Source organism: Paenibacillus ginsengarvi (genome assembly GCF_003626695.1).
Lineage (GTDB): Bacteria > Bacillota > Bacilli > Paenibacillales > NBRC-103111 > Paenibacillus_AB > Paenibacillus_AB ginsengarvi.
In genome coordinates this window covers 115343-173013 of record NZ_RBAH01000006.1, presented here as the reverse complement: position 1 = coordinate 173013, position 57671 = coordinate 115343, and the positions used below count along the sequence as shown (strand labels likewise).

Annotated in this window: 42 protein-coding genes (2 of these 42 running past the window's edge); 17 read left to right on the top strand and 25 right to left on the bottom strand. The window is 55.0% G+C overall.

All coding sequences use genetic code 11. The annotated features are described in order from the left end of the window. Nucleotides 1-1255: the 5' portion of a hemolysin family protein gene (locus D7M11_RS10555; protein ID WP_240041044.1), read on the bottom strand. The gene continues 77 nt to the left of window position 1, outside the view; 1255 of the gene's 1332 nt are visible here — the first part of the coding sequence; its start codon is at nucleotides 1253-1255; the stop codon falls past the left edge of the window. A gap of 419 nt (nucleotides 1256-1674) precedes the next feature. Here D7M11_RS10555 and D7M11_RS10550 point away from each other — a divergent pair, with 419 nt between their 5' ends. The 5 genes from D7M11_RS10550 (at nucleotide 1675) to D7M11_RS10530 (ending at nucleotide 8013) form a co-directional block, all read left to right on the top strand. Next, the gene (locus D7M11_RS10550; protein WP_120747165.1) at nucleotides 1675-1857 is read left to right on the top strand and encodes a hypothetical protein; all 183 of its coding nucleotides are present in this window, start codon (nucleotides 1675-1677) and stop codon (nucleotides 1855-1857) included. A 213-nt stretch (nucleotides 1858-2070) separates the two neighbouring features. After that, a complete protein-coding gene (gene pepF / locus D7M11_RS10545) occupies nucleotides 2071-3861 on the top strand; it encodes an oligoendopeptidase F (RefSeq protein WP_120747295.1) in 1791 nt (596 codons plus the stop codon). A 169-nt stretch (nucleotides 3862-4030) separates the two neighbouring features. Further along, nucleotides 4031-5827 (top strand): oligoendopeptidase F, encoded by a 1797-nt coding sequence (gene pepF / locus D7M11_RS10540; RefSeq protein WP_120747164.1) that lies wholly within the window; start codon nucleotides 4031-4033, stop codon nucleotides 5825-5827. Between the two features lie 109 nt (nucleotides 5828-5936). After that, on the top strand, nucleotides 5937-7307 hold the full coding sequence (locus D7M11_RS10535; protein WP_120747163.1) for an aldehyde dehydrogenase: 1371 nt from the start codon (nucleotides 5937-5939) through the stop codon (nucleotides 7305-7307). 49 nt (nucleotides 7308-7356) lie between these two features. Next, nucleotides 7357-8013: a lysoplasmalogenase gene (locus D7M11_RS10530; RefSeq protein WP_240041043.1), complete on the top strand. Its 657-nt coding sequence runs from the start codon at nucleotides 7357-7359 to the stop codon at nucleotides 8011-8013. Here the strand turns inward: D7M11_RS10530 and nagA are convergent. The 15 genes from nagA to D7M11_RS10455 all read right to left on the bottom strand — a co-directional run bounded on the left by nagA (nucleotide 8001) and on the right by D7M11_RS10455 (nucleotide 30012). Beyond that, nucleotides 8001-9164: an N-acetylglucosamine-6-phosphate deacetylase gene (gene nagA / locus D7M11_RS10525; RefSeq protein ID WP_120747161.1), complete on the bottom strand. Its 1164-nt coding sequence runs from the start codon at nucleotides 9162-9164 to the stop codon at nucleotides 8001-8003. The genes D7M11_RS10530 and nagA overlap by 13 nt on opposite strands. A 199-nt stretch (nucleotides 9165-9363) precedes the next feature. Further along, a complete protein-coding gene (gene fhuB / locus D7M11_RS10520; RefSeq protein ID WP_120747160.1) occupies nucleotides 9364-11427 on the bottom strand; it encodes a Fe(3+)-hydroxamate ABC transporter permease FhuB in 2064 nt (687 codons plus the stop codon). Then, a complete protein-coding gene (locus D7M11_RS10515) occupies nucleotides 11424-12452 on the bottom strand; it encodes an ABC transporter substrate-binding protein (protein WP_193556164.1) in 1029 nt (342 codons plus the stop codon). Before D7M11_RS10515 ends, fhuB begins: the two co-directional genes overlap by 4 nt. 40 nt (nucleotides 12453-12492) lie before the next feature. Next, complete coding sequence (locus D7M11_RS10510; protein WP_120747159.1) at nucleotides 12493-13380, bottom strand: ABC transporter ATP-binding protein; 888 nt, start codon at nucleotides 13378-13380, stop codon at nucleotides 12493-12495. A gap of 187 nt (nucleotides 13381-13567) precedes the next feature. Continuing rightward, the gene (locus D7M11_RS10505) at nucleotides 13568-14914 is read right to left on the bottom strand and encodes an ABC transporter substrate-binding protein (protein WP_120747158.1); all 1347 of its coding nucleotides are present in this window, start codon (nucleotides 14912-14914) and stop codon (nucleotides 13568-13570) included. 252 nt (nucleotides 14915-15166) lie between these two features. After that, nucleotides 15167-16213 (bottom strand): LacI family DNA-binding transcriptional regulator, encoded by a 1047-nt coding sequence (locus D7M11_RS10500; RefSeq protein ID WP_120747157.1) that lies wholly within the window; start codon nucleotides 16211-16213, stop codon nucleotides 15167-15169. Between the two features lie 80 nt (nucleotides 16214-16293). After that, entirely contained in the window at nucleotides 16294-17850 is a 1557-nt protein-coding gene (locus D7M11_RS10495; protein ID WP_120747156.1) for a response regulator transcription factor, read from the bottom strand. After that, a complete protein-coding gene (locus D7M11_RS10490; protein ID WP_120747155.1) occupies nucleotides 17847-19514 on the bottom strand; it encodes a sensor histidine kinase in 1668 nt (555 codons plus the stop codon). Before D7M11_RS10490 ends, D7M11_RS10495 begins: the two co-directional genes overlap by 4 nt. A gap of 91 nt (nucleotides 19515-19605) precedes the next feature. Further along, nucleotides 19606-20493 (bottom strand): carbohydrate ABC transporter permease, encoded by an 888-nt coding sequence (locus D7M11_RS10485; RefSeq protein ID WP_120747154.1) that lies wholly within the window; start codon nucleotides 20491-20493, stop codon nucleotides 19606-19608. Nucleotides 20494-20510: 17 nt separating this feature from the next. After that, a complete protein-coding gene (locus D7M11_RS10480) occupies nucleotides 20511-21452 on the bottom strand; it encodes an ABC transporter permease (RefSeq protein ID WP_120747153.1) in 942 nt (313 codons plus the stop codon). Nucleotides 21453-21490: 38 nt separating this feature from the next. After that, entirely contained in the window at nucleotides 21491-23029 is a 1539-nt protein-coding gene (locus tag D7M11_RS10475) for an ABC transporter substrate-binding protein (protein WP_120747152.1), read from the bottom strand. 245 nt (nucleotides 23030-23274) lie between these two features. After that, nucleotides 23275-25722 (bottom strand): carbohydrate binding domain-containing protein, encoded by a 2448-nt coding sequence (locus D7M11_RS10470; RefSeq protein WP_120747151.1) that lies wholly within the window; start codon nucleotides 25720-25722, stop codon nucleotides 23275-23277. Between the two features lie 49 nt (nucleotides 25723-25771). Next, nucleotides 25772-27163 (bottom strand): extracellular solute-binding protein, encoded by a 1392-nt coding sequence (locus tag D7M11_RS10465; protein ID WP_120747150.1) that lies wholly within the window; start codon nucleotides 27161-27163, stop codon nucleotides 25772-25774. A gap of 154 nt (nucleotides 27164-27317) precedes the next feature. Then, a complete protein-coding gene (locus tag D7M11_RS10460) occupies nucleotides 27318-28625 on the bottom strand; it encodes an ABC transporter substrate-binding protein (RefSeq protein ID WP_120747149.1) in 1308 nt (435 codons plus the stop codon). Between the two features lie 331 nt (nucleotides 28626-28956). Continuing rightward, nucleotides 28957-30012: an alpha/beta hydrolase family protein gene (locus D7M11_RS10455; protein ID WP_120747148.1), complete on the bottom strand. Its 1056-nt coding sequence runs from the start codon at nucleotides 30010-30012 to the stop codon at nucleotides 28957-28959. 343 nt (nucleotides 30013-30355) lie between these two features. Here D7M11_RS10455 and D7M11_RS10450 point away from each other — a divergent pair, with 343 nt between their 5' ends. The 11 genes from D7M11_RS10450 to D7M11_RS10400 all read left to right on the top strand — a co-directional run bounded on the left by D7M11_RS10450 (nucleotide 30356) and on the right by D7M11_RS10400 (nucleotide 45975). After that, nucleotides 30356-31474 carry an ABC transporter ATP-binding protein gene (locus tag D7M11_RS10450; RefSeq protein ID WP_120747147.1) on the top strand — a complete coding sequence of 373 codons (1119 nt, stop codon included), beginning with the start codon at nucleotides 30356-30358 and terminating at the stop codon, nucleotides 31472-31474. 23 nt (nucleotides 31475-31497) lie between these two features. Then, nucleotides 31498-34482 (top strand): extracellular solute-binding protein, encoded by a 2985-nt coding sequence (locus tag D7M11_RS10445; RefSeq protein WP_120747146.1) that lies wholly within the window; start codon nucleotides 31498-31500, stop codon nucleotides 34480-34482. Continuing rightward, nucleotides 34469-35446: a carbohydrate ABC transporter permease gene (locus tag D7M11_RS10440; protein WP_120747145.1), complete on the top strand. Its 978-nt coding sequence runs from the start codon at nucleotides 34469-34471 to the stop codon at nucleotides 35444-35446. The genes D7M11_RS10445 and D7M11_RS10440 overlap by 14 nt, the downstream gene beginning before the upstream one ends. Continuing rightward, a complete protein-coding gene (locus D7M11_RS10435; protein ID WP_120747144.1) occupies nucleotides 35446-36363 on the top strand; it encodes a carbohydrate ABC transporter permease in 918 nt (305 codons plus the stop codon). The genes D7M11_RS10440 and D7M11_RS10435 overlap by 1 nt, the downstream gene beginning before the upstream one ends. Nucleotides 36364-36391: 28 nt before the next feature. Further along, nucleotides 36392-38536 carry a tetratricopeptide repeat protein gene (locus D7M11_RS10430; RefSeq protein ID WP_120747143.1) on the top strand — a complete coding sequence of 715 codons (2145 nt, stop codon included), beginning with the start codon at nucleotides 36392-36394 and terminating at the stop codon, nucleotides 38534-38536. Beyond that, on the top strand, nucleotides 38533-40806 hold the full coding sequence (locus tag D7M11_RS10425; RefSeq protein WP_120747142.1) for a DUF5696 domain-containing protein: 2274 nt from the start codon (nucleotides 38533-38535) through the stop codon (nucleotides 40804-40806). Before D7M11_RS10430 ends, D7M11_RS10425 begins: the two co-directional genes overlap by 4 nt. Further along, nucleotides 40803-41675, top strand: a complete 873-nt coding sequence (locus D7M11_RS10420) for a carbohydrate ABC transporter permease (protein WP_240041042.1) — start codon at nucleotides 40803-40805, stop codon at nucleotides 41673-41675. Before D7M11_RS10425 ends, D7M11_RS10420 begins: the two co-directional genes overlap by 4 nt. A 131-nt stretch (nucleotides 41676-41806) precedes the next feature. After that, complete coding sequence (locus D7M11_RS10415; RefSeq protein ID WP_120747292.1) at nucleotides 41807-42766, top strand: carbohydrate ABC transporter permease; 960 nt, start codon at nucleotides 41807-41809, stop codon at nucleotides 42764-42766. A 110-nt stretch (nucleotides 42767-42876) separates the two neighbouring features. Next, the gene (locus D7M11_RS10410) at nucleotides 42877-43581 is read left to right on the top strand and encodes a response regulator transcription factor (protein ID WP_193556160.1); all 705 of its coding nucleotides are present in this window, start codon (nucleotides 42877-42879) and stop codon (nucleotides 43579-43581) included. 2 nt (nucleotides 43582-43583) lie between these two features. Continuing rightward, nucleotides 43584-44996: a sensor histidine kinase gene (locus tag D7M11_RS10405; RefSeq protein WP_120747140.1), complete on the top strand. Its 1413-nt coding sequence runs from the start codon at nucleotides 43584-43586 to the stop codon at nucleotides 44994-44996. A 220-nt stretch (nucleotides 44997-45216) separates the two neighbouring features. Further along, nucleotides 45217-45975 (top strand): Cof-type HAD-IIB family hydrolase, encoded by a 759-nt coding sequence (locus D7M11_RS10400; RefSeq protein ID WP_120747139.1) that lies wholly within the window; start codon nucleotides 45217-45219, stop codon nucleotides 45973-45975. Nucleotides 45976-46079: 104 nt separating this feature from the next. Here the strand turns inward: D7M11_RS10400 and D7M11_RS10395 are convergent, their stop codons facing one another. Both D7M11_RS10395 and D7M11_RS10390 read right to left on the bottom strand, forming a co-directional pair. Next, nucleotides 46080-46937: a DUF92 domain-containing protein gene (locus D7M11_RS10395; RefSeq protein WP_120747138.1), complete on the bottom strand. Its 858-nt coding sequence runs from the start codon at nucleotides 46935-46937 to the stop codon at nucleotides 46080-46082. Nucleotides 46938-47056: 119 nt separating this feature from the next. Then, nucleotides 47057-47428 carry a GNAT family N-acetyltransferase gene (locus D7M11_RS10390; RefSeq protein WP_205127044.1) on the bottom strand — a complete coding sequence of 124 codons (372 nt, stop codon included), beginning with the start codon at nucleotides 47426-47428 and terminating at the stop codon, nucleotides 47057-47059. A gap of 87 nt (nucleotides 47429-47515) precedes the next feature. Between D7M11_RS10390 and D7M11_RS10385 the strand changes: the two genes are divergently transcribed. Next, entirely contained in the window at nucleotides 47516-48655 is a 1140-nt protein-coding gene (locus D7M11_RS10385) for an HD domain-containing phosphohydrolase (RefSeq protein WP_120747291.1), read from the top strand. Nucleotides 48656-48741: 86 nt separating this feature from the next. Here the strand turns inward: D7M11_RS10385 and D7M11_RS10380 are convergent, their stop codons facing one another. The 7 genes from D7M11_RS10380 to D7M11_RS10350 all read right to left on the bottom strand — a co-directional run. Continuing rightward, nucleotides 48742-49611, bottom strand: coding sequence for a carbohydrate ABC transporter permease (locus D7M11_RS10380; RefSeq protein WP_120747136.1), 870 nt, complete (start codon nucleotides 49609-49611; stop codon nucleotides 48742-48744). A gap of 13 nt (nucleotides 49612-49624) precedes the next feature. Next, entirely contained in the window at nucleotides 49625-50524 is a 900-nt protein-coding gene (locus D7M11_RS10375; RefSeq protein WP_120747135.1) for an ABC transporter permease, read from the bottom strand. A 78-nt stretch (nucleotides 50525-50602) separates the two neighbouring features. Beyond that, nucleotides 50603-52171: a type 2 periplasmic-binding domain-containing protein gene (locus D7M11_RS10370; protein WP_120747134.1), complete on the bottom strand. Its 1569-nt coding sequence runs from the start codon at nucleotides 52169-52171 to the stop codon at nucleotides 50603-50605. Nucleotides 52172-52504: 333 nt separating this feature from the next. Then, entirely contained in the window at nucleotides 52505-54799 is a 2295-nt protein-coding gene (locus D7M11_RS10365; RefSeq protein WP_120747133.1) for a helix-turn-helix domain-containing protein, read from the bottom strand. 256 nt (nucleotides 54800-55055) lie between these two features. Further along, a complete protein-coding gene (locus D7M11_RS10360; protein WP_120747132.1) occupies nucleotides 55056-55691 on the bottom strand; it encodes a fumarylacetoacetate hydrolase family protein in 636 nt (211 codons plus the stop codon). Between the two features lie 49 nt (nucleotides 55692-55740). Beyond that, nucleotides 55741-57153, bottom strand: coding sequence for a CapA family protein (locus tag D7M11_RS10355; RefSeq protein WP_120747131.1), 1413 nt, complete (start codon nucleotides 57151-57153; stop codon nucleotides 55741-55743). A 485-nt stretch (nucleotides 57154-57638) separates the two neighbouring features. Continuing rightward, on the bottom strand, nucleotides 57639-57671 hold the 3' end of the coding sequence (locus tag D7M11_RS10350; RefSeq protein WP_120747130.1) for a DEAD/DEAH box helicase. Its footprint extends 1479 nt past the window's final position; 33 of the gene's 1512 nt are visible here — the last part of the coding sequence; its start codon lies beyond the right edge, outside the window — the gene reads right to left on this strand; the stop codon is at nucleotides 57639-57641.

Here is a 57671-nt window from a genome sequence, read left to right as displayed (position 1 = left end):
GCACTTCCTCCACCGTATACTCAAACCCGCCGCAGGAAACGCGCTGGTCCCGGCGCGGCGGCATTTCGATCTGGGCGTACAGCCAGCCTCCTATCGTATCGTAGTTGTCGGCCGTTATTTCGGTGCCGAAAAAGTTGTTCACCTCGTCGATCCACAGCAGACCGTCGACGGAGTAAGCGTTTGCGCTCTTCTGTTCGAAACGCGGCCGTTCCTCGTCGAATTCGTCGCGGATTTCGCCGACCAGCTCCTCCATAATATCCTCGCTCGTAACGAGCCCGGACGTGCCTCCATACTCGTCGATCAGCAGCGCCATCTCGGTCCGTTTTTTCTGCATCAGCCGAAGCAGCGTGCTGATCGGCATCGAATCCGGCACGTTCATGATCGGCCGGGTAATCGGCATAATGCCCTCCATGCCTTCATCATGCTTGAACATATCCTTAATATGCACATAACCCACGATATTGTCCTTGTCGGGATCGCATACCGGATAGCGGGTATGCATATGGCTAATGGCGATTTGCTTGTTCTCTTCGTAAGATTTGCCTGCGTGGAGACAGATCATCTCGGTGCGGGGTATCATAACCTCCCTTGAGCTCGTTTCCGCAAACTCGAACAAATTGTCGACCAGTACGAGCTCGGTTTTGTCGATCAGCCCTTTTCTGTGACTTTCCTTCACCAGCGTGCGGATTTCCTCCCCGGAACGAACCGGCTCGCTCTCGCGCTCCGGATCCACCCCGGACTTCGTCAGCATCCAGAAGGACACGGCGCTCAAAAACCGGATGTACGGCTGCATCAGCCTGTAAATCAGCCCGAGCGGCGAAGCCGTCCACAGCAGGACCGGCACCGGACGGCGTACAGCGTACGTCCGCGGAACCTGCTCGCCGACCGCAAGCAGCAGCGAGGCGATAAGGGCAAAGGCGGCGAAACAAGCGATTGCATCGAGAATCGGACCCGGCACGCCGAGAGGAGCCGTAATCATCGACAGCCCCAGCGCTACGGACGGCACTCCGATCCAGCCCAGCCCGAGCGCCGTCAGAGCCGTCCCGAGCCGGCAGGCGGACCAGTAGCCGTGCACATGGGCCGCAATCGCCCGAACCGCCTTCCCTTTCCCCTTGCCGTGAAGCGCGCCGCTGTCGATCCGGCCCTCGCGGATGTGAACGATCGCGAATTCGGCGGCCACAAAAAAACCGTTCAGCACAACAAGCAAGACGATCATCGCAAAGCTAAGCCATACGGGAAACGTGTCACCTTCCACTGCGCTTTCCTGCCCCCTCGAATGAGGCTGACAGTTCCACCTCCCCGTTCCTGTTATGCCCTTATTGTATTCGGCCCTGCTTGGGAGTTATGCCGGATTCGTTTAAACGTATAACATACCGGATCGATCTGTCCCATATATTTAAAGGTGCCTCAGATGTAAAAAAGGAATTTTGCCCCCGCTTGGAGAATAAGGGACGTGTTACAAAAAACGTTCCGCTCTAAAAAGGCCGGTGAATAACTGAACGGAGGGTTTTGAATGATGCCGGCGAAACGTCAGTGGTCGCCTTTGTTCCCGAACTTTCACCTCACTAGGGCCTATTCAATCAGAAAATTTGGGAACAAGAGCGATCGGAGGCATATTCATAAACCCGTAGGGTAGTTATTCACCGGACCTCTACGGCTTGGGGTGACAACTCGTTGAACGATACCGGATCCATCGTGCTGTTTACGATCCTCGCATTTTCGCTCGCCCTCGTATTAATTATGAAAAAAGATACGATTCCGCCACAGCTGAAGCGGATGCTGGCGCTGGTCGCAATCGTTCTTGTAAGCTGCTCTTTTTTTCTGATCGCATTCAGTCTGCTGCGTGCGGGCGGCTAAACGGCTGGCGGGCCCTATCATAATCGCATAGCGGATCGGTCATACTAGGCGAGATACTTTACCGGGTGAGATTGCACGAACCATCACCCAGCAAGGAGGACTTGCCAGATGAGGCTCATTCCGCTGATCGCCTCCATATGCCTCGCCGCGATGACCGTAACGCCCGTTCAAGCCGCCCTGGAAGTCAAACCGAAAACCGTCAGGAGGGTACCCATGAATCAAGTAATGAAGCGTTCCGAAGTTCCCGCCGATTTCCGCTGGAAGCTGGAAGATATGTTCGCAAGCCAAGCGGCCTGGGACAAAGAGTATGCCGAATTGAAAAAGCTGCTTCAAGAGATCGGCACGTTCGAGGGCAAGCTGGACAACGCCAAAACAATCGCGCAAGCTTTCGCGCTCGAGGATACGATCTCGCTGCATATCGAGCGCCTGTACGTATATGCGAATATGCGCCATCACGAAGACATGGCGGAGCCTACTCAGCAGGCTTTGTCCGAAAAGGCGAAAAAGCTGAACGTGGAAGTGGGCGAAGCGCTTTCGTACATCACGCCGGAAATACTCGGCCTGCCGGACGAAAAGCTGCAATCGTTCGTAGCCGATCCGACGCTGGCCAAATACAAAAAAACGCTGGAGGATATGCTTCGCCAAAAGCCGCATATTTTGTCCAAAGCGGAAGAAGCGCTGCTCGCCCAAGTCGGCAACATGTCCCAGGCGCCGGACACGATCTTCGGCATGCTGAACAACGCCGACCTCAAATTCCCGAAGGTGAAAAACGACAAAGGCGAGGAAGCCGACCTGACGCACGGCAGCTACATCCAATTTCTCGAAAGCCGCAACCGCGATGTGCGCAAAGGCGCGTTCGAGGCGATGTACGGAACGTACGGTAAGCTGCGCAATACGTTTGCCGCGACGCTCGGCGCTAATTTGACCAAAAACATCTTCTATACCAAGGCGAGAAAGTATCCGTCCGTTCTGGAATCTTCCCTCTATGGCGATAAAATTCCGGTCGACGTCTACACGAACCTGATCTCGGCGATTCACGAAAGCTTGCCGCTGCTGCACCGTTACATGGAGCTGCGCAAAAAGCTGTTGAAAGTGGACGAACTGCATATGTACGACCTGTTCGCCCCGCTCGTCGACGAATACGACATGGACATTACATACGAGGAAGCGAAGAAAACGGTACTGGAAAGCTTGAAGCCGCTCGGCGAGGAATATTGCCGCACGCTTGAGGGCGGACTTCAAGGCGGCTGGATCGACGTTTACGAGAACGAAGGCAAACGCAGCGGCGCTTACCAATGGGGCGCTTACGGAACGCATCCGTTCGTGCTGCTTAACCATAAAGACAATCTGAACAGCATGTTCACGCTTGCGCACGAGATGGGACACGCGCTCCACTCGTATTTGTCCGACAAACATCAGGACTACCGGACGGCGCAGTATACGATCTTCCTCGCGGAAGTGGCGTCTACGCTGAACGAAGCGCTGCTGATGGACTACCTGCTGAAGCATTCGACCGATCCGAAGCAGAAAATGTTCCTGCTGACGTATTATGCCGACCAGTTCCGCACGACCGTCTTCCGGCAAACGATGTTCGCCGAATTCGAGAAGATCATCTACGACCGCACGGAGAAGGGCGAGTCGCTGACGCATCAGGATTTGTGCAGCATCTATTACGACCTGAACCTGAAATATCACGGAACGTCGATGAAGGTGGACAAGGAGATCGAGATGGAATGGGCGCGCATTCCCCATTTCTACACCAGCTTTTACGTGTTCAAATACGCGACCGGCTTCTCCGCGGCGACCAGCTTCTCCAAACAAATTTTGGACGAAGGCGCACCGGCGGTCGACCGTTACCTCGGCTTCCTGAAAAGCGGCAGCAGCGACTATTCGATCGAGATCTTGAAGCGCGCCGGTGTCGACATGTCTTCGCCGGAGCCGGTTCGCCAGGCGATGAGCGTCTTCGAAAGCCTGATCGAGCAAATGGAAGAGCTGACGAAATAAGCAGAGCACTTCGGAAGCCTCGCCTGCGACGGCGCCAGGAGGTTTCGCTTGTTCCGGCCATCCGCACAGCCAAGAGCGCTTTTCGCGCCTGCAACCAATCGTCCCCGGCCGTTCGTCAGTCGGGGGCTTTTGTTTCAACAAACGAACATAAACAAGGAGAGGATTCCAGATGAAGCAGGTTATGAAACGGTCCGATGTGCCGGCCGCCTCCAGATGGAGGCTCGAAGATTTATTCCCCGACCAGAAGGCGTGGGATAAAGATTATGAGACGGTAAAAAGCCGGCTCGGCGAGATGGGCGCGTTCGAAGGCAAGCTAAGCGATGCAGATTCGATCCGGCAATGCTTCGAGCTCGAGGATGAGCTGTCGCTGATGACGGAGCGTCTGTACGTATACGCAAGTAACCGTCATCATGAAAACACGGCGGAGCCGGTGTATCAAGCTCTGCTCGACAAAGTGAAAAAGCTGGCTGTCGAAGTGAATGGGTCGATGTCGTACATCACCCCCGAAATATTGGCGCTGCCCGCCGACCGGCTGGAAGCATTCGTAGCCGATCCGGCGCTCGCTTCGTACAAGAAGACGCTCGAGGATATCATCCGGCAAAAGCAGCACGTGTTATCCAAGCCGGAAGAGGCGCTGCTCGCCCAAGTCGGCAATGTCGCCCAAGCGCCGGGCACCATATTCGGCGTGCTGAACAACGCGGATCTGAAATTCCCGCTCGTCCGCGGCGACGACGGCGAAGAAGTGGAGCTTACGCACGGACGCTACATCCAATTTCTCGAAAGCCGCAACCGCGACGTTCGCAAGGGTGCTTTCGAGGCGATGTACGGTACGTACGGCAAGCTGCGCAATACGCTGGCCGCGACGCTCGGCGCCAATTTGACGAAAAACATGTTTTACGCAAAAGCCCGCAAATATCCGTCCGCGCTGGAAGCCTCGCTGTACGGCGACAAAATTCCGGTTGACGTATACGACAACCTCGTGGCTGCGATTCACGAAAGCTTGCCGCTGCTGCACCGCTATATGGAGCTGCGCAAAAAACTGCTGAACGTAGACGAACTGCATATGTACGATCTGTTCGCACCTCTCGTCGACGAATACAAGATGGACATTACATACGAGGAAGCCAAACAGACGGTGCTGGAGAGCGTCAAGCCGCTCGGCGACGGTTACGCCGCCATTATGGAGCAGGGGCTCGAAGGCGGCTGGATCGACGTTTACGAGAATGAAGGCAAGCGCAGCGGCGCCTACTGCTCCGGCGCTTTCGGCACGCATCCGTTCGTGCTGCTGAATCATAAAGACAACCTCAGCAGCATGTTTACGCTCACGCATGAGATGGGTCATGCGATTCATTCGTACTTGTCCGATTCGAACCAGGAGTACCGCAGCGCGCAGTATACGATCTTCCTCGCCGAGGTCGCCTCGACGCTGAACGAAGCGCTGCTGATGAACTATTTGCTGGAGCGCTCCACCGATCCGAAGCAGAAAATGTATCTGCTCTGCTACTATGCCGACAAGTTCCGTACGACCGTCTTCCGGCAAACGATGTTCGCCGAATTCGAGCAGCTCATCTACGCCAGAGCGGAGAAAGGCGAGTCGCTCACCCACCAGGAGCTGTGCAGCATCTACTACGATCTGAACGTTCGTTATCACGGCGCGGCTATGACTGTCGATAAAGAGATCGAGATGGAATGGGCGCGCATCCCGCATTTTTACCGGAGCTTTTACGTATTCAAGTATGCGACCGGCTTCTCGGCGGCGGAAAGCTTCGCGAAGCAAATTTTGACCGAAGGCGAGCCGGCCGTCGAGCGATATCTCGGCTTCCTGAAAAGCGGCGGAAGCGATTATTCGATCGAAATTCTGAAGCGCGCCGGTGTCGACATGTCTACGCCGGAGCCGATTCGCCAGGCGATGAGCGTGTTCGAGCAGTTGATCGGACAGATGGAGCAGCTTAGCGGCGCGAACTGAATAGGAGCGGCAGGGGCGGCAGCACCGACCGGAGGCAATCTTCCGGCGTCTGCCGCTCCTCGCCGTTCCGATTCCGGCTCGCCGCCAAACGACAAGGGAGATCACCAGCATGAACTCTATAACATCGCTTGTAAACGCGCAAAGAGCCTTTTTCCATACGGGACAAACGAAGCCGATTTCGTTCCGGATCGACGCCTTGAAGCGGCTGGGCAGCGCCATTCGCAAACACGAGGGCCATCTTACGCGCGCGCTGCGGGAAGACCTCGGCAAATCCGAGTTCGAGGCGTATACGTCGGAGATCGGTATCGTGCTCCACGAAATCCGGTTCGTTCTGAAACATATCCGCTCCTGGGCCCGCCCGCAAAAAGTGAAAACGCCGCTTACGCATTTCGGCTCCGCAAGCCGTATTTATGCCGAGCCCTACGGCGTAGCGCTCCTTATCGCGCCATGGAACTTTCCGTTCCAGCTTGCGGTCGCCCCGCTGATCGGAGCCGTCGCAGCGGGCAACTGCGCCATCGTCAAGCCGTCCGAGCTGACGCCGAGAACGTCGGAAGCGCTGGAGCTCGTGCTGCGGGAAGCTTTTGACGAGCGCCATGTCGCTGTTCTGCAAGGCGGAGTCGATACGGCTCAGGCGCTGCTTCGCGAGCGGATGGACTATGTTTTTTTCACCGGCAGCGTTTCCGTCGGCAAGCTTGTGATGGAGGCTGCCTCCCGCCATCTGACGCCGGTTACGCTGGAGCTGGGCGGCAAAAGCCCCTGCATTGTACACGACGATGCGAGCTTGCGGCTTGCGGCGAAGCGCATCGCATGGGGCAAATTTATGAACGCCGGGCAGACGTGCATCGCGCCGGACTATGTGTATGTACAGCGAACGGTAAAGGAGCGCTTTTTGGAGCTGCTGAAAGATGCGATTCGGGAGCTGTACGGACAGTCCGTTTGCGAGAGCGGGGCGTTTACGCGGATTGTCAGCGAGCGGCATTTTGCCAGGTTGCAGTCGTTCCTGACGGATGGGGATACGTTTGTCGGCGGAGCGGCGAACCGGGATCGGCTGCTGATCGAGCCAACCGTGCTTACGGGAGTGACATGGGAGGATGGCGTCATGCGGGACGAAATATTCGGGCCGATTCTGCCGGTGCTCGAATATGACGACATCACCGACGTTATCGGCGAAGTAAGCCGCCGCGAGAAGCCGCTCGCCCTCTATCTGTTCTCTGACAGCAAGGAGGTCCGTCAGCAGGTGCTGGACGGCATCTCGTTCGGCGGAGGCTGCGTGAACGACACCGTGTATCACTTCACGACGCCCTACTTGCCGTTCGGCGGGGTCGGCACGAGCGGAATCGGCGCCTATCACGGCAAAGGCAGCTTCGATACGTTCTCGCATCGCAAAAGTGTGCTGGTGCAGACGAACGCCTTCGACATTCCGCTCCGGTATCCGAACCTCAAAGACGGCTTGAGGCGTATCAAACGTTTTTTAAAATGACGCGGTGCGAGCGCATCGCGAGTAGGGGGCTTTTGGCCTGAACAAATATGTGCTTCCAATTCTTATCGTCGCGACGAGCATCCTGTACATCTGGCTCATCCCAAATCAGCCGGCTTCCGTCAAGCTGCTCTTCAAGCTGATTCCGATGTGGCTTATGATCGCCTATGCCTGGCTGCGTCGTCCGGCCGAGCCTCGGCGGTACGGCATCTGCGTCCTGATCGGGCTATTTTTCTGTATGCTTGGCGACGGCCTGCTTGGCGTATCGTTCGTGGTTGGCCTATCCGCTTTTCTCGTCGGCCATCTGTTCTATATCGCCGGCTTCCTGAGCGCTTGGCGGTTCTCCTTCGCCAAGGCCGTCATGCTTCTTCCTATCGCCGCATACGGCTTCCTCGTCGGCCGGGAGCTGCTGGCCGCGCTTGTCCAAAACGGACAAACGCCGCTGCTCGTTCCCGTCGTGCTTTACGTGCTCGTCATCTCGTTCATGGCTTGGGCCTCTATTATGACCGGGCGCGGCTGGGCTGCGTTCGGCGCTCTTTTGTTCGTCGCGTCGGATTCGATCCTCGCCTGGAACAAGTTTGTATCGGATGTCGCCTACTCGGGGCCGCTCATTATGACGACTTATTACGCCGCACAGTTTCTGATCGCTTCGAGCTTCCCGGCGAAAACACCGCAGCCGCGTACAGCGGAAACGAATCATTCCGCCTGATCGGCGCTGTATACTTCCTTGCCTCGGACGAACGTCGACAGCAGGCGAAGCTCCGGCGTCAGCAGCACGAAATCGGCGTGTTTGCCCGGCTGCAGAGAGCCTTTGACCCGGTCCAGCTTCGCCTGCCGGGCCGGCACGATCGTCAGCGACGGAAGCAGCTTCTCGAGCGGATAGCCAGTATAACGCATAGCGTTCTTGAGCGCCTGCAGCATCGTCAGCGAACTGCCGGCGAGCGAAGAGCCAATCTTCAGCGTAATTTCCCCGGCGCGCACGACCACATCGCCGTATTCTCCGTCGGGCAGTCCGGCCGGCGATACCGCATCGGTAATCAAACACACCTTCTCGGGTGCTTTCGTGTCGAACAGCAGCTTGACGACAGCGGGGTGAACGTGAATGCCGTCGCAGATCAGCTCTGTCGTCAGCTCGCCGAGCGCGAGTCCCGCTCCTGCCAGTCCCGGCTCGCGATGATGAAGCGGGCTCATCCCGTTGAAATGGTGGGTCGTATGCGTCAAGCCGGCTTGAATAGCGGCCTCGATTTGCCGGTAGGTCGCATCGGAATGACCCGCCGATACGGTGATGCCTCTGGCAGCGAGCAGGGATACGGCCGCCAGCGCTCCTTCAAGCTCCGGCGCCAGCGTAACCAGCCGCATATGTCCGCCGGCCGCCTCGAGAAACTGTTCGATCTCCGTCTGCGAGGGCAGCCGCAAATGCTCCTTGCTCTGCGCTCCGCGCCGCTTCTCGTCCAGGTACGGCCCCTCCAGATGGATGCCGGCAAGCTCCGCCCCAGGAGTTTTGCCGATTCGCTCAGCCGCGCTGCGCAATACCCGAACGAGATGCTCGTTCGACGATGTCGAAGTCGTCGCCAAAAAGGCGGTCGTACCGTGACGGGCATGGAATACACTCATGCCGTCCAGCGATTCCGCCGCTGCGTCCATCACGCCATAACCGTTTCCACCATGAACGTGTACGTCGATAAAGCCGGGCAGCAGCAGCGCGCCGCCGCCGTCCCGCACCCGCGCGTGAGCGGGGATCGGCAGCAGCTCATCCCCCACCGCGCGAATCGTCCCCTGCTCGGTTACAATCATTCGTCCGCCCTCGATCAGCCTGTGTCCCGAATACAACACTACGTTCGTCCATATCGTTTCACTCACGGTACTCGTTCTCCCATCTCCGCATCCAGCGCGGCTTGTACTCTCTTTCGTATCATATCACGGCAGCACTTTTTCCGTATACCGGCAACTCTGCAAGTCCTGGGAAATTTCCATGGCGCGATACTGAACACGAACAAAAAAAGGCCGCAAACGGTATCGTTTGCGGCATCTGTTCCAGATTATTCGATTCCAATTTCGCTTATGTTTTGCTGAAGCTGCGGTACATAAGCGCCAGCAAATACGGCGTGCCGATCACGGCAACGACCAGACCTGCCGGAATTTCCTTCGGCACGATCGCCACTCTTCCGACAACGTCCGCCAGCAGCAGCAGCAGCGCGCCGATCAGCGCCGCGAGCACTACCGCCCGCCGCTGGTTTTGCCCGACCAGCATCCGGGCCGCGTGGGGCGCCAGCAAGCCGATGAAGCCCACCGTGCCGATACAGGAAACGGCGACTGCGGCCAGCGCAACGCCGACGCCCGCGGCAATCAGCCTCGTGCGCTGCAGCTTCAGCCCGAGTCCCAGCGATACCGGGTCGCCGAAGGCGAGCAGGTCGATACGACGGCCCAGCAGCCAAGCCATCGGCACGAAGATGACAATTGCCGCCGCCAGCAGACTAAGCTCCTTCCAGCCGCGGCCGTAGGTGCTTCCCGCGAGCCAGGCCAGCGCCGGAGCGGCCGCCATTTTCGACTGGATGACGAGAAAATGGATCGCCGCCGAGCCGATGGCGGACACCGCGATGCCGACAAGCGTCAACACCGTCGGGTGAAGCGCTTTGCGCCACGACAACGCGTATACGGCGGCTGCAGCGATCAGCGCGCCGGCAAAAGCGGTCGCCGGAAGCAGCGCCCCCGGCGCCGAGGGCCAGATGACGAGCAGCAGCAGCGCACCGGCGCCTGCGCCGGACGTTACGCCGATGACGGACGGGTCGGCCAGCGGATTGCGTACCGCTCCTTGCAGCATAACGCCGGACACGGCCAGTCCGGCTCCCGCCAGCATGGCGACGGCGAGACGCGGAAGCCGCATCTCCAGAATGATGTTCCGATACATATCCTGCCCGCCGCCGAACAGTACGGCAAGCACGTCCTTCGCCGGAATATTTAGCGCGCCAGCAGCCAGACCGGCTACGGTCGCCACGGCTACCAGCGCGGCAAGCACGGCCAGCATAAGCGGATACGGCAGCTTCCTTGCACGGAAGCCGACGCTCATCGAGCTGGACGCCTCCACGCTGCGCTGCTCCTTCGTCCCCCGGACGGCCAGCCAGATGAGCCACGGCGCTCCGATCAGCGCGGTTACGGCTCCTGCGGGCAGCTCGCCAAGCGTGCTGCGGAACAACCGCGCTACCGTATCGGCGCCGATCAGCACGACGGCTCCCCAGAGCGCGCTTGCCGGAAGCAGCAGCCGATGACGGCGCAGCCCGATCAACCGGACGAGATGCGGCGCGATCAGGCCGATAAAGCCGATCGGGCCGACGACGCTAACGGTGACGCTGGCCAGCAGAACCGCGATCGCCAGAGCGCACATACGGGCCGTTCCTACGCGCTGTCCGAGCGATTTGGCCGTCTCGTCTCCCAACTCCAGCATATCCAGCGTGCGGATAAAAAGCGATAGGACAACGGCTCCTGCAGCCAGCCACGGCCACACATGGAAAACACCCTTCCAATCGTTCTGAACGAGCGAGCCGGAGCCCCACATGAACAAGCCGTTCGTCTCATTCTCGTACAGAAGCTGAAGCGCGCTCGTAAACGAAGAGAGCACCATCGTTATGATCATCCCGGCAAGCGCCATCCGCACCGGCGTTCCCCTCGGCCCTCCCGCCATCAAATAAGCCATAACCGCACCGCCGCAGCCGCCGATCAGGGCGAGCAGAAGCGGCGAGGAGGAGGCTAACGCCGGAGCGAATACAGTGGCGGCTACAACGACGAAGTAAGCGCCGGAGTTGACCCCGAACGTGCCCGCCGATGCGAGCGGATTGCGCGTGACGGTTTGCAGCAGCACGCCGGATACGGCGAGGGCCGCACCCGCGAGCAAACCGATGACGGCGCGCGGCATACGGATACTGAGCACCGTTTGGTGCTCCAGACTGCCGGTAGGCGACAGCAGAGCGTCCACAACCGTTCTTGCCGTAATGTTCGCTTCGCCCTGAGTCAAGCTTGCAAACAAAAGGGCGATCAGCGCCAGCAGACCGCCCCCGAACACGAGGATTATTTTCCAGCCGGCGCTCCCGCTTCCGGCATTCGCTGCAGGTACCGTCCTCGCGCTCATTTCGCGGTTAACAAACTTACGGTTTTATCGACGATCTTCTGAATCGACAGCGGTCCGCCGAACAGCCACATATCGCCGCCGATTCCGTACGTCCGCTTTTCCTTCACGAATGCGAGTCCCTTCCAGACCGCGTTATCCTTCAATTGATTCTCAAAAATATTGTCGTCGCTTTGCACTGCGTAAATGAAGTTCGCGCTTTGCACCGCAGCCAGCGCCTCGACGGATGTCGTCGCAAAGCCTTGCGATTCGAACTTCTCCGGCTTGTACGCATTTTTCAAGCCGATTTTGCTATAAATTTGCGAGACGGAGGAGTTTTCGGTCATCATACGAAACACGGCCGCATTCTGATTGCTGAACGCTTGCGTAAGCACATATTCCGCGCCTTCCTTGCCAGCCGCCTTCAGTTTCGCCCGAGCATCCTCGTAAAGTTTATCCAGATTCTGGATCACTTTCTCGGCTTCCGCCTGTTTTCCTACAACGTCCGCCACAACCTTGAACGAGTCTAGCATGCCTGCATACAAGTCTTTCGACGCCTTTTCCGAATACGGGTCGAACACGATCGTCGGGGCGATCGCTTTCAGCTTGTCATAAGACGTTTTGGCGCGAGTCGTCGTCGTTACGATCAGATCCGGCTTCAAGCTCATGATCAGTTCCATGTTAGGCTCTTGACGGTTCCCCACGTCCACCACGCTAGCAGCCGGCGCCGGCTTTGCGTCAACCCATTTTTTGTAGCCGGCAATGTCGGCCATTCCTACGGGCTGAATGCCCAGCGCCAGCAAATCTTCCGCATACGTCCATTCGAGAATGACGATCCGCGAAGGTATGCCCTTGATTTCGGTTGTCCCCATCGCGTGCTCGATTTTTTTCACGGCCGGCTCGGTCGTACTTGCGCCGCCGCCCGCGTTCGAAGTTTCCTGCTTGCCACCCGCTTGCGTGGAGCCGGAACCGTTCGAGCCGGAGGCGCAGCCCGCAAGTAAGATGACAAATGCAATCAGCAGCATGAATGGTTTTGTAAGCTTCAACATGAAGGTACCCCTTTTTTTCAATATAAAATGAGAGTTTCTTTTAAACCGCTCCGACCTTTTCCTTCTTGGACTCGTGGCGTTCCGCCAAGGAACCGCCGGTTTCGGCCGGTCTGTGTGTGTAATGCACAACGCCGTCATCGTCTTCCCCGGCCAGATCGTAAGGCAGACAAAGCGGCTTGCCCGTACGCGGATCGGGGATGACGTCGGCGCGTATGGCGAACACCTCATGCAGCATCTCGGGATGGACGACTTCGGAAGGCGAACCTTCGTAGATGACTTGGCCGCGCTTGATGGCAACGATATGATGGGCGTAGCCGGTTGCATGGTTCAGATCGTGCACGACCATGACGATCGTCCGGCCTTCCTCGCGGTTGAGCCGCTCCAGCAGCTTCAGCACCTCGAGCTGGTGGGCCATGTCGAGGAACGTCGTCGGTTCGTCGAGAAATAAAATATCCGTTCCTTGCGCAAGCGCCATCGCAATCCAGGCGCGCTGACGCTGGCCACCCGACATTTGCTCGATCGGGCGGTCGGCAAAATCGGTCATACCCGTAACGTCGAGCGCCCAGGCGACCATTTCTTTATCTTCCTTGCCGAGCGAGCCGAACCCGCGCTGATGCGGGAAGCGGCCGAACGCGACCAGCTCGCTTACCGTCAGCCCTTCCGGAGCGACCGGATTTTGCGGCAGAATGGCCAGCTGCTTCGCAACTTCCTTCGTCTGCATCTGGTGGATCGACTTGCCGTCCAGAAAAACGCCGCCTTTTTGCGGCTTCATAATCCGCGCCATCGTCTTCAGGATGGTCGACTTGCCCGAGCCGTTCGCTCCCACAAGCGCCGTTATACGCCCCTCCGGGATCGAAAGATCCAGTTGATCTACAATGACTTTATCCCCGTATGCGATATGGAGCTTTTCCGCGAACAATCTCGACATTCGCGCCACGTCCTTCCGATTTTGTATGTAATCGTCCGGCCATCTTCCAACCGTCAAATTGATAACAATTCTCAATTAAACAATATAAATGATAATAGTTATCAATTTCATTGTCAATCCGTTTTCGCAAAAAAAATGCCGCTGCCGGCAACTTGCAACCGGACAGCGGCCATTTAGGCTGCTTCGCTTATTTGGTTTTCGCTTCTAGCTCCTTGATCGCTTTGTCGGCTGCTTCCGCCGCTGTTCGAAGAGCGGAGTTGATGTCCGTTTTGTTCTGGACGATGTCTTCAAGCGCTTTGTACATCGCCGTCTCCGTCGCCGCCGATTGTCTCGACAACATAACCGGGGAAGCAAACTTGTCCGGCAGCAGCGATTTTACGTTTTTGCCCTTGAGCACGTCCGTATCCTGCCCGATCTGCTTGGCAATTTCCGGATTTTTGACGATCGGGGCGTATCCTTTCTTCGCCTGCAGCGTCTGGAACTCATCCGTCGTTAAATAGGATATGATTTCGAACGCCTGCTCCTTGTACTTGGACGTTCCGGTAATGTAGTAATAGGTCGGGTACGTTTGCGTGCCGATGCCCATTTTGTCCTTGAATGACGGGACCTGTACGATATCCCAGTTCATATCTTTCAAGATTGGGTTTGTATAGGCCCCGCCCAAATCGGCGATCATCGCCGCGGTTCTGTCTTTATAGAAGTAATTCCGCTGCGTCGCCAAGCCTTGCACTGTGCTGGCATTGCCTTCGTTACCCGGGATTGCGAAAAATCTCGCGAAGTTTTCCGTCAGTTTTTTGAACCCGTCGCTGTCGAACGTCGGCTTATTCGTCTGCGGATCGACAAACGGAACGGACAGCTGGTTCAAGCGGAACATGTGCGGGAACGACATGACGAAGCCCCTATACTGGATCCCGCCCTCTTGCCGGCTCATCTTCTTCGCCAAATCGTACATCTCATCCCACGTCATTCCCTCTTTCGGATACGGGACGCCGAACTTGTCGAAGATGTCTTTGTTATAAAACAACGCGAGCGTATTCGTGTTGATCGGAAGCCCGTAAATGCCGCCGTTTGCAAGTTTCTTCTGGAATTCGATCGAGGTCGGCTCGATCCGGTTCAAATCATATTGATACGTCTTGATCAAATTGGAAATGTCAAATTCCAATCCATGGGCAATTAAGCTGTCGACCGTCAAACCGCTGGAGGCGAAAATAATGTCGATCGGCTCTCCTGCCGTGATCCGTTCCGTCATCGTTTTGCTCGAATTGCCGATGTAGTACTTGATCTTCACGTGCGGGAACTTTTCCATGATCTTTTTGCCGTATTCGTCCATGAACTGCTCTTCGGTCATCGTGCTCATTCCGTTTATGATCGAGAGCTCGACCGGATCTTTGCGCGGAGCGGGAACGGCCGACGCCTCTCCGGACTTGCCCGAGTCTCCTCCCGATGCCGCCCCCCCGCCGCCGCTGCTGCCGCAGGCGGCAAGCATGGCCGATAAACATACAACCGATACGCTAGCTGCAATTTTCCGTTTCACTTAAAAGACCCCCTGATTAAAAAATTGGATGTAAGCGTATTCCAAAGATGCAATACTTTCGTCAGGCAACTGTATACTCGTCTATTCCGGGCAAAGTTCGGCTTCCAGCAGTTTTCGTCAGCGTAAGTCTCGCATTGCCGCTCCCGTTACCAGAGGCGACCTCACCCCCTTTCCGTCAAGCTTCCTGCCATCCCGGCAGCAGGTATATGCAATGGTAATTGAAACGTTTCAATTTTACTAAAAAAAAGAGACTTAGCGCTCGGTCGATTTCCGCTCTATGATGGTTAGCGGTATTTGTACGATTCGGCTCGCGGCGGACTCCTCTTCCGCACTCTCGTCGCCGGCAGCCCCCAGTCTCGCCATCATCATGCGGACAGCAGCCTCCGCCTGAAGCTTGTACGGAGTCGCAATGCTCGTCATGCTCGGATAGCTAAGCCGGCTCATGGAGGTATTGTTGATACCGACGATTTTCACCTGCTCCGGTATGCGGCATCCGGCCTCAAGCAGCTTGGACATGTAGGAAAAAGCGTTGAAATCGTCGAATACGAGCAGCCCAAGCGGCCCATGCTCGGCGATCAGGCGTTGCAGCTCCTGCAAACACCCCTTCTGTCCGACATCGATAACGCCAGTCTCCGCGCATTCGCCCTCCCCCAACTGCTCCAGCCTGCGCACACCTTCGGCGAAGCCGATCATTCTCTGCTCGTCGGTTGCGGCTGCCATTCGGTTCCCCAGGTAATAAATCGACCGGCAGCCGCGCGCGTGAAGCAGGAGTACCGCATCGGCGCAAGCCGTCGCCACATCCAGATTCACCCGCCCGGCATCGATATCGTCCGGCCAGCCCCAGGCATTGAACAGCACGAGCGGCGTCCCTTCCCGGATGATCGCCTCGGCCGTATCGGGCGGCATCGCCAGTCCGTGGCAGAACAAGCCGTCCACGCGCCGCTGAAGCAGTAGCTCCAAATGCCTGCGTCCCAGCTCCGGCTTTTCCGGCGCAGAGAAAACAGACAGATGATAGCCCTTTTCGAGCACGATCTGTTCGACCTCACCGGCAAATTTGACGAAATATTCATCGTACCTCGGCAGCAGCATGCCGAGCTCATACGTTTTTTGCCGGCTCAAATTGGCGGCAATCGCGTTGCGCCTGTATCCGAGCAGCCGGATCGCTTCGTTCACCTTCAAGACGGTATCCTCGGCCATAGGCACATCGCTGCGCCGGTTCAGCACGTTCGATACCGTTCCGATCGAAACGCCGGCTTTTCTCGCTACATCGACAATCGTCGGGCTTTTTTTCTTTACCATAGGGCACTCACCTGAAAACGGATTCATTGAAACGTTTCAATCATAATGCTTTCTTTTCTTTTTGTCAATCTATGGATGAGTCATCCCTTCTGCCGATACTCCAGCGGGGCAAGGCCGCAATATTTTTTGAATACTTGCGAGAAGTAGGAAAAGTTGGAATAGCCGACTTTGGACGCGATCAGATGGACGGGAATACTCGTGCTCGAAAGCAGCGATTTGGCAATCTCCATTTTCTGCGTCGCGATGTAATCGTTCAGCGAGATCCCCTTGACCTTCTTGAACAGGCGCGACAAATATTCCGGATTAATATAGATCGCTTCGGCGATTTCCGCGCGGCTGCAGTTTTTCTCGATGTTCTGATTGATATAGGCGATGGCACGTTCGACAGGGTCTTGGGCGTGGTGCGCGCCCATCGTCTCTTCCTCCACGTAGTCCAGCACAAAATTGATCAGATCGAGCATCTTGTCTAGCGAAGTATACGACTGAATATAATCGGCGTAAGCATACCGTCCGAAAAAAATATCGCTTGCGTCCAGCTTCATCTGCTTGGCTGCCGTCAGGAACATCTGGATGAAGTCCTGGTGAAAGCGAGCGAGATATTCGGCGGTAATGACGCCAAGCTGCTTCTGGCGCAGCAGGTAGCTGTGGATGTCGTCGCGGACCGTTTTACTGCTGCCGTGCGCGATCAGCATTGCCCAGCTCTGCATATCCGGAATCGAGTACGCATTATCTTTCGGCTGATTCATGTGCTGTATCGTGAACACTTTGCTGTACAGCGCCACATTGTGCTGACGCATTTGGCAGAGCGCCTGATAATGCTGTTTCAGCATAGAAATGGACCCTACATTCGAAACGTAGCAAGCTATAAAACAAGCCAGCTTCTTCTCCGCCGCCGCGATCAATTGGTTCATCATCCGCTCGACGGGAGCGCTGAACGCGCTCTCTGTGTACAGCAGTGCCAAATAATTGACCCCGTCAAGCTGCACAAGCAGCGAGTGCAGCCGGTACGGCTCCGTGAGCTGGGTCAGTTCCTGCGTAAGTTCAGCTCCGCCCGCCTGGTCACTCGGTTTGGTCAGTTGGATGAGTACAGCGCAAAACCGGGTATGCGGCGTTACGCGGACGTCCAGATTGTTCAGATCCCGCAGCAACTGCTCATGATGCTGTCCGGAATCGGCGAGGAAGCTGCGGACGCAGTTTTCCAGCAAATGCGCTTTGTTTTCCCGCCAGTAGGCGCCGTATTCGGAAAGCTGCCGCAGCTGTACGTTCGCATGAATTTTATGAATGGCGCGCTCGATCGACGCCTGGATCGTTTCATAGCTGGCCGGCTGCAAAATGTAGTCGAAGCAGCCGAGCTGCAGCGCCTCCTGGGCGTATTCGAATTCGGAATGAGCGGACAGGAATATGCATTGCAGCGCCGGGTAAGCCTCCCGTACCCATTTATATAACTCCAGCCCGGTTTCCATCGGCATTTCGATGTCGCACAGCAAAATATGTATGTCTTTCTCCTTCAACAAGGTTCTCGCTTCTTCCGCGCTGTAGGCGTGATACACGCGCTCGATTCGCAGCGACTGCCAGTCTACTCCGGCTTTGACCCCTTGCACCACATCGTATTGATCGTCCACAACCAGAACGTTCATTCGGCATCCCCCTCCTTCTGCCGGGGAAATATCGGCAAAATCATTTCCGCCGCCGCCCCTTCTTCCTGATTCATAAAAGCCAGCCAAGCCTTGTCTCCATACAGCATCGACAACCGGTGGCGCAAATTGCTGAGGCCGACATGAATATCCGTGTACATGGTGGAATCGCCGCAGTTCAGCTCCTCCAGAATCGAAGGGTCGAACCCGCTGCCATTATCCTGAATCGTAATATCGGCATAGTTTCCGTCATCGCTTTCCAGCAAAACGGCCTTGATCCGGATCTGAAGCTGCACTTGCGGCTTTGTCGCATATTTAACGCTATTCTCGACGAAGGTTTGGATCGACAGCGGCGGCAAGGGAAAGTCGAGCAGCGCCGGGTCGACCTGCCATTCGCACAGTGGCGGAATATGATGGGCGATATGCTGGATGTGCATATAATTCTGGACATGCTCCATCTCTTGGCGAAACGAAACGAGCTGCAAATTATCCTTAAAATTGTAGCGAAGATGATTGGAGATCGCCAGAATCATCATCTGCATGCGCTCGAAGCTTTGCTGCTGCGCCATGCCGTACAAGCTTTTCAGACAATTGAGATAAAAATGCGGGCGAATTTGCAGCTGCAAATGCTGAAGCTCCGCTTTCTGCCGCCGGATTTGCTGCTCGTAGGCTTCGATTTTCAACTGTTGGATTTCATTCGTCATCTGGGTGAAGGCCGCGTCTACCTGCCTGAATTCCTCAATCCGGTAGTCCTCCAGTTGCTGCGGTCCAAAGCCTTTGCCGATACGGAGCACGAGCCGCTGCCACGGCATTAGCACGGAGCGGTTCAGCAAGACGAGCCGGATCAGAACGAGCAAGACGGTTGCCAGCGACAAGGTGAACAGGATCGCGAATCCGCCTTTGAACACGCCCGGCTTGGGCACGGCAAATATCAACTGAATTTCACTATTGGCGATCGGAGCGCCGACCACCGTATAGTGATCGTTGGTCCATAACCGCTGTTCCACAACAAATTGCCGATTCGTTAGCGCCACCCGATCTTGTGTAGCATAAACAACCTCCACGCCTTCATGCACCAGGTCCAGCGTGTACATATGAGCAAAGTCGACCATGACGGCCGCATACGTTCCATCTTTGCCAAGCAGCCGGAATAAATAAGACTTGCCTTGCACCTCGTACGTGACCCAGCCGCCGTAGTAAAAGTTTTTGCGCGATTCGGCGAGCTCCCGCATTAAACTGCGGATCGCTTCTTTCCCTTCATACGAATACCCTTCGGCAAAAATATCGCGATACGTCCCGTTCATCGTACTGTATATAAAAAAGGCGTCCGCCGCCTTATAGGAATTCAGCGCCGCCGTGAGCTGGATCATGATCTCGTGCGAAGCAAGATGCGCCTGCAAGGGAGAGACCGGGGCGTTCAGCAAGCGGAAGTTATCGTTATTGATGACGAGATGCGTCAGAAACGTATCCAGCGTATTCAAGTCGATCTGCATGTTCCGCGCGTAGAGCGCAAGGGATTGTTGATTGGATTCCACGAACTTGGCGTTGAACGTGTAGTAGGAGTAGATGTTATAGGCAGACAGCAAGCCGATCAGCGGCAGCGTAATGAGCAGCAGGTTGCGAAATACGTTCATTTTGAAGGAAACGCTGATCTTCCTTCTTTTCATGGCGATCACCAAGCCTCAGGGGGAGAGCGGGCTCCGAATGATAGGAAAAAGCCACCACAGAGAACGAGTTTCCCTGTGCTGGCGCTTATGGTTAACCTTTGACTGCTCCAACGGTAATCCCTTTTACAAAGTATTTCTGGAAAAACGGGTAAATAATCATGATCGGCAAGGCGCCGACGACGGCAATCGCCATCTTGATGCCGACGCTTGGCATATTGGCCGCGATTTCGCTGGCATTGCTGCCGGCTGCGCCGCTGGCCAGGAAGCGAACGTCCTGAAGCATCGTATTGAGCATATTTTGCACGCTGAACAGGCTCGGGTCCGTCAAGTAATACAGACCGTTTCGCCAGTCGTTCCAGTAGTTCAAGCCGATCAGCAGGGACAAGGTGGCTACCATCGGCAGCGACATCGGGAGAACGACGCTGAACAGGATGCGGAACTCGCCTGCGCCATCGATTCGCCCGGCCTCGATCACTTCGTCCGGGATGCTCGTCATGAAATACGTACGCATCATTATGACATAGAATGCGTTGAGCAGCAATGCCGGTACGATCAGGGCCCAGATCGTATTGTCGATATTCAAGTACCGGGTCCACATAATGTAGGTGGGAACAAGGCCGCCGTTAAACAGCATCGTGAAGAAGACGAAAAAGGCGAATTTCCCCCGGTGCGGCAAATCTCTTCTGGATAACGGATAGGCAAGCAGCGTCGTCAGAATCATGCTGCTCACCGTGCCGACCACCGATACGAAAATCGTAATGGAGTAGGCTCTCGCGATCGTCTCCATTTTCTTGAACATGTAAGCGTAGCTGTCCGTGCCGAATTTCTCCGGGAACAGCGAGTATCCGTTGCGAATGAGCGTGCCCTCGTCCGTAAAGGAGGAAACGACCAGCAGCGCAAACGGGAACAAGCAGAAAATCATCAAAGCGAACATCACGACATTCGCCAGTATCGGAAACGCTTTTCCACTCTCGACCATTGCCGGCTCTCCTTTACTTAGAATAGGGCGTTCTCTTTGCTGTACTTGACGACAATCCGGTTGGCGATAAACACCAGGATAAAACCGACCAAAGATTGGTACAAGCCTGCCGCAGAGGACATGCCTATGTCGTTCAGCTTGATCAGGCCGCGGTACACATAGGTATCGATCGTGTTGGTGACATCGTACAGCGGACCGGAATCCATCGGAACCTGGTAGAACAAGCCGAAGTCGGAATAAAAAATTGTGCCGATCGCCAGCAGGACTAACGTGATCATTGTCGCCTTGAGTCCCGGCAGCGTAATGTGAACGATCTGCTGCCAGCGGTTCGCTCCGTCGATGACGGCCGCTTCGTAATACCCGCGGTCGATCCCGACCAGTGTCGCATAGTAGATGATGCAGCTATAGCCGAACGTTTTCCAAATATGCACGATAGTCAAAATGTACGGCCAATAATTGGGCTCGGTGTACCAGCTCCTATCGCCGAATCCGAGCGGCTCCATAATGCTGTGGTTGACAAACCCGTACTCGGAGCTGAGCATGGCGAATACCAGATAGCTTACAATGACCATGGAGATCAAATACGGCAGCAGCACGATCGTCTGATAGAGCTTCTTCCAGAACTTCGAGCGAATTTCATTCAGGAGGATGGCCACTGCAACGGCAAGGACCGTCCCCAGAATGATAAAAACTATGTTATACGCAATCGTGTTACGGGTAATGATCCAGGCTTCCTTCGTTTTGAACAGGTATTCGAAATTGCTGAAGCCTGCGAACGGACTCGCCAGGATGCCTTTGTTCCAGTTGACGTGCTTGAAGGCGATAATAATGCCGCCCATCGGGATGTAGTTGTTGATCAGCAAATAGAGCAGGCCCGGAAGCATCATCAGGTACATGGGGATAAAACGCTTGTGGTTCATCTTGCGCTTCGGTCTGTCCGCCTTTAACGCAACGCTCATTGACGTTCACCTTCCTTATCGCTCAAGAGGCGTTCCGTTTACTTCTTTTTTGCCGCAGCCCATTTGTCAAGCTGGGTTTGCTTGGCGGCGATAATGTCGTCGATGCCCGCAGCCTTCAGTTCCTTCTGGAATACCGGCAGTGTCGTGGCCGGATCAAGCATGCCGTTCATCAACGCTTTATGGTATTTCGCCACGACGTTCGACGTCGCCGTCATTTGATTGCGAACACGGCGCGAATCGAACGTGAAGCCGTATGCGGCCGAAGGACGCGCGGTTTTGTTAAACTCGGTTTGCACTTCCCAATAGTTGGCCGGGTTGCCGTTCCATACGTGACCGATCGTCTGGTTCGGCCACAGCCAGCCGCTGCTCGGCCTGTAGCCGGTATTGGAGCCGTCGAGTCCTTTCGAATAGTCGATGATTTTCTGACCGTTCGCCGCGCTGCCTACTTCCACATAGTGCTTGTCCTTGATACCGTAGATCATCAGATTGACCAATTCCGGATCGGTGTACATCAAGTTCAGCAGCTTCATCGCCGCGTCCGGATTTTTGGTGCCGTTGCTGATCGCCCATGTTGCCATTTGCACGTCGGAGGTCGTTTTATAGGCCGGAACGATTTCCGATACGACGATTTCCGTTCCGTAATTTCTAGTTTCCTGAACGTCGAAGCCCGGCTTCAGGTTGACGAATCCGCCGAAGGCGTTGCCCGCTTTCATCATCGTGCCCGCGTTTTCGGTGTTATTGATCGCGTCCTTCATGATGAGCCCGTTCTTATACCATCTGTTCATGCGTGTAATAAATTCTTTGTAAAATTCCGTTTCGTACAGGTTGACGACTTTCAGCTCTTTGCCGAAATCCATCAACACGCCCAGGTTGGTCATGTCGTCGCCCAGCGTATCCCAGCCCCAGTTGCGCACCAGTTCGCCGTTGGAAGGGACGACCGGGATGACGTTCGGCTCGTTCTTGCGGATCGTCGTCAGCGCTTCTTCCAGCTGATCCAGCGTTTTGATGTTCTTGTAGTCGATCTTGTATTTGTCCGCAAGGTCTTTTCTCATTTCAAAGCCGTATGCTTTGGCGAGATCGCGGCCTGTCGTAATGCCGTAAATATCGTCGCCGATGCGACCGCTTTCAATATACTCGGGCCCGATCGCTTTCACGAGGTCTTTGCCGTATTTATCGAGCAGCTTCGTCAGCGGAAGAATTTGCCCGTTGTTCGCCATCGTAGCAAGCGGCGTCATATAAATCGGCAGCAGGTCGACGCCTTTGCCGGACGACAGCATCATCGTCGTTTGCTGAACGTAGTTGCCGAAAGCGATGAACGTGAGGTTTACTTCAACGTTCAGCTTTTTTCTTGTGATTTCGTTAATCGCTTTCGTAACTTCTTCTTTGTCGTCTTTGTTCGTGCTCATCATGACGACATCGAGCTTGACAAGATCCTTCTCGCGCAAATCGCCCGCTGCTGCTTCTGTTCCGGTTGACGCCTGACTGCCGCCGGCCCCTTTGTTATCCGCGCTGCCGCAGCCTGCAACAAGCGCGCCGCCCATTACCGCAACCAGTACGGCGGACATTACTCTTTTCATGTTGTGACCCTCCTTAAATGAACCTGTGACCTATCTTAACAAATAAGGCGAGCGCTTTTCTGTAAAAATAATGTCTTCTCCCATCAGAAAAATGACATGTTGCCGAACATGGACGCTGAAGCGGTGCCGCGATAAACAAAATAGACTGCCGAGGCTCTCCCGACAGTCTGAAGGGGCGCCGTTAGCGCCCCTTTCTCACTTCTTCCAGACCTGCTGCCTTTGCGGCCTCCGCTGCTTCACTTTCGCTAGAACGCGTAGCGCTTCAACTGGCTGGTATAATAGTAATATATATTCCCGTAATCGTCTTCCGCTATTCCGTTAGCCCCATTGGTGACGAGTCTGGTTATGGCTTTGGTTGCAGGATCGATTCTGAACAAGTATTTGTTGCGAATCGTGCCGTAAACATTCCCGTCTTTGGCCAGCAGCAAGGAAGCGTCCTCCCATGCACCGGCTGGATAAGAAACGTCTGTGAATTTTTGCTCGAAGTAGGTAAACGAGTCGGTAGTGACGCTATAGATGAACAAATACCCTTCCGCCATTCCCCACACGTTGCCGTCCGGGCCGACGATCAGCTTGGTGATCGCGGTGAGATTGCTGACCGGCAGGCTGACTGTGGCGGTTGTCGCGCTGGCCGTATCGTACACGAACAGCTTAGCTTCCGTTTGCGTGGCCACAGCGCCATTTCCGGGACGGACCGAGCTGCCGCCGTACACTTTGCCATTCTTGTAAGTAAGAGCTGTGACGCTTTGATCCGGCACGATGTTGCGCAGTACGACCGGCGCACCGCCGCCCGCTGTATCGTAAATCGTTAGCGCGCCCCCCAGATGTCCGTAGCCGGGAACGGTGCCGACGAACAAATATTGGCCTCCCGCCGCCATCGCTACCGGCCGATCCTGATGGTCGTTATCAAGCGAGAACAGCTGTACCGGGTTGACGCCGCTGCTGTAAGGCTGGCTCGGATCGTAGCGATAAACCTTTGAGCTTGGATATACGCCAATATACATGTTACCGTTCAGGTTCTGGATACTCTCAGCCTGACCGATTCCCCGGTAGATCGTATCCGGAGCTTCATCATTCGCATCGCCGAGGAATGGCTTGTACATCCCGAGGCCACCGCCGAGAAAACCTGCCGAATACACATTGCCATCAGGTCCTGTCCCGATGACGGTCAGATTTTGCGGCAGCTCAGGCACGCTGAGAATCGTTTTCTTGTTACTTCCAGTCTGCGGGTTATATTTGATGAGCCGCGTGTTGCCCTGGTATTGCCCTACTCCAACTACGGACATTCCGGGATAGTTCGTTTGATCCGCGAGCTGCACGAGCCCGATCCTCGTGAGTGTTCCCGCCGAGAAGCCGGTGGAAACATTGGTTTTGGCAGCAAGGTCGTACGCGTAAAGCTCGCCTGCTTTTGTGAAGTATACTTTGCCGCCCAGTACCGGCGAGACCGAGAGCGAACCGACGCCTTCAATAACCGCATCCTCCGTGACCGTCACCGCCCCGCTAGCATTTTGCTGGACATCCAGCACGAGCAGCTTGCTGCTGGGCGACAGCCGGGCGAACAACTTGCCGCCCACATAGTCCATACTGTAAACAAATTCTTCAGAGGAATAGGCCGTAGGCAAAATGTTCTCTCGGGCGCCAGTGCTGTTGTCGTAACGAATCAGCTTGGCATGGGCGCCGATGCCGAGGTAGGTAACATTGCGGGCGGCGTCATAGGCGATGCTGCGCACATAGTCCTCGGCCGTCTCTATAGGCGGGGTTATTTCAGAAGAACCTGTTGTCGGATCGTACACGAAAGCTTTGGCGTCGGCGAAGCCGCCTCCGTATACCTGGCCTCCTTGGCCCGAAGTCAACGCGAAAATATTGCTAAGCCCGGCGACGGGAGTCCCCAGATTGGTAACACTCGTTCCGCCAGGCGTATACCGGAACAGTGCGCCGTTGTTGTAGGAGCCAAAGAAGACGTCCCCGCTCGTCGCCGTGGCAGCCGACCAGGCTCCGGCCGCTCCACCCATGCCAATCAGCTCGAACGTTTCCGTATCGGTGTCGATGGCGGCCATCCGCGCGTCATAGCCCGTTCCTCCGCTTATCGCAGAATACAGCATATGCTGGTTCGGGCCGATGCCAAATGTCCCTCCGCTTGGCACTGCAGCCATGACCTGCGCGCCAAGATTCGTAAACTGCTTCGTAATGGCGGCATCGTCCCAATATACGGTGCCGGTGTTCGTTTTGTTGGAATAAAGGAGCGCGGTAACATAAGCGGTATTCGCAGGCGCCTTCATGACTGTCTTCATGGTGAGCCATTGGTTCGGCGTAGAACTGCTGGTGAACTTAGAATCGATAACCTGGTCTGCGCTATCCCAGAAGCGAATGTACAAGTTGGCGCTGCCACTCAAAATGTAAGCCTTTGCATAAACAAGGTAAGTTGTTCCCGCCGTAGCGGGTTGCTTGTTGCTTTCCAGACCATATTGGCTCGTCGTGCTTGTGTCGGCAATCTTGACGCTGCGCGTGCCGGAATAACGGTACTCCGCGCTGGACATGATGCCTCCGCTGCCGAATCGGTCCGTCCATCCGGTCAAGCCGTTCTCAAAGTCGGCATTCTCGAACACCATATCGCTTGCAAAAACGGCGGCAGGAAAAGAACAAAGCATCAAGGCAAGGGCCAACCATAAGGAGATCCACTTCTTTCTCTTCATAAGTCCTACCTCCATATCGAGTTTGGCGACAAGCAAGTAAAGCGCCGCTCTACTCGCCTATCGCAGGAATGTCCGATCGGGACAGCAGGCGCCCCAGTGCCGCGCGCAGCTCCTCTTCGGTTTGCAGCTCGAACCAGAACAGCTTGGCCTCGTGGGCAATCGCTTTCAGTTCCATCTCCGTTACGTCCAGATCGGTAAACAGCCGGTAGGAAGGAATGATTTCGCGAAACAGCGTAAACCGCGACGGACGGGCGCGCATATCCTCCCCATTCCATTCCGCAGCCGACCGCGAGCTTGGTAGCGACAACGTTTTTTGCCGAATCGCAAGCTGTGTCTGCGGGCTGCTCAAAAATTGGACGAGCCTCAGCGCAGCCTCCTTAACCGGGGAGTACCGGTTCACGGCAAGTCCGACACAAAGCAGCAGCGTCCGCGGATCGCCGAAATGCGGCACCGATGCAATATCGTAGTCAAGCTGCCCTTGCGGGAATAAGTTCAGGTGGAAATAACTGTTAATCACCATCGATACTTTACCTTGCACAAACAATTTCTCCGTTTCCCCGTAGCTGCTCGTCATCGACAAAAACGGAAACTGCTTCCGCAGTTCCTTACCGAACCGGAACGCTTCAAGAACGCTGTCGTCCAGCCTGGCACGCCCGTCCCCATCGCGCCGAAACTTGCTGTCGTGCTGCAAAAACAGCAATGGCCAACGATTCGGAGACAGAAACGGATAGTAGAAACCGATCCGTTCGTCCGGGATCGTCAGTTTGGCAGCGGCCGCGAACAAATCTTGCCATGTCCAGCTGCTGTCCGGCTCCGGGATGTTTTGTTCCCGAAAATGATCCCGGTTATAGGTCAGAATAACCGGCGAGAACAGAAACGGCTGAACGAGCAGCTTCTTGCGAACGATAAACGGCTTTGCCAAAAACGGATATGTGTCGTCGTTAGACGGCAGCGGCTCCAACGTTTCCAGATGGTCGCGGTCCGCAAACTCGCGAAAATTGTTATGGCTCAAGGTAATAACGTCCACCAACCCGTTATCCATATACGGCTGCAAAACGTGAAAATCCGTTACTGGCATCGGAACGAGCTGGACCCGGATATGAGGGTGCTGCTGCTCGAATTGCGCGAGCAGCTGTTCCAACTTCGCTTCGGCCATAATCGAGAGATGATACCCGAGCTTAACGGTTACCCGGTTGTGCTCCGGAAGGCCGAGTACCCGATTGCCGACACGCGGAATTCTTTCGATCAATTTTTCAGCGGCTAAAATATCCAGCCCTTTGCGGACCGATTGATTGCTCAAATTGTACTGCTCGGCAAACCTTTTCTCCGACGGAAGAAACTCTCCTGCCGGTCGTTTGCCGGATAGGATGTCATCGCGCAGTGTAGACACGAGTTCGTCCAGACGGGAACGAAACGTTGCACGGCTATGTTTGGGGTCCATCGTATATCCTCGCCATTCTGCATCATGGGACGGCTTGCCCCAACTCTCGCAAACCAGATGCGAATCAGATTTTCAACTAACGATATAGTATCGGAGCCTCGTTTCCTTGTCAACGTTGATACCGTCCGGCCAAACAAACCATCCTTGCAACCGGTTATTTGCTCTTCTCCTCCGCGAGCGCCTTCTGCAGCGTTTCCTCCGCTTTGCGGAGCGCGGTGTTGACATCCGAATTGCCCTGCGCGTACTCAATAAAGGAGGCGAACATGGCAGCTTCCTGCGTACGCCCGGGAACATCGGCAAGACCTGGCTTTCGCTTGGGCGCAGGAGGCGCAACATCATAGAAGTAGATGGCGTCCATATGTTTTTTGCTGAATACCGCGTGATCTTTCCCCAAGTTTTTGCGGATTTCTTCATTCACCAGCGTCGTCGTAAATCCGTTTCGCGAATCTTTCATCTGGTTTTCGTCCGACAGCATTTCCATAATAACCTTAAAAGCATCTTCCTTATGTTTGCTTGTTGCGGAAATCGACCAGTACGCAGGGGCGCGCTGCCCCATCTTCTGCGGCGCTCCGGCCATCATCGGAACGGACACGACATCCCAATCTATCTCTGGCGGCAAATTGCTGTAGATGCTTAGACTAGCGACCTGCATCGCCACATTCCCTTTGGCAAACGCGCCCAATTCGAGACCGGAGTTGTCGGCGATCGTATTGTTCGGAATTTGATAGAAGCGGACCAGATTATTAAAAATCGATTTCCACTTCTCCATTTCCCCTACCCCGTCCTTTGCCGGGTCAAGCATGGGCAGGGAAAGCTGGTTGTCGCGAATCGTATTGCGAAGATCGCTGCTAAACCCGCGGTATGTGACTCCACCGTCGGTCGTGCTCAGCTTTTTAGCCAATTCGTAGACCTCGTCATACGACATGCCGTCTTTCGGATAGGCGACGCCGAATTTATTGAACAAGTCTTTGTTGTAGTAGAGAACTACCGGGAAAAACGGCGGCACAGGAAGTCCGTACAGCTGTCCGTCCGGCGCCATATCCTGGATTTCCTGAATGAAGGAAGGATTAAACCGCTTCAGATCGTATTTGTTCGCTTTGACCACATCCCGCATGTCGTACCCGAGCTTTAAATCGAGATAGCCGGCCTTCAGCGTCGGCGTGTCCGTCCGAATCAGATCCGGAACTTCGCCTGCGGCGACAAGCTCTTGAATAGAGGCGCCTTTTCCATTCGCCATAAACTGGAACGTAATATAAGGAAATTTGCTTTCCAGCGCACTGCGGTACCGCGAGTTGAATTCCGCCTCCTGAACCCCTGCCGCATACACCTTCATCATATACGGCTCAGGCGGCTTCGCGGCTTCCTGCGCTCCCTTGTCCGGCGACTTGCCGCCGCTTGAGCAAGCGGTCAATGCTGCCATCCCAACTGCTGCCGCAATCCATTTGATCGATTTCCCTGACATCCTGGTGTCCCCTCCTTGTCGTTAGCTGCTGCCGTTTGATCCGCCTTCCTGATGCCGTTCCCGTCGCTTCACAGCTTCCACCCCTTCCTGCAAGCTTCACCATAACAAACCAGATATTATTCAATATAAAAAGTATTACTAAATTCCGCCAATTCTGAACTCGTTTTTAATATTGGTTTGTATCTGGTTTACACAATTATGAATTGGAGTCGGTGCATTTGTCAACGCCCTTGAATTTTAGACAAAAAAAAGATCCTGCTCGGTTACGAGTAGGATCTTCCAATAGGATTTGCTTTTTCTCTTCAAGTCTGAACGCTGCCGCGACCGACCATTACGAACGCACTATCGCGGTCCGCTCGAACGACTCCCCGCCGACCGTCAGCGTATAGCTGCACGGCTTCTCGCAAACCAGCTCGAACGTACCCGAGTTCAAGTCATAGTTCAGAGTAGCCACAATATTTAAGGAATCGATTACTATCGAAAAATGCTTCGTAAACAAATAACCGCCGACCGTTAAAGCGCCTTTCTCGGGAATGCGCACGCACGCACGGTGCTCGAGCCTATTGTTCTCGCTTTCGCGTCTGACCCGTTCCATCATCTCTTCCGTCGCAAGCCCCCAATGATCGCGGGTGCCAACTCCGGGTAGTTCGTAATAGCGAACGAGCCCGCCCTTCCCCGTCTCCGCCGCCTTGCGGACGAAATTTCGCGAATGGACGGAAGGCACGCGGATATCCGTTTCCCCGTGGGCGAGATAGATCGGCGTCTGCAAATTGCCCAGCAGCTCCAGCCCGCTGCGCGCACGATACGCCATCGGATCGGCATCCGGACTCGGTCCGATCCATACGTCCATCTCGTCACGGAATTCGCCGATGTCGTCATGCTCGTACCAGAGCGCGTAATCGGAGATGCCGCATAGAGCGGTGCAGGCGGCAAAATAGTCGGGGAACTTGCCCACGATCGCCATCGCGTTGCCGCCGCCCCCGCTTCCCGCTTCGAAGTAGACGATATCGGGATCGAGGATGTACTGCGCATAGGCTTTCTTAGCGTACTCGATCGCGTCGATCACGTCGTACAGCTCCCAGCCGTTGCAGTCGGGAGCGCCTTCGGAGAAGCTGCGTCCCCGCATATCGACATCGACCCGCAAATAGTCGTTTCCTTCTACCGGCTGCTCCATATGCTGGAACTTGGGGATGCTCATATGCCAGCCGTGAGTGCCAGCGACAATATAAGAGGGCTTGGCAGGTTTCACGATGCGGGCGGCCAGCATGACCCCCGGCGTACGAGTCGACTCGTAGTAGATTAGATCGCAATATGGCGAAAACTGGCTTTCTTTCGTTTTCGCGTGCTTGCTGAGCCGGATGCTGTCTTCATATTGTTCGTACGGCATCTTTGTCCCTCCATAATACCTGTTTTTTCCTTTATCATACACAACTTGTACTCCCCCGCGTATACAATAGCCGGAATCTTCACATGAATTTCACCCGTCCGCCGAATCCGCCCTTCCGGATGACGGAAAACGGAGGCGCAGCAGTGTTTTCCGGGAATTACACGGGGATTTACACAGAATTCATAGGATTCAGCACGTTATTGCCGGTTTCCTCACGAATTGTGTCGTTTTCTTCACACCAATTTCACAGCGTATTTTTTATAATATAGTATATTGCCTTGTAACCGCTTTCCGTTCAGTTACAAAGTACCATCATTTTATCCATCGAGGGGGTAATCGGCTCATGTCCCGGATCTTGTTCAATCACGTCTACAAGCAGTACGGAAGCAGCAAGCAAAATGTTGTAGATGACTTCAATCTGGAGATCGAAGACAAAGAGTTCGTCGTCTTCGTCGGTCCGTCCGGCTGCGGCAAATCGACCACGCTCCGCATGATTGCGGGCCTAGAAGACATCAGCAAGGGCGAGATCTACATCGACAACGTGCTCGTCAACGATCTTCCTCCGAAAGACCGCGATATCGCCATGGTGTTCCAGAACTACGCTCTGTACCCGAACATGTCGGTATACGAGAACATCGCCTTCGGCTTGCGGCTGCGCAAAATGCCTAAGCATGAAATCGACATCGCCGTTAAGCGGGCAGCACGCGTTCTCGAGATCGAAGCGTATCTCGAACGCAAGCCGAAGCAGTTGTCCGGCGGTCAACGCCAGCGCGTCGCGCTCGGCCGCGCCATCGTGCGCAATCCGCAAGTGTTCCTGATGGACGAGCCGCTGTCGAATCTTGACGCTAAACTCCGCGTTCAGATGCGCTCCGAGCTTATCCGGCTGCACAAGCAGCTCGAAGTTACAACGATTTACGTTACCCACGATCAGACCGAAGCGATGACGATGGCGAACCGGATCGTCGTCATGAAGGGCGGCCTGATCCAGCAAGTCGCTACGCCGGAAGAAATCTACAACAATCCGGCCAATACGTTCGTAGCCGGCTTTATCGGGGCTCCGCCGATGAACTTCATCGACGGCAGACTGGAAGAACACGGCGGGAAATTGGAGTTCCATACGAACCGATTCGCGCTTGAAATCCCGCAAGGCCTCGCGAAAGCGCTAACCGCCAAACGGCTGGTCAACAAAGTCGTGACGCTTGGTATCCGTCCGGAAAACATCAGCGTCGACCAAATCGTTTTCGACGCCTTCCCGAACGCCGTTATGACCGGCATTCATAAATTCAACGAACTCATGGGAGCCGACCGCTTCCTGCACCTCGACGTTGGTTCGCCAAATCTGGTTGTCGTGCGCACAAGCCCGCGCAACTTCTACAACGACGAAGTGAAAATTTCTGTCGCGGTAGATATGCACAAGGCGCTGTTCTTCGACCGGGATAGCGGACAACGGCTGATCGATTAGGAAAGACGAAAGGAGGACCTCCCTTGCAACGTCGCCGAAACAACCACAAACGCGCCGCCATCGCGCTCGCTTTGGCAGCATCGGTACTGGTCGGCCCAAGCCTCGTCAATCACGCTCCCGGGAAAGCGGTGTATGCCGCCGAAAGCACGACTCCTGCGAAGCCTGCACAGGCCGCTTCGACCGGCAATACGATTACGAATTTCGAGCCTTTCTACTTGCAGACTCTGGAGGATTGGACCAAGAAAGGTTATACGAGTTCCACCTCCACTTTCAAAATAGCCGGCGGTGAATTTTCGGGACAATCGCTGAAGCTCGCGGAGTCCGGCTCCTACCAAGGCAAAAACAACGTTTTGCTCTGGAAGAGCGACCGCGACAACTGGGTCGAGTACAAAGTAAAAGTGGATAAAGCCGGACTGTACCAGATGAACTTGCAATATTATCCGTACAGCGTAGGCTCCGCCTCCACGCTGAACCGCAGACCGGTTTCGCTTGCCGTCTCGATCGACGGCGGGTTCCCGTACAGGGAAGCGAGAGCGGTCACGTTCCGCAAGCTGTTCAAGGACGAACTGCCGATCAAGCAGGACGAGAACGGCGACGATATCCGTCCGAGATCGCTATCGGTCGACCGCTGGCTCGACGAGCCTTTCCGCGACAACAACGGCGCCTATAGCGAACCGCTGAAGTGGTATCTTCCGCAGGGCGAGCATACGATCCGGCTGTCCGGCAGCGAGCCGATCGCCATCAGCGGTATTACGATCGCGCCGCCGGAATTGTATGTTGACTACAAAACGTACGCCGCTAAGCTTCCGGAAGACAAGGGCAGCGCTAAGGATGTCATTCGCTTCGAAGCCGAGAACATGACGACGAAAAACGACGCTGCCATCCAGATCGCGGTCGACAAGGACGCTCTCACGCTGCCAGCCGCCGGGTCGCACGAAACATTCAATACTGTTGGCGGTTCCCGCTGGCAGCTTGGCGGGCAAAAGGTAACGTGGGCGTTTACCGTGCCGGAAAGCGGCCGCTACAAAATTTCGATGCGCGCGAAAAACAACACGATATCCAATATGTCGACGTTCCGCACGATCGAAATCGACGGCAAATTGCCGTTTAAGGAATTGCTCAACTACCCGTTCCGTTACGATCTCAAATGGCTTGGAATCACGCTGTCCGATGACGCCGGCAAGCCGTATGAGTTTTACCTCGAAAAAGGCGAGCACACGTTGTCGATGGCCGCCACGATCGAGCCGTTCCAGCCGATCATTATCGAGTCCGAGAAAGCGACGTTCCAGCTGCGGGAGCTTACGGCGGAACTCAAAGCCTTGACCGGTAACGTCGTCGACAAAAACCGTACGTGGAAAATCGACGAGGACTTCCCGGAACTGCCGGCACGCCTCAAAGAGATTCGCGATCAAATGCAGTTGATGGCGGACGACATGCTTAAAGCGAACGGCCGCCTCGAAAATAACGTGCAAATTATGCTGAACGCGGTCAGAGACATGGACAGCTATCTCAAATACCCGAACGAAATTCCGTACCATATGGACGATATCTCGTCCTTGCAGGAAAAAGTCGGTGCCATTCGGGAAACGCTTATCAAGTCGCCGCTTCAGCTCGATCAGATTTATATCGTCCCGGCCAATCAGAACGGCCCGAAAATGGAAGCCAACTTCTTCCAAAGATTCGGTACGGGCGTAATGAACTTCTTCCGTTCCTTTATCAAGAAGGAAGATTTGTCCAACCTGAGCGATGAGGCGCTGAACGTTTGGGTTAACCGCCCTCGCGATTACGTCAACTTGCTGCAAGAGCTGGCCAATGAAATGTTTACACCGCAGACGGGCATTAAGGTTAAAGTCAACCTGCTGCCGGACGAAAACCTGCTCATTTACGCCAACGCCGCCGGCATATCGCCGGACATCGCGCTCGGACAGCCTCAAGACAAATCGATCGACTTCGCCATGCGGGGCGCACTCGAAGACTTGAGCCAGTTCCCGGACTTTAAAGACATTCAGAGCCAATATGCGCCGGGCGCATTGCTGCCGTTTTACTACGACAAAGGGTATTACGCTCTACCTGAAACGCAGTCTTTCAAGGTGCTCTTCTACCGGAAAGACATTTTGGAGAGATTGGGCCTAAAAGTGCCGAACACTTGGGACGATGTGTACAATATGCTGCCTACGCTGCAGCAGAACGGTTACAACTTCTATGTGCCTCCAACCGACTACATTACGTTTGTTTATCAGAACAAAGCGGAGTTTTTCAACAAAGACGGCATCAGCACCGCCTTGAATTCGCCAGAGGCGTTCAAAGGTTTTAAGCAATGGACCGATTTATTTAATATTTACGATTTGGAACGCGGTAATCCGAGCTTCTATCAGCATTTCCGTAAAGGCGACATGCCGATCGGGGTAGCTGACTTCAACACCTTCATCCAGTTCTCCGTCGCCGCGCCTGAACTTACCGGCTGGTGGGGCATTGCGCCGCTCCCGGGCTTCAAGCAATCCGACGGAACGGTCGAACGCTGGTCCTCCGGCGGTCAGACGACCGGATTTATTTACAAGAGCTCGAAGAAGAAGGAAGAATCGTGGACGTTCCTGAAATGGCTGCTCTCCGCAGACGTGCAAGAACGTTATGGCTCCGACCTAGAATCGTTCTACGGCATCATGTTCCGCTGGAACTCGGCCAATATCGAGGCGTTCTCCCGTCTGCCATGGCAGAAGGACGATCTCAAGGTCATATTCGAACAATGGCGCTGGTATAAGGAAATGGCGAACCCGCCGGGCTCCTACTTCGTTCCGCGGGAACTCAACAACGCCTGGAACCGTACCGTCGTCGACGGCATGAATTATCGCGAATCGCTCGAGGAAGGCATCGTCAACATCGATCGCGAGATGGCGCGGAAAGCTCAGGAATTCGGCTTTATTTCTCCTGACGGCACCGTACTCCATACGCTGGATCTACCGCAAGTCACCAAACCGTGGGAAGGGGTTGACCGATATGTCCCAAAATGAAGCCGGAATGACGGTTCCCCTGAGCAATAACCGGAAGGCCGGATTCGGTACGCGAGTGAACGACTACATGAAGCTGATTTGGTCGTACCGGATTTCTTATCTGTTTATCGCACCGTTTCTGCTCTGTTTCTTGGCTTTTATTGTAATCCCTGTCGTACTGGCTATCTTGCTTAGTTTTACGTACTTTAACGCCCTGCAGCCGCCCCGCTTCGTCGGCTGGCAAAACTACTTGTATTTGCTATCGCAGGACCTTATATTTTTGAAAAACGCACTGCCGAATACGATCAAATTCGCTCTGCTGATCGGACCTGGGGGCTACATCGCCTCCTTCATTCTGGCGTGGCTTATCTCGCAGCTGCCGAACTTTCAGAGAACGATATATGCGCTCATCATTTACAGTCCGTCGCTGGTCGCCGGCCCGGCGATGGCCGCGGTCTGGATTCCGCTGCTTTTGGGCGACCGGATCGGTTATTTGAACAGCATGCTGCTTGGGCTCGGCATCATCGACAAGCCGATCCTGTTCGTAACGGACGTCAAGTATTTGATGGGCTCGATGGTTGTCGTCACCCTCTGGGGCAGTATGGGCGTCGGCTTCCTCGCCCAACTCGCCGGCTTGCTGGGCGTCAACAAGGAGCTGTACGAGGCGGGCCGCATCGACGGCATCAAGAGCCGCCTGCAGGAAATCTGGTACATTACGATCCCTTCGATGAAACCGCTAATGCTGTTCAGCGCCGTTATGGCGATCGTAGGCGCATTCAAAGCGGGTGCAATCGGGCAGCAGCTTTCGGGCCAGTTCCCGACGCCGCAATATGCCGGCCACGTGCTGATGAGTCATATTCAGGACTATGGGGAAGTTCGCTTCGAGATGGGTTACGCGTCCGCCATATCCGTCTTCCTGCTCGTCATGATGTATATGGCCAATAAGCTTAGCCATAAGCTATTCGGAACACGAGGTGATGAATAATGGCTAGCCTCGCTAGTAACCCGGTCAAACGTTTGTTTACGTCGATCCGGAACAAAAGAAAAAACAGGGTCGAAAGAGCGGATTCGTTCCAAAAGGTGCTGTATGTGCTCCTTACGCTGCTGTCGCTGTTTATGCTGATTCCGATCGTATTCGTTTTCGCTCAATCGCTAAAGCCGTATCAGGAACTGTTCCTAGTTCCGCCGCGGCCTTACGTTGAAAATCCGACATTCAACAACTTCAGGGAGCTGTTCGTCCTGTCGAGCTCCTCGGTCGTGCCGGTAACGCGCTACTTGTTCAACAGTATCGTCTCAACCGTCCTGACCGTTATCGGCGTCGTCATCGTCAGCGCCTTGTGCGCCTACCCGCTGTCGAAGCACGAGTTTCCGGGACGTAACGTATTGTTCGCGACGATCTTGCTGACGCTTATGTTCGCGGCGGAAACCGTCGGCATTCCGCGATATCTGGTTGCATCAAATCTGGGTATCATGAACAACTATTTGGGTCACTTGCTGCCGCACTTGGCGGCTCCGGTCAGCGTATTCCTGATGAAGGGGTTCGTCGACACCAATGTGCCGAAGGAGCTGCTGGAAGCGGCCAAGATCGACGGGGCGCGAGAATTTACGATCTTTTTCCGAATCGTCATTCCGCTTATTATGCCTGCGGTCGCCACAGTCGCCATCCTGACGTTCCAGGCGGCATGGGGCGACACGGAAACATCCCGTCTGTTCATGCAAGACGAGTCGATGAAGACGTTCCCGTTCTTCCTTAGCACGATTACGACAGGTGCCGTAAACAACGTCGCAAGACAAGGGGCAGCCGCAGCTGCAACGCTGATTCTGTTCCTTCCGAACTTGCTGTTCTTCTTGTTCTACCAGCGTAAAGTTATCGCCACAATGGCGCATTCCGGCATCAAATAAAGGACACGACAGATTCGGAGGTCTGACCATGAAACTTAGCAACAGCCGGCGGATCCTTGCACTCCTCGTCCTGATGCTTGCCGCCTCGGCTCTTCTGCCGCTGGCCGCATTCGCGGAAGTGCCTTACTGGACGAACTCGAAAGAGAAGCAAGGACGCCTTATATGGACACAGCCAGCTTATACGCCTGAAGGAATTTTTGGCAAAGATCTGGCGATTCCCGACAAAGATAAGCCCGGTGAATTGAAATCTTCGCCGCTGCAAAACCCGAAAGATTTGTTCGTCGATAAAAACGACCATATTTATGTAGCCGACACCGGCAACAGCCGGATCGTCGAATTTAGTCCGGCCGGCGAATTTATCCGTTTCATCGCCCCGGATAAAGAGGCTATGAAGGGACTCGCGTTTAACAAGCCGGAGGGCGTGTTCGTAACCGACAACCTTGATATTTACGTAGCCGACACCGGCAACAAACGGGTTGTCCGTCTCGACAAAGACGGCAAATTCATCCAAGCTTACGGCAAGCCGGAATCGAAATATATTCCGGAATCGTTCAAGTACGACCCGACGAGACTTGTCGTCGACAAACGCGGATTTCTGTATATCGCCGTGCTCGGCGGTTACCAAGGTCTGCTCCAGCTCGATCCGGACGGCGAGTTCCAAAGCTTCTACGGCGCGAACAAGACGATCTTCTCTCCTCTTGACGCGATGAAGCGGCTGCTGTACACGAAACAAATGTACGCGAACGAAATCAGCAAGCTGCCGGGCGCCATCAGCAGCGTCGCCGTTGACCACGACGGGTTCATGTACACGACGACGGCCGGCCAAGGGATCAAGAACGAGCAGATCAAAAAGCTCAGTATCAAAGGTCTCAACTTGATGGAAGACAAAGTGTTCGGCGAAGTAAGACGGATGGAGATCAAATTCGCTACCGGCGGTCAAGTGACGCCGCAGCTGATCGATATCGCGATCGACTCGAACGGCAACATGACGGCGATCGACTCTTCTTACAAATATATTAACCAGTACGATGCCAATGGCAATCTGCTGTTTTTCTGGGCCGGCCCGTCATCGGCCAACACGACTCAGCTCGGACTGATGAAAAACCCGGTTGCCGTAGACGCCAACTCTCGCAACGATCTGTTCCTGCTCGACGGTCAGGAAGGCGTCATCCAGCTGTTCCGCTTGTCCGAATTCGGCAACAAAGTAAACGAAGCGAACAAGCTGACGCTGCAAGGCCGCTACGAGGAGAGCGAATCGCACTGGCGCGAGGTGCTGCGCCTGAACGCCAACTTTGCGCCGGCCGTCCTCGGTCTTGCAAAGGCGGCATACAAGCAGGGCAACTACGAGGAAGCGCTCGAGCTGTTCAAGCGTGGAGACGACCATAAAGGCTACTCCGACGCGTTCTGGCAAATTCGTTTGAAATGGTTCCAGAAAAACTTCTCGCTCTTCGCTTCTTCTCTCGTTATTTTGGTCATCTTGTACTTCGTGCTCGAAAAAGCAACGCGCAAAACGAAATGGCGCAAAGCATGGCGGGCCCGGAAACGCTCGACGAACCAATTTATCGTACAGTTCAAGCATATGTTCTACATGCTGAAGCGTCCGATCGACGGCTTTACCGCCCTGCGTTTCGAGTCGAAAGGCGGTTACCGCGGCGCCTTGATCCTGCTCGTGCTTGCCGCAACGTCGCTGATCGTACTGAAGCTGTTCACAAGCTTCTCCTTTAATATGGTCGACATCCGCCGGGTCAATCTGATCGGACTGCTCATCCAATACGCGCTCGTATGGCTCGGCTGGGTCGTCGCCAATTATCTGGTCAGCTCGATCTACCGCGGCGAAGGCCGTTTCAAGGACGTATTCGTCGGCAGCGCTTATGCGCTGATCCCGCTTATCCTGGTCGGCATTCCGCTGGCTATTATCTCGAACGGAATGACGCTGTCGGAGCAAGCGATTTACGACTTCCTCCAAAACGTGCTGTATGTTTGGACCGGCTTGATGATTTTCTGGAAAATTCAAGCGCTGCAAAACTATACCGTCGGCGAAACGATCATGAATATTTTCCTTACGCTGGTCGCGTTTGCGACGCTTGCCATCCTGGCGCTCGTCATCATCGGTCTCAGCAGCGACTTGAAAGACTTTATTTATGAGGTGTATCAGGAGGTGAGGATGCGATGAAGAAGCTGCTCAAGCGAGTACCGATTAAAGTTTGGGTATGGTCCGTGCTGATCATCGCCCTGCTTCTGTTCGTCATCACCCGTCTCGATATCAGTTCGCTTGATCGCGGGACCGCTGCTGCGGCCCAGCAAGCGAACGTAGGCGCACTCAAGGTCGAAAAAGGCCTCAAGGAGCTGCCGCAGGAAGAAGACTTCAAAACGGTGGCCCAAAACGGGCAGCTGGAGCTGAAGCTCGACGCCAAAACAGGCCATTTCAACGTCACCGACAAACGAAACGGCAACGTATGGAGATCGTATCCGGAGCCTGAGGACTGGCTTACGGAAACTCAGGAAGGCTCTTGGAGAAACCATCTTCGCTCCCCCGTCATGCTTCGTTATATCGACTTGACGGGCAAAGTTACTCAGCCGAAAGAAACCAACCTGCTCGAGGAGCAAGGTAAAATCATCGACGTATCGAACATCGACGGTGGCTTCAAGCTGACGTTTGATATGCCGTCCAAGCAATTTACGATTCCGATCGAGGTTAAGCTGGAAGGCGACTCCGTCGTCACGAAAATTATCGATTCCGGCGTCAAGGAAGGCAGCCTCAGCCTGATCTGGATTCGGCTGTATCCGTTCTTCGGTGCGGCCCATTCGAACGGCCAGGAAGGGTATCTGTTCATTCCGGACGGTTCCGGCGCTTTAATTCCGTACAGCCAGCACAACACGAACGTGAACCGGATTTACCAGGAGCCGGTCTACGGCACCGATGCATCGTTCAAGGCCAATGACGAGCCGCAGTCCCGGAGCCCGATACAAATTCCCGTATTCGGCGCCAAATCCGGAGACAAAGGCTTCCTCACGGTCATCGAGGACGGCGCGGAGCTTTCCGACGTAGTCGCTTCGCCATCCGGCGTGTTCAGTAACTACAACTGGATTACAGCTCAGCAAAACTACCGTTCCACTTATAGACAAGTAACGAACGAACAGAAGGGCCGCTTCTTCACTACCTACAACAAGACAGACCGCTTCTCGGGCAACCGCGCCGTTCGTTATATTATGCTGGACAAACCGAAGGCGAACTATGTCGGCATGGCCGAGAGGTACCGCCAATATTTGATGGATGCGCAAAAAATGCAGGTAGTCAAGCCGAAAAATTCCTCGAAGCTGCCGATGGCGATTAATATTGTCGGCGCGGAACGGCAAAACGGACTGATTACCGACGCCTACTTGAAGGCCACGACGACGGCGGACGCCATGAAGATCGTACAACGGCTGTACGGCGCTGGCATCGACAATATGACCGTCAACTATATGGGCTGGGCGGAAGGCGGCTACAGCGATCTGGGAGCTCCGCTGCCGGTCGACAGCAGGCTGGGCGGCGCCAAAGGGATGAAACAGTTCGTCCAGTTCGCCCATACGTACGATATCCCGGTATATCTCGACACGAACTACATGTTCAACAATTTGAGTGCGGCCAGCTTTAATCGGCGAGTAAACGGTCTTCGCGACCTGGGCGGCACAGTTCTGAAAAAGAACCAAACGATCGTCAGCCTCGGTTACCTGGATAAAGTATTCGATAAAGACATTCCGTATTTCAAAAGCCTCGGCGTCGACGGCGTTTCGCTCGGAACGATCGGCTTCAATCCGGAAGGTCTCGGCCGCACGGTCAACAGCGACTTCAATACGAACTTCCCGGTTTCCCGCGAGGACGCCCGGAAGAAGCAGCAAGAGCTGATTCAGCGATTCAAGGATGCATCGCTGGATGTTAGAGGATCGAAGTCTAGCAGCTTCTCGTTCCCGTACCTGAGCACAATAGATAAGCTTATCGACGATTATTCGTACGACTCGTTCTCGGAAACGTCGATTCCGTTCGTCCAGATCGCGCTGCACGGACTGGTCAACTACACATCGCAGTATATTAACGAACGCCAAGAATATCAGAAGCAATTTTTGCGCGACCTGGAGTACGGCTCTTCCCCGTCGTTCATCTTCATTGCGGACAACGCCGAAGATTTCAAGAACGCCGACGAGCTCCATCTGTACAGCCCGGATTACCGTGGATGGGAGACGGAAGCGGTCCAGCAATATCAAAAAATGAACGAAGCGCTCGGCGACGTGCAGAACCAATTCATCGTAAACCATCGTACGCTGGCGACCGATGTAAAAGAAACAACGTACGCAAACGGCAAGCGCATTATCGTCAATTACGGCAACACGACCTATTCGAGCGGAGGCGTTACCGTCAGACCGCTTGATTATCAGATCGTGAAAGGAGGAACGACACGGTGACGACCAAAAAAAGGAGGCTGTCGGGCCAAACAATCCGCAAAGTGGAAGGAACGCTCTTTATCGCCCCGTGGGCCATCGGATTTTTGGCGTTTATGTTGTTCCCGCTCGGTTATTCGCTCTACATGAGCTTTCATCAAGTGCGGATTCTGGGTACCGGAATCGAGATTACGCCTGTCGGTCTGAAGCATTATAAGTACATCATGCTCGAGAACGCCGCGATCCTGTACAATCAGCTGTTCCCGTTTCTGCGGCAGTCGCTCATTATGCTCCCGATCATCTTGATCTTCTCTTTGCTCGTGGCGATCATGCTGAACCAGAAGTTTGCAGGACGCGCTCTGTTCCGCTCGATTTTCTTCCTGCCCGTTATTTTCACAACCGGGCAGGTCGTGCGGGAATTCATGAACCAGGGCGAAGGCGATCTCGGCTTCATCTCGCGGTATAATGTTACGTCTCTCGTATCAACGAACTTGTCGGCCACATGGGCCAGTCCGATCATTACCGTCATGGGCTCGTTCGTCCTGATTCTCTGGTATTCCGGGGTGCAGATTCTGATCTTCCTTGCCGGACGGCAAACGATCGGTATTTCCGTTTACGAGGCGGCGAGAATCGACGGCGCGACGCCATGGGAAGTATTCTGGAAAATTACGCTTCCCGGCATGACGCCTTTTATCCTGCTGAACCTGATTTATACGACGGTCGACCTGTTCACGTTCCCGACGAACCCGATATTAACACAGGTCAACAGCAGCAACTATGGCCAATCAAGCGCTTTGGCGTGGATCTACTTTATCATTATCCTCGTCTTCCTTGGGCTCGTGCTATGGGTGTTCCAAAGAGTTCAGAAGGCGTCCAGCCTCGGTGCCCGATAGTCACGATAAGCTTCTGTACGCATCTCGCCAATCACCTAATGCCGGGCTTTACCAGATGGGAGAGCCCGGCAACCCTACGAAGCGAGCTTTTGCCAAGGTAAAAGCTTTTAGGAGGATAACCTGTGACACGACTGATAACAGCTTTAAAAACAAAGCGTATCGACAGGTTCGACTGGAGAGCGGGACTTACCAAAACCCGCTATGTGGTTCTAGGGAAAGAAGCGGATAAAGGACTTCTGTTCCGCGCCTTCATCTACTTGATCCTGATCGATGTAGCCTACATCTACTTGAACCCGATCCTGTTCATGATCACGACAATGGTCAAGAACTCGACCGACCTGCTCGATCCAGCTGTAAGCTGGGTACCGCGTGCGGTTTATACAGGCGTCTTGCAGGACGCCTGGACGAAGCTGAAGTATCCTAGCTCCTTTACGATCAGTATGGTCCTATCGCTAACGATAGCGATCTTGCAGACCGTCTCCTGCGCAGTTGCCGGTTATGCGTTTGCGAGACTCGAATTTCCGTTTAAGAAAACGTTATTCTTTTGCCTGATCCTGACATTTATCGTTCCGACTCAAGTTATCATTTTGCCTAACCTGATCGCGGCGAGCCAGCTCGGCCTGATGAAGACGTATATTCCGATCGTCGTTCCCGCTCTGTTCGGCCACGGGCTGAAGGGCGCCCTGTTCGTCATCATTTACCGCCAGTTTTTCTCGACACAGCCGAAAGAGCTGGAGGAAGCGGCCAAAATCGACGGCGCCAACGTATTCCGGATTTTTTACAAAGTTATGCTGCCGCTCGCTAAGCCCGCTATTCTCGTCGTTTTCCTGTTCTCGTTCGTTTGGACATGGAACGACTATTACTTGCCAAGCATGTATTTGAACGGCGTTAAGGAAGTTCCGCTGTCGATGGGGATTTCGCAAATATCCGCCGTGCTTACGCAGCAAGCCGCCGAATTCGGGCCTTCGATATTCGACGAGCCGCTGAAGATGGCTTCCTCGTTCCTCATCATCATGCCGCCGCTGGTGCTCTACATGTTTGCACAGCGCTGGTTCGTTGAAGGCGTTGAACGTACAGGTTTGGTTGAGTAGTCGAAACGTTTTATGAGCGGCGGGAGGATTTTATCCTCCCGCCGTTGAATTTTTTTTAGGACCCCCACAAATAATTTGAGGGACCCCGATTGGGAATGGAGGAAGTCCGGTTGCACATTCTGATAGTCGAAGACGAACCGAAAATCCGTGACGTACTCATCGCTTATTTTGAGAAGGAAGGGTGGAAAACCGACTTCACCTCGAACGGCATCGAAGCCGTCCAAAAATTCGATTACCACCAGCACGATCTCATTATTCTCGATTTAATGCTCGAAGGGCTGCCCGGCGAGGAAGTATGCTCCCGAATCCGCGAGAAATCGAACGTGCCAATCATCATGGTCACCTCCAAATCGCGCGAAATCGATACGATCAACGGACTGAATCTGGGAGCCGACGACTATATCGTTAAGCCGTTCCGCGCCAAAGAGCTCATAGCCCGCATCTACGCGCTGTTTCGCCGCATAGCGCCGGCTAGGCGAGAGCACAACGAAGAGCATATCATCAGCTTTTACGGCGGCAAGCTCATAGTCGATACGGAGTCGAGGGAAGTGACAACCGACGGCCGGCTGGCGCCGCTTACGGCAACCGAATTCAAGCTGCTATCCGTCCTAATCCGCAAACCGAACAAGGTATACAGCCGAGCCGACCTGTCCTATACCGTGCAAGGTTATCGCTTCCAAGGCGACGGCCGGGCGATTGATGCCCATGTGAAAAACCTTCGCAAAAAAATCGAGCCCGACCCCGGCAACCCGCTGTACATCGTGACCGTTGTCGGTACCGGTTACAAATTTTCGATGCAGCCGGACGAGCCCTAACGATGAATAAACTAGCCTCCTATTTCCGGAAGATGAGCATTATTTTGTTCGTCAGCCTGCTGATCTATTCCGTCGTTTTCGTCCTCCTGATCTCGCTTATCAACAATACGAACTGGCAATATTTGTTTTATCGCTTCAACGACACCCAGCTCGAAAAAAACGGCTATCTCATGATGGACGACATGCGCAACCACAACATCGTTCGCGGGCCGTTAAGCGAGGAAGAGCGTCACTGGATACAGCGCAGAGCTGCCTTGTACGGCATTTTGCTTCGCTATGAAAGCCGTGACCGCAAAGAAATTTGGTTCGATACGTTCTCCCGATCGGGCGTGCAGGCTTCCTCCAAAGCCGTCGAGATCGCCTACTCCGCCGGCGGCGAAACGTACGGCTACTTGAAGATGGAATATATATTAAGCAATACCGAGCTTGAACCGGCTTATGCGGAATTTATGAAATCGATCCAGTTTCGCTCCAAAATTATACTGATCGGCGTCGTTGCCGCCTCCGTCCTGTTCAGCTTCGTCATCGCCCGCGGACTGTCGAAACATCTGAACGAAGTATATCGGATCGCGACTCAGATCGGCAAAGGAAAACGGGACGTCATGCTTCCGCTCAAAGGACCGGAGGAAGTGCGAAGGCTCGCCTCCACCTTGAACGAAATGACGAAGGAGCTGAAGAAGCAGGAGGATTGGCGTCATAACTTGATGGAAGATTTAACGCACGAGCTGCGGACGCCGCTGACTACGCTGCTAACCCAGATCGAAGCGATCATTGACGGTGTCTATGAGGCCGATCCCCAGCGGCTGCAAGATATATACGACGAATTGATTCGTTTGTCCCGGCTTGTCAACGACCTGGAGAGATTGTCCGAAGCCGAGAGCGCTCGCTTCTCGCTGCTCGTGCGCCGGACGAATATGGTGGAGCTCGCAAGAGCCGTCTACTCCAACTTCCTTCCGCTCGCCCGCAGTAAAAGTATCCGGCTTACGTTCGAGCCGGCTTACGTGCCCTGCTACGCCGAGGTGGACCGGGACAAAATCGTTCAGGTGCTCTCCAACATCGTCTCGAATGCGATCAAATATACGCCCGAAGGCGGCAAGGTGCATATTCGCGTATCGTATAATGTCGAATGGACCGTCATCCGCTGCGAAGATAACGGAATCGGCGTCAGCGAAAGCGACCTGCCGTATATTTTCAACCGGCTGTACCGGGCTGACAAATCCCGCTCCCGCTTCAGCGGCGGCGTCGGTCTCGGCCTCAGCATCGCCAAGGCGCTCGTGGAAGCGCACAACGGCACCGTTACGGCGGAGAGCGAGCTCGGCGTAGGTTCCACCTTCACGATCACGCTGCCGATTTTATTCGATTATTCCGAAGACGAGCCGTTCCGACCACGAATGCCGGATGTTTCGTCTGAATGAATACCCCCGCAAAGGTACTGCCGCGTTATAAGCCGGCAGTACCTTTTGTCGTTATGACAGAAGCTTTTCCGTTTTCGACACGTTTCGCGTTATTTTTCATGACATAAAATTAACTTATATGAACGATTACAAGAAATTAATTGTTCTATAGCTTGTTTTTGTGTTACAATCCATAACACGACTATTATCGGATATAACCATCAAAGGAGAGTGACTGCGGATGAGATGGAAATTGCTCGCATTGGACTTGGACGGTACGCTTCTGGATCAGAACGGGGACGTTTCGGAGGAGAATGCGGCCTCCGTTCGCGAGGCGCATGCTTCCGGTACACACGTCGTTCTCGTGAGCGGACGCCATCACATTCGCATCATGCCGATCCTTGACAGGCTGGGTATCCATGTGCCGATCATCTCGACGAACGGCTGCGAAATCTGGTCGGCGAGCGGCCGCTTGCTCGATCGCCGGGTGCTTCCGTGGAAAGATGTCGAGACGGTTCATCTACTAGCCTTTCAGCATCACGTTCATTACCGCGCCTATTGCGCCGAAGGCGTCTTTGATTCTGAGCAGCGGAACCATCTCGCGCAGATGGATTACAGCTGGCTCAAGGTGCTGCTGAAGTCGGGCGACGACAGCAGTCTATCGGTCGCATACGAGCGGCTGCTCGCTACGGGCCGGCTGGAGTTGACCGTGTACGGCTCGCTCGGCGAGCCTCGGCAAATCGACGTACAGCCGAAAGGGACGGGTAAAGCCGACGCTTTAAGCAAGCTGTGCCGGATGCTGGACATTCGCCGGGAGGAAGTCGTCGCCATCGGGGACGACCGCAACGATATCGGGATGCTTCGTTTTGCCGGGCTTGGCATCGCTATGGCCAACGCGCCCGAGGACGTAAGAGCCGCAGCGGACGAAATCGCCCCGCATTATCTCGACTCCGGCGTTGGCCGTACGATTGCTCGGCTTATGCGAAGCGCGACGGCTTGATGATGGCTTTCAAAAGGAAAGCGACCTCCAATCTTATAGACAAAAAGACGCAGTTCAGACGAAACGAATCGTCTGCCGCGTCTTTTTTCGTTTTCAGTCAGCGCTTAAGGTAGCAAAACGTAAAAAGCTAAAGCCAACAGCACAGCCGCCACCCCTCCGGCCAGCGAACCGGCCACATTGACGGCATCATTGTTCCAGCCGGCATAGCCGCGAATACGTGCGGCTGTGCGGCCGCAGTGCCGCTTCTGCTCGATCTCCCGACCGCAGACGGAGCAGCGGTACATCGTCTGCACCGTAGCACCTAGCAGCGAATCCGCCAGCGAGCCGATCGTGCCGCTGACGAGGCCGAGAACGGCCCATGTCGCCAGCCGGGTCCATCCGGATGACCCGGCCGCCGTCCCTGCAACCGGATCGGGCTGCCCGGGTATGGCCGTAAACAGCAGCCAGCCAATCAGGCCGATGAACAAACCGCCCGCCATCGATGCGGCCAAACCAACCGCGGACACCCCGCCCGACGTCCCGGCCGGAACATGTTTGCCGCTCAGGATCGATCTAGGCCGCGACCGGCTCAAACCTCCGATTTCCGTCGCCCACGTATCGCTCGTTACCGACGCCATCACGCCGAGGAACGCATACCACCATAACGGATGCTGCCACAAGGCGCCCGCCACGCACAGCAGCAGCGCCAAGCCGCCGTTTGCCGCCACTTGGCCGGCATCGCGCCGACCCGATTTCTCGTAGCTGCTCTCCGCCGCCTCCTTCGCCTTCCGCTTCCATCTGGACAGCAGCGTCGACGATATAAAAAAGGCGATCAGCGTCCCAAACCATACCGCGCTGCCGAAGCCGTACAAAACTGTGCCAAGCAGTACCGCCGCGGCGAAGCCGGAGCCGGACAGCGACCTTTTCGCATAAGCCGCCCCGGCAATGACCAGGCTTCCCGCCAAACCGATCAACCATTCCATCTAATAAGCCCTCCCGCTCGAAGTAACAGCTGTCAGCATCCATCATACACGTCCCGGCACGGCAAGCGCCAGTACAAAATCCGTCCCGCCCCCAGGCTTGTCCAAATGCGGAATACACACTAGTGCCGCAGAAGCTCTCTCTCGAACAGACTGGCGCTGAAACGCTTACGGTCTACCCGCCCGACATAACGAAGTCCGGCGCCTCTATAATACACGTTCAACCGCTCGTTGTCGGCCATACAGTCCAGCCGCAGCCAACGCTTCCCGCGCTCGCGGATATAGTCCGCCGCCCAGTCCAGCAGTTCGCCTCCGATCCCGCGCCCTCCGTAGGAACGGGCTACGACGAGTCTGTGAACATACCCCGCTTCGCCGTCGTCCCTCTCTCCCCCACTACCGTTTCCAAAAGCTTGAAAAAGAGTATGAGCTTTGGCGTCTCTTCTGTCAAGAGGTCCGGGCCCTACAGGATTTTGTTGGTATGACAGCAGGAACATCGGGAGCGAATATGGAATACAGTTAGTTAGGCGAATCGGACTAACGGGGTGAACCTTTTGCACGAATACGATATCGAAAAAACTCGAATGAAGACGGATCTCGAGCCGGAAGAGCTGCTCGCCGTCATTCTCGACTATACGGCCAAAATTGCCGCCCAGCGCAGCCTCGACAAAATATTGTCGCTAATGGCCGATATGGGCAAGCAAATCGTCGTCGCCGACCGGTGCACTTTGTGGCTGCTCGATGAGCAAAAAGGCGAGTTATGGTCCAAGGTGGCGCACGGCGTGAAGGAGCTGCGCATTCCTCTGGGCGCCGGCTTGGCCGGACAGGCCGTCATGACCGGGGAAGCGATATTCATCGACGACGCCTATACGAATACCGAGTATCGCGACGTATTAGCAACAGGCGCTATGCAAACCGACAAGCAAACCGGCTACCGCACAAAGGCGCTTATGGTCATCCCGTTCCGCAACAACGAAGGCGATGTAATCGGCTGTTACCAAGCCGTCAACAAAATGACCGCCAGCGAAGTGTTCTCGGCGCGCGATCTGCGCAACCTGTCGCTCGCCGCATCTTATTCCGGCAAATCGATCGAAGCGGCCTGGCTCGTACAGGAGATCGAAGAAACGCAGCGCGAAATTATTTTTACAATGGGCGAAATCGGCGAAAGCCGTTCGAAGGAAACCGGCAACCATGTGAAACGGGTGGCCGAATACTCTTATATTCTAGCGCTCGCGCTTGGCCTGCCCCGGACGGAAGCGGAGGTGCTCCGCATGGCATCGCCGATGCACGATATAGGCAAAGTCGCGATTCCCGACTCGGTGCTGAAAAAGCCGGGCAAGCTGACCGACGAAGAGTTCGATACGATGAAAACCCATACCGCGATCGGATACAGCCTGCTCAAAAACTCGAAGCGGCGCATTCTGAAAACGGCCGCGATCGTCGCCGAGCAGCATCATGAAAAATGGAATGGCAAAGGTTATCCGCACGGCCTGAAGGGCGAGGAGATTCATATTTACGGGCGGATTACGGCCATCGCCGATGTATTCGATGCGCTTGCCAGCGACCGGGTGTACAAAAAGGCGTGGGAGCTTGACCGCATTCTCGACCTGCTCAAGGAAGAACGCGCCGAGCATTTTGATCCGAAGATAGTCGACGTATTTTTCGAGCAGCTTCCTGCCATTCTAAAAGTAAAGGACGAGTTCGCGGATACCGAGCTAAGCTAACCTTTTACATACAGCAGCAGCAAAACCCGCCGTATCTGCCGATGCGTGCGGGTTTGCTTTCTTCTCGCCGGACCGGACCTAATCGCCTATTCCTTGAGCGATCCGACCATAGCGCCCTTGACGAAGTATTTCTGGAGGAACGGATACACGATCAGAATCGGCGCGGTCGCGAACAGCGTGATGCCGGCCTTCAGCATTTCCGGCGTAAGCATGGTCGCCACCTCCGTCGTATTCGCCATCGAATTCGCCTGCTCTTCGACGACAAGATTGCGGAGCAGCACCTGAAGCGGCAGCAAATCTTTGCTGCGGATAAAGATCAGCGCCCCGAAGTACGAGTTCCACTGGCCGACCGCATGGAACAAAGCGATCGTCGCAATAACGGGAGCCGAGAGCGGAATCGCGATTCTCGTGAAGCTGCCCAGCTCGCTGCAGCCGTCGATTTTGGAGGCGTCGAACATTTCGCTCGAGATGCCCTGGAAAAACGTCTTCATGATAATGACGTTAAAGGCGCTGAGCGCTCCCGGAATCATAAGCGCCCATAGCGTATTTTCCATCCCCAGCGTGCGAACGAGCAAATAGTTCGGAATAAGCGGCGCGGAAAAAACGAACGTTACGATAATGCCGCGCAGCACCCACTTCTTCCCTACCATTTGCGGACGCGACAGCGGATATGCCATCGACGCCGTAAAAGCGAGCGCGATCAGCGTTCCGAACACCGTGATGACGAGACTGTTGCGCATCGAAGTCCATATATTTTGCATGCCGAAAATCGTTTTGTATACTTCGATGTTGAAGCCTTTCGGCCAAAACGTGACGAGCTTCGCCTCGGTGTAAAATTGCGAGCTGAACGAAACGGCCGCCAAATGCACGATCGGGGCGATCATCGTTAAACATAAGATGATGAAGCCCGCGCCGTTAATCCACGAAAACCAGTCCTGCCTTCTGTGCAGCGGCATCGGTCATTCCCCCTTAATAGATGCTTTCACCGGTCGTTTTGCGACTGAGCGTATTAAGCCCGACAACGAGCAGCAGACCGACCAGCGATTTGAATATGCCGATCGCCGTCGTGAGGCTAAACTGCGCTCCCAGCAAGCCGACGCGATAGACGTACGTATCGATCACTTCACCGACATCCCGCACGAGCGGATTCAGCATGATCAGCACCTGCTCGACGTTAGAATCGAGCACATGCCCGACACGGAGCAGGAAGAGGACCACGATCGCCGGCATGAGCGAGGGCAGCGTAATCGACCACATTTGGCGGAACCGTCCAGCTCCGTCCACCATGGCTGCTTCATACAAGTTCGGGTTGATGCCGGACAGGGCGGCCAAATAAATAATCATGCCCCAGCCCATTTCCTTCCATATGCCAACCGAGACGAGAATGCCCCGGAAATATTCGGGCTGCGTCAAAAAATCGATGGAACCAATGCCAAACCAGCCAAGAATCGTATTCAAAAAGCCTTTGGTTGAAAGCAAATTAATAAAAATACTGCCGACGATAACCCAGGACAAAAAATGCGGGAGATAAAGCAGTGTTTGAACCGGTTTCTTGAACCACGATTTACGTATTTCGTTTAGCAGCAGCGCCAGCACGAGCGGCGCCGGGAAGCCGAAAACAATCGAGTACAGGCTGAGCACCAGCGTATTGCGCAAAATATTGTAAAACTCGGCGTACGTAAACATGTTGGCGAAATGCTGGAACCCGACCCACGGGCTGTCCATGATGCCGGAGAAGATGCTGTAATCCTGAAAGGCGATTACATTCCCGAACATCGGAACGTAGCGGAAAATAAGGAAATGCAAAATGCCGGGAGCAGCAAGCAGCCAGAGCAGCAGCGCGTCGCGGGACGTTATTTTTTTGATCATGTGCATCCTCGTCCTTCCGACGGGAACGTGCCTGCGCCGGCCGGAGACGGCCCCGGCGCGGCGCAGAACGTTCGCGCATCATTTTTTGTTAAACTTGTTGTACCAGTCTGTTGCTTCCTTGATCGCTTCATCGCCGCCGCGACGCTTCCACTCTGCTACGAACTTGTCAAACGAAGAATCGACGTCTTCCTTGCCGGTAACGACCTTCGCGAACATATCGAGGAACAGTGTGCCCGCTCCCGTGCCGATTGCCAGCTCCGGATGCGTCTTCAGGCTTGCGAGCGAAGGCATATGCAGCGCGTCGTTTTTGATCAGGTTTTTCTTCGCGATCTGGACGCCGCCCTTGATCGCTTGCGCGTTCGGGGAAACATCGAGCACCTTGTCGAGCATCCGGCCGTCGCCGCGAGGGTTAAGCGAGAGCTGGTAGAAGATGTTGGCGTCGTTATCCTTGTTGGCCGGCTCGTTCGCATCCCACACCGGCTTGCCGCCCTCAACTTTGTAGTTGTAATCTTTGATGCCCATCGCGAAGAAGTCGTCCGCTTCGTCGGACCAAGCCCAGTTCAAAAACTTGATGACGTCTTCGGCTTTTTTGTTTTTGGTCGGCACGACCCAGACGAAGTAAATTTGATCGCCTTGCGCGGCAATGCCTTTGCCCTTTGCCGTTTCCGGCGCTTCAAGCATCGAAAGCTTGACGTTTTTCTCGACGAAATTGGCCGTGTTCCAGTCCGAGTTGTAGTTCGTCACATCGTGAATCCAAGCGCCGCCTTTGCCCTGCTTGATGCCGGCAACCCAGTCGGCGCCTTTGTTCGTGAACAGGTTCTGGTTAATGTAGTTATTGTCGTACAGCGTTTTCCAGAACTTGATGGCATCCTTCATCTCCGGCTGGATCATCCCCGGCTGAAGCTGACCGTTTTTCAAATACCACATATTCGGATCGTAGCCGAAATTGGAGAAGAACAAGTTCGAATAAATAAGATTTTCCCTGACGTACAAGCCATACTCGTCGTTCAAGTCGCCATTGCCGTTCATATCCTGCTTTTTGACCGCTTCAAAAAACTTCAAGTAGTCGTCCGGCGTTTTCGGCTGCTGCATACCTAACTTGTCGAGCCAGTCCTGACGTATATAAACGACGCGCGTCGCCGGAAGCGCAGCCAAAGCCGGGATGGCGTATATTTTGCCGTTTTTGCTTACTTTCGGGCTGCTCCACGCTTCGGCCGGAATTTTCTTTTTCAGGTTCGGCCCGTATTTGTCGATAAGCGGCGTCAAATCCTCGAATACGCCTTTGTCGACCGCGCCGGGATGCATCGTCGAATCGATGCTGTCGGTACGGATCATATCCGGCAGCTCGCCGGAGGCGAAGCGAACCGTCATCTGCTGGGTGAAGTCGTCGCCGTGGCCCAGAAATTCGTATTTCGCATTATACCCGGATTGCTTCGACAGCTCTTTTACGTAACGATCGTCGTCCTTCGCCTGCATGGCGTATTTGGCGTTCGAGTGCGAGAGTAAAATGCTCAAGTTTTTCGGCGCAGCTTGACCGCCCCCGTTAGCGGCGCTTTTGTCTTCCTTGCCCCCGCATCCGGCAAGTGCTGTAGCCGCGACGAGCGATACCGCAAATACCGATGCCACCGTTTTTTTCGTCCTGTTCATGAAACACGCTCCTTCTATTTTTGTAGAGCCTGACGAGAAGCCCCGGAGGTAAGCCCCCTGTGATCTTTATTTTGTAATCGCTTGCATGATCGTGCAATGCTCCTTTATTTGGATCGGCCATCGTAAATAATGATAAATAAAACAACAAACAATGATTAATCCGATCCACCCGCACAAAAACGGCAAAAACCCGCCGCACGTTGGGCGTAATGGAAACATCGCCAGTTCAGAGCTGCAGAAGATCTGGATGCCGGGGCGACTCACGATTACGCTGCCCGCGCGAGCGGGAATTAGGCACAAAATGGAAATGCGGCTTGAAAACGAAAGGAACAATCAGCCGGAAGCTTGCCGTTTCTCCTTGCGGAATTCGCCGGGCGGTACGCCGCTCCATTGTTTGAACACACGATTGAAGTTTTGTACGCTCGCATAGCCGATTTTGTCGGCAATATCCTTGATCGGCATATCGGTATGCTCGAGCCATTCCTTCGCTTTGTTCATGCGCAGCCCGAGCACATATTCGCTGAAATTGAGACCGGCTTCATCCTTGAACAATTTGCTGAGATAAGAGACGGACAAGCTGAAATGGTCGGCCGCCTTTTGCAGCGTCATGTCTTCGTCCAGATGATGCCGGACATAGCTCATCACTTCCCGTATCGTCTTCGTCTGCTTCGATACCGATTCGGCGGCCAGATGCGCCTTGATCGCCGGAAACAGCTCGTCCGTAAGCCACTTCTCCAGCTCGGGCAGCGACCTCAGCCCGTGCAGTTTGCGGTATACGTCGATCCCGGCGGCCTGCCGGATGTCGCAGCCGGTCTGCTGAAGCATGTAGTCGAGCTCTCCGAGCATGTAGGAGAACAGCCCTCTTGCCGTTTCCGGCGTAATTTGCGCGAAGCGCAGCTCCTGTACGAGCTGTTCCAGCAGTCCGCGCGAATCGTCCATATTGCCGTGGAGCACGTGATGAACGATCATTTTCTGCGTTTCGCCCGTCTCCCGGCTCAGCCGCATCAGCCCTTCGTCCGCCTGGTCGGCGGCGATCGTCCGGTCTTCGCCGAGAATGAACCGATGGCCAAGCAACGCGACCGCTTCCTCGTAGCCTTTCCCGATCGCCGTAAACGATCGCAGCGGGGAACCTATCGCCACGCTGATCGCAAAGCGGAAATATTCGCGCACATGCCGCCTTGCATCGTCCGCCATCCGTTTGAGTGACGCAGCCGCCTCCTCATCCGCGGCGTTCATCCCGATCAGCAGAACGACCTGCCCGGTTTTCGGCGTAAAGCCGGCGCAAAACGGAACGCCGTGGAACGTCTCCTCGAGCATCTTAAGCAGTGCATAATGGATGAGCGACCGATCTTTCTCGCGGTACGTGCTGTCAAAGACAGGAATATCGTCCGCCTCGGCGACGCATACGTACACATATTCGCCCTGAAGCGCCATACCCGCGTGCTCGGCGGCGATGTTCAGCTCCCGCTCGGTCAGCTCGCCCCGCAGCAGATGCTGGAAAACCCCTTGGCGCAAATACGGAAACTGCTCGTTCAGCCGGTTATGCAGCTGCCGGTTCGTATCCGCGAGCTGCTCCACGTAAGCGCCGATGTCGGCCAAACCGTCTCCGCGGCCCCTCTCCTGACGCTGTCGGGGAACAAGGCGCTCGCTGAGCCGCTGAATCGGCACATACATCCGGCGCGAGCCGAAGGTGGCCAGCAGCGTCCACAACCCTACCAGCACGCAAACGACAATCCATGTCGTTAGCCGGATTCGGTCGGACTGGGCCGTAAGCTCCTTCACGCTCGTAAGCGCAATATACGTCCAATTATTTGCGGACGACTTCTCCCTATATACTTTATATTCCTGCCCGCCTATCGTCAGGTTGCCCGGGCCTTCCTCAGGATTGCCGTCCTTGGCCTGCTGGATGATCGTTTGCAGCGGCTTGCCCATCTCGCTGTAATTCGAGCTGATGACGATCCGGTTCTGCTCGTCCGCAACCATGACCCGCGTGCCGTAGCTGTGCTCCATAGAGCCGACGAAGCGGAGTATATCGTTCGGACTCACATGCAGCACGAGCACGCCGTCGGTGTAGGCCGACCCGATCGGGACGGGCCGGAACAGCAGCAAATCCGGCTGGTCGTCGAACGTTCCCGGGGGCACGACTACCGCTTCGTTTTCCACCGGGTTCATTTTCTCCAGAATGGTGAGCAGACGCATCCCGGCCAGCTCCTGAGCGCTGAATTTGTTGGAATAAGCGAATCCGTTATATTTTTTGTACAGAAGCGAGACGTTAAAGTCGACGGGCGATGTGCTGCGAATACGCCGAATGGTCTCGTTCATATCGAGCATCGCCGTTAAATTTTCGATGCCGGGCCCTTCCCGGACCGACTTTTCGACGGAGATGTTGGTGGCGATAAAAATCGAGTTCGTGTGGATGCTCTTCATGAACTGATTGAGCTGCACCTGCATCTGGTTCAGCATGTACAGATGATTCTGGTCGACTTCCTGCTGGATGCTGCGGGTAGCGATGTACGAAGATAACAGGCCGACGGTAAGCACCGGCATAATGCTGAGGAGAAGGGAATACAGAAGAAGCTTACGCCGAAACGGCAGCTTAGCAAAACGGCCGATTGTTCTGTTTCTCACGTCTGCATCTTCCTCTCCTGTTCGTGATGTTGGGGTGCTGGCCCCTTAGCTAGAAATCGAGATTTAATTTGAAAGCGATTACAATGTTGTTGTGTTCATTCTTGCCTGTACTTAAGCTGTATTCATTATACAGGCACCAGGCGTAAACGTCCAATTTAAATCGCTGCACGGAAAAAGCGAAAGCGGCCGCATGACACCCCTCATGCGAACCGCTCTGTCTTACTTGGAAACTTTAGACGGCCGACCCCGGACCGTGTTACACGAGCCGGATCACCGCTTCGCCCCAAGTTTCGCCGCCGAATTGCAGCTCAAACTTGTCGCCGTCCCGAATCGGCCCTACACCCGCCGGCGTTCCCGTAAAGATCAAATCCCCGGGACCGATGCCGTAGTGCTCGGCGCAATAGTCGATAATCGTTTGGATGCTGAATATCATCTCGTTACTATTTCCTTGCTGGGCGACGGCTCCGTTTTTCAACAAGCCGAAGCTTTCGCGTCCCAGCGCCTCCGTGCCGGGGAACGGCCGGAAGGCGGTAATCGGGGCAGAACGGCGGAACCCTTTGGCCGCGAGCCACGGATACCCTTTTTTCTTCAGCTCGCTCTGCACGTCGCGGAGCGTAAGGTCGAGTCCCAGAGCGACGCCGTCGATCAAGTCGTCGGCGCTTTTGCCCGGCTCGTACGTTTGACCGATCCGGATCACGACCTCGGTCTCGTAATGCACCTCCCCCTGTGATCCAGGCACCTCGATAACGGAGCCGTCCAGTTGGACGAGCGAGTAGATCGGTTTTGTGAACAGCATCGGCTGCTCCGGTACGGCGTTGCCGAGCTCGGCAGCATGCAGCCCGTAATTGCGTCCTACGCAGTATATGTTGCGAATCGAGTCAAAGCTTCCCATGTTGATCTTCCCCTCGTTTACGTTTATGTGGTGCCGCTTGCTCTGCGGATCAGCGCTGCTTTGCCTTCACCGTTCCGTCCGGACCGATCTCGGCCTGAAACGAGATGCCGGTCAGCCGCTTGAACAGCTTCGCGGCCGCATCTTCCGGCATCGGCTCGGGATTGGCAAGCTTGCTCAGCACCGGAACCGTTTTGAGCGCGCAGCCACCGTCCTTGGAGCAGGACGCCTGTAAAATGACCGTTTCCCACGTAACCGGATTTTCGTTCATCGTAAATATAAAGTTCCCCAAACTGTATGCAATCCATTTGCCTTTATATTGTTCGAAGCCTTGCAGCACATGCGGATGGCCTCCTACGATCAGATCGGCCCCGGCATCAATATATTCACGGGCGAATTCGCGCTGGTATTTCTCGGGCTGGTCCTGCTGCTCGATTCCCCAATGCGCGACGACAACGACGAGGTCGGCCTCTTTCTTCGCATTCCGAATCGCCTCGAGCGGCACTTTGAGCGCATACGTATCGGCCACGCCCGGGCGATCCGTCCCCGCTTTCCATTCCTGAGTAGGCACCACCTTGCTGAGTCCGAGAAAGGCGATCTTGATCCCTTTTTTCTCGACAATAACAGGCTTGAACGCTTCAGACGCGTTATGCCCCGCTCCGAACCAGCGAATGCCGTTTTTGTCCAGATGATCGAACGTATCGAGAAGTCCGACCGTTCCGTAGTCGAGGATATGGTTGTTCGCGAGGTTGACGAGATCGATTCCCGCTTCTTTGAAGGCGGGCAGCGCCTGCGGCGATGAGCGGTACGCATAATCCTTAATCTGCTTCGTTCCCCGCTCGGTAATCGGCGTCTCCAGATTGGCGATCGTCAGATCGGCGTTTTCCAGATAGGAGCGAACTTGCCGATATGGATAATCGAAGCCGTTCGCTTTCAGCGCCGTAGCGACATTGTCGGCGAAGATGACATCTCCGACAAACGTAAGCTGGACCTGGTTCGGATCGTCCGTCCCGCTCTTGCTTGCCGATTCGTCGGCCGGGGGCGTCGTTCCGCCGTTCCCGGAGCTGCCGGTCGAGCTGCCCTGCTCCGTGCCGGCCGGCTTGCCGGCGCCTGACGTTCCTGGTTCGCTGCCGCCAGCTCCGGCCGGGTTTGACGTCCCGCTGCCGGACGTCCCGCCGGGGCTCTGGGCTTCTCCGGCTCCGGGCTTGTCCTCGGTTCCGGGTGAACCGCCCTGTGGATCGCTTTTGCCGCCGCTCTCTCCGCCGCCTTGCCCCGCTGTTTGCTTCGGGCCAACGTCCGCAGGCGCAGCGCCATCTTTTCCCGTCCCGTTATACGTAAGCCATAACACGAACACTAGCGTGAAAAACGCGATCGCAAGCACCGAGGCGGCCAGGCGGCGTTTCTGCTTTTGTTTGGACCGGTTGCGCTTGCGAGAGTAACTTTCCTTTCGCGATGAATGCTCCATTTCGACTCCTTTACTGCTTTTCTATGAATCTATTATAGCAGAAAATAAGGAGCTGCGGCTCAGCCCTCCGTACTACAAATAGCCCCACAAAGTGGAGCTTAGGCTTCAATGAGGGGGCTTCCCCAAAAGTATGCCGCCCAGACAACGGCGTTCCGCAGCTATAGCGGAACTTCTGCTTCCGTTATCGCTGTCTCAGCGGAACCGTCAGTTCCGTTATTGCCGCTTCTCGCCCCTGCTCAGCTTGCATAGAGGAAGCTGCACTTCCTTTATTGCTCCATAGACCCGGCTGCACTCGAACTACCGGCGGCTTTAACGGAACTTTTGCTTCCTTTATCGCCCGGGCCAGCGGCGTTTCGCCGGATATAGCGGAACTTTCTCTTCCGCTTCCCTGCCCTCGGCCCAGCTCCACTGAGCTTCAATCAAAACATCCGGCCGCTAATCGCGACCGGATGTTAGAAAAGGGCGCCGCAGTGCGGCCTGCCGGCTTACTTGCCGCCCGGACGGCGCGGTCGCGAGCC

Bases quoted from the DNA above. Each gene is read 5' to 3' on its own strand.
- pepF (WP_120747295.1), top strand. From the start codon at position 2,071: ATGAATCAAGTAATGAAGCGTTCCGAAGTTCCCGCCGATTTCCGCTGG.
- pepF (WP_120747164.1), top strand. From the start codon at position 4,031: ATGAAGCAGGTTATGAAACGGTCCGATGTGCCGGCCGCCTCCAGATGG.
- D7M11_RS10535 (WP_120747163.1), top strand. From the start codon at position 5,937: ATGAACTCTATAACATCGCTTGTAAACGCGCAAAGAGCCTTTTTCCAT.
- fhuB (WP_120747160.1), bottom strand. From the start codon at position 11,427: ATGAGCGCGAGGACGGTACCTGCAGCGAATGCCGGAAGCGGGAGCGCC.
- D7M11_RS10515 (WP_193556164.1), bottom strand. From the start codon at position 12,452: ATGTTGAAGCTTACAAAACCATTCATGCTGCTGATTGCATTTGTCATC.
- D7M11_RS10510 (WP_120747159.1), bottom strand. From the start codon at position 13,380: ATGTCGAGATTGTTCGCGGAAAAGCTCCATATCGCATACGGGGATAAA.
- D7M11_RS10500 (WP_120747157.1), bottom strand. From the start codon at position 16,213: ATGGTAAAGAAAAAAAGCCCGACGATTGTCGATGTAGCGAGAAAAGCC.
- D7M11_RS10495 (WP_120747156.1), bottom strand. From the start codon at position 17,850: ATGAACGTTCTGGTTGTGGACGATCAATACGATGTGGTGCAAGGGGTC.
- D7M11_RS10490 (WP_120747155.1), bottom strand. From the start codon at position 19,514: ATGAAAAGAAGGAAGATCAGCGTTTCCTTCAAAATGAACGTATTTCGC.
- D7M11_RS10485 (WP_120747154.1), bottom strand. From the start codon at position 20,493: ATGGTCGAGAGTGGAAAAGCGTTTCCGATACTGGCGAATGTCGTGATG.
- D7M11_RS10480 (WP_120747153.1), bottom strand. From the start codon at position 21,452: ATGAGCGTTGCGTTAAAGGCGGACAGACCGAAGCGCAAGATGAACCAC.
- D7M11_RS10475 (WP_120747152.1), bottom strand. From the start codon at position 23,029: ATGAAAAGAGTAATGTCCGCCGTACTGGTTGCGGTAATGGGCGGCGCG.
- D7M11_RS10470 (WP_120747151.1), bottom strand. From the start codon at position 25,722: ATGAAGAGAAAGAAGTGGATCTCCTTATGGTTGGCCCTTGCCTTGATG.
- D7M11_RS10465 (WP_120747150.1), bottom strand. From the start codon at position 27,163: ATGGACCCCAAACATAGCCGTGCAACGTTTCGTTCCCGTCTGGACGAA.
- D7M11_RS10460 (WP_120747149.1), bottom strand. From the start codon at position 28,625: ATGTCAGGGAAATCGATCAAATGGATTGCGGCAGCAGTTGGGATGGCA.
- D7M11_RS10455 (WP_120747148.1), bottom strand. From the start codon at position 30,012: ATGCCGTACGAACAATATGAAGACAGCATCCGGCTCAGCAAGCACGCG.
- D7M11_RS10450 (WP_120747147.1), top strand. From the start codon at position 30,356: ATGTCCCGGATCTTGTTCAATCACGTCTACAAGCAGTACGGAAGCAGC.
- D7M11_RS10440 (WP_120747145.1), top strand. From the start codon at position 34,469: ATGTCCCAAAATGAAGCCGGAATGACGGTTCCCCTGAGCAATAACCGG.
- D7M11_RS10435 (WP_120747144.1), top strand. From the start codon at position 35,446: ATGGCTAGCCTCGCTAGTAACCCGGTCAAACGTTTGTTTACGTCGATC.
- D7M11_RS10430 (WP_120747143.1), top strand. From the start codon at position 36,392: ATGAAACTTAGCAACAGCCGGCGGATCCTTGCACTCCTCGTCCTGATG.
- D7M11_RS10425 (WP_120747142.1), top strand. From the start codon at position 38,533: ATGAAGAAGCTGCTCAAGCGAGTACCGATTAAAGTTTGGGTATGGTCC.
- D7M11_RS10405 (WP_120747140.1), top strand. From the start codon at position 43,584: ATGAATAAACTAGCCTCCTATTTCCGGAAGATGAGCATTATTTTGTTC.
- D7M11_RS10400 (WP_120747139.1), top strand. From the start codon at position 45,217: ATGAGATGGAAATTGCTCGCATTGGACTTGGACGGTACGCTTCTGGAT.
- D7M11_RS10395 (WP_120747138.1), bottom strand. From the start codon at position 46,937: ATGGAATGGTTGATCGGTTTGGCGGGAAGCCTGGTCATTGCCGGGGCG.
- D7M11_RS10390 (WP_205127044.1), bottom strand. From the start codon at position 47,428: ATGTTCCTGCTGTCATACCAACAAAATCCTGTAGGGCCCGGACCTCTT.
- D7M11_RS10385 (WP_120747291.1), top strand. From the start codon at position 47,516: ATGAAGACGGATCTCGAGCCGGAAGAGCTGCTCGCCGTCATTCTCGAC.
- D7M11_RS10380 (WP_120747136.1), bottom strand. From the start codon at position 49,611: ATGCCGCTGCACAGAAGGCAGGACTGGTTTTCGTGGATTAACGGCGCG.
- D7M11_RS10375 (WP_120747135.1), bottom strand. From the start codon at position 50,524: ATGATCAAAAAAATAACGTCCCGCGACGCGCTGCTGCTCTGGCTGCTT.
- D7M11_RS10370 (WP_120747134.1), bottom strand. From the start codon at position 52,171: ATGAACAGGACGAAAAAAACGGTGGCATCGGTATTTGCGGTATCGCTC.
- D7M11_RS10360 (WP_120747132.1), bottom strand. From the start codon at position 55,691: ATGGGAAGCTTTGACTCGATTCGCAACATATACTGCGTAGGACGCAAT.
- D7M11_RS10355 (WP_120747131.1), bottom strand. From the start codon at position 57,153: ATGGAGCATTCATCGCGAAAGGAAAGTTACTCTCGCAAGCGCAACCGG.